At 63.5% G+C, this 57,279-nt stretch carries 47 protein-coding genes and 1 tRNA gene (2 of these 48 cut by a window edge); 15 read left to right on the top strand and 33 right to left on the bottom strand.

Annotated features, from left to right (window positions below):
- The 4 genes from BC443_RS16675 to BC443_RS16660 form a co-directional block, all read right to left on the bottom strand.
- Positions 1-1,547 carry the 5' portion of an altronate dehydratase family protein gene (locus tag BC443_RS16675; protein ID WP_071232955.1) on the bottom strand. Its footprint begins 106 nt before the window's first position, so 1,547 of the gene's 1,653 nt are visible here — the first part of the coding sequence; it begins with the start codon at positions 1,545-1,547; its stop codon lies off the left edge, out of view.
- On the bottom strand, positions 1,544-2,599 hold the full coding sequence (locus BC443_RS16670; RefSeq protein WP_071232954.1) for a zinc-binding alcohol dehydrogenase family protein: 1,056 nt from the start codon (positions 2,597-2,599) through the stop codon (positions 1,544-1,546). The genes BC443_RS16675 and BC443_RS16670 overlap by 4 nt, the downstream gene beginning before the upstream one ends.
- A 117-nt stretch (positions 2,600-2,716) precedes the next feature.
- Positions 2,717-3,559: a fumarylacetoacetate hydrolase family protein gene (locus tag BC443_RS16665; RefSeq protein ID WP_071232953.1), complete on the bottom strand. Its 843-nt coding sequence runs from the start codon at positions 3,557-3,559 to the stop codon at positions 2,717-2,719.
- A 160-nt stretch (positions 3,560-3,719) separates the two neighbouring features.
- Positions 3,720-4,460 carry an SDR family oxidoreductase gene (locus tag BC443_RS16660; protein WP_071232952.1) on the bottom strand — a complete coding sequence of 247 codons (741 nt, stop codon included), beginning with the start codon at positions 4,458-4,460 and terminating at the stop codon, positions 3,720-3,722.
- Positions 4,461-4,682: 222 nt separating this feature from the next.
- Between BC443_RS16660 and BC443_RS16655 the strand changes: the two genes are divergently transcribed.
- On the top strand, positions 4,683-5,438 hold the full coding sequence (locus BC443_RS16655) for a FadR/GntR family transcriptional regulator (RefSeq protein WP_071232951.1): 756 nt from the start codon (positions 4,683-4,685) through the stop codon (positions 5,436-5,438).
- Positions 5,439-5,450: 12 nt separating this feature from the next.
- Here the strand turns inward: BC443_RS16655 and BC443_RS16650 are convergent, their stop codons facing one another.
- Both BC443_RS16650 and argE read right to left on the bottom strand, forming a co-directional pair.
- Positions 5,451-5,843 (bottom strand): gamma-glutamylcyclotransferase family protein, encoded by a 393-nt coding sequence (locus BC443_RS16650; RefSeq protein WP_071232950.1) that lies wholly within the window; start codon positions 5,841-5,843, stop codon positions 5,451-5,453.
- 41 nt (positions 5,844-5,884) lie between these two features.
- Positions 5,885-7,045 carry an acetylornithine deacetylase gene (gene argE, locus BC443_RS16645; RefSeq protein ID WP_071232949.1) on the bottom strand — a complete coding sequence of 387 codons (1,161 nt, stop codon included), beginning with the start codon at positions 7,043-7,045 and terminating at the stop codon, positions 5,885-5,887.
- 399 nt (positions 7,046-7,444) lie between these two features.
- On the opposite strand from argE, the gene wrbA reads away from it, so the two are divergent.
- Entirely contained in the window at positions 7,445-8,050 is a 606-nt protein-coding gene (gene wrbA, locus BC443_RS16640; protein ID WP_071232948.1) for an NAD(P)H:quinone oxidoreductase, read from the top strand.
- 137 nt (positions 8,051-8,187) lie between these two features.
- Here wrbA and BC443_RS16635 read toward each other — a convergent pair whose 3' ends face one another.
- Positions 8,188-9,594: a sugar porter family MFS transporter gene (locus BC443_RS16635; RefSeq protein WP_071232947.1), complete on the bottom strand. Its 1,407-nt coding sequence runs from the start codon at positions 9,592-9,594 to the stop codon at positions 8,188-8,190.
- A 48-nt stretch (positions 9,595-9,642) separates the two neighbouring features.
- The gene (locus BC443_RS16630; RefSeq protein WP_071232946.1) at positions 9,643-10,377 is read right to left on the bottom strand and encodes an SDR family oxidoreductase; all 735 of its coding nucleotides are present in this window, start codon (positions 10,375-10,377) and stop codon (positions 9,643-9,645) included.
- Positions 10,378-10,567: 190 nt separating this feature from the next.
- Between BC443_RS16630 and BC443_RS16625 the strand changes: the two genes are divergently transcribed.
- Positions 10,568-11,758, top strand: coding sequence for an ROK family transcriptional regulator (locus BC443_RS16625; RefSeq protein WP_071232945.1), 1,191 nt, complete (start codon positions 10,568-10,570; stop codon positions 11,756-11,758).
- A gap of 28 nt (positions 11,759-11,786) precedes the next feature.
- Here BC443_RS16625 and BC443_RS16620 read toward each other — a convergent pair whose 3' ends face one another.
- Entirely contained in the window at positions 11,787-15,131 is a 3,345-nt protein-coding gene (locus tag BC443_RS16620) for an AAA family ATPase (protein ID WP_071232944.1), read from the bottom strand.
- Entirely contained in the window at positions 15,128-16,384 is a 1,257-nt protein-coding gene (locus tag BC443_RS16615; protein ID WP_071232943.1) for an exonuclease SbcCD subunit D C-terminal domain-containing protein, read from the bottom strand. Before BC443_RS16615 ends, BC443_RS16620 begins: the two co-directional genes overlap by 4 nt.
- A gap of 208 nt (positions 16,385-16,592) precedes the next feature.
- Between BC443_RS16615 and nfi the strand changes: the two genes are divergently transcribed.
- Positions 16,593-17,324, top strand: a complete 732-nt coding sequence (gene nfi / locus BC443_RS16610) for a deoxyribonuclease V (protein ID WP_071232942.1) — start codon at positions 16,593-16,595, stop codon at positions 17,322-17,324.
- Positions 17,325-17,366: 42 nt separating this feature from the next.
- Here the strand turns inward: nfi and BC443_RS16605 are convergent, their stop codons facing one another.
- Positions 17,367-18,284, bottom strand: a complete 918-nt coding sequence (locus tag BC443_RS16605; protein WP_083387479.1) for an aldo/keto reductase — start codon at positions 18,282-18,284, stop codon at positions 17,367-17,369.
- 220 nt (positions 18,285-18,504) lie between these two features.
- Between BC443_RS16605 and BC443_RS16600 the strand changes: the two genes are divergently transcribed.
- The 4 genes from BC443_RS16600 to BC443_RS16585 all read left to right on the top strand — a co-directional run bounded on the left by BC443_RS16600 (position 18,505) and on the right by BC443_RS16585 (position 20,625).
- Complete coding sequence (locus BC443_RS16600) at positions 18,505-19,065, top strand: DUF1415 domain-containing protein (protein WP_071232941.1); 561 nt, start codon at positions 18,505-18,507, stop codon at positions 19,063-19,065.
- Between the two features lie 150 nt (positions 19,066-19,215).
- Positions 19,216-19,719 (top strand): thiol peroxidase, encoded by a 504-nt coding sequence (gene tpx / locus BC443_RS16595; protein ID WP_071232940.1) that lies wholly within the window; start codon positions 19,216-19,218, stop codon positions 19,717-19,719.
- A gap of 138 nt (positions 19,720-19,857) precedes the next feature.
- Positions 19,858-20,289 (top strand): OsmC family protein, encoded by a 432-nt coding sequence (locus tag BC443_RS16590; RefSeq protein WP_071232939.1) that lies wholly within the window; start codon positions 19,858-19,860, stop codon positions 20,287-20,289.
- Positions 20,290-20,540: 251 nt separating this feature from the next.
- Positions 20,541-20,625: transfer RNA gene (locus BC443_RS16585), tRNA-Leu, on the top strand.
- A gap of 261 nt (positions 20,626-20,886) precedes the next feature.
- Here BC443_RS16585 and BC443_RS16580 read toward each other — a convergent pair.
- Positions 20,887-21,558, bottom strand: coding sequence for a hypothetical protein (locus BC443_RS16580; protein ID WP_071232938.1), 672 nt, complete (start codon positions 21,556-21,558; stop codon positions 20,887-20,889).
- A 218-nt stretch (positions 21,559-21,776) separates the two neighbouring features.
- Here BC443_RS16580 and BC443_RS16575 point away from each other — a divergent pair, with 218 nt between their 5' ends.
- The 5 genes from BC443_RS16575 to BC443_RS16555 all read left to right on the top strand — a co-directional run bounded on the left by BC443_RS16575 (position 21,777) and on the right by BC443_RS16555 (position 26,620).
- A complete protein-coding gene (locus tag BC443_RS16575) occupies positions 21,777-22,502 on the top strand; it encodes a ComF family protein (RefSeq protein WP_071232975.1) in 726 nt (241 codons plus the stop codon).
- 41 nt (positions 22,503-22,543) lie between these two features.
- Positions 22,544-23,530 carry a serine/threonine protein kinase gene (locus tag BC443_RS16570; protein ID WP_071232937.1) on the top strand — a complete coding sequence of 329 codons (987 nt, stop codon included), beginning with the start codon at positions 22,544-22,546 and terminating at the stop codon, positions 23,528-23,530.
- Between the two features lie 234 nt (positions 23,531-23,764).
- Positions 23,765-24,322 carry a GTP cyclohydrolase I FolE gene (folE, locus tag BC443_RS16565; RefSeq protein ID WP_071232936.1) on the top strand — a complete coding sequence of 186 codons (558 nt, stop codon included), beginning with the start codon at positions 23,765-23,767 and terminating at the stop codon, positions 24,320-24,322.
- 93 nt (positions 24,323-24,415) lie between these two features.
- Positions 24,416-24,865: a hypothetical protein gene (locus tag BC443_RS16560; protein WP_071232935.1), complete on the top strand. Its 450-nt coding sequence runs from the start codon at positions 24,416-24,418 to the stop codon at positions 24,863-24,865.
- Between the two features lie 255 nt (positions 24,866-25,120).
- Entirely contained in the window at positions 25,121-26,620 is a 1,500-nt protein-coding gene (locus tag BC443_RS16555; RefSeq protein WP_071232934.1) for an NAD-dependent succinate-semialdehyde dehydrogenase, read from the top strand.
- A gap of 163 nt (positions 26,621-26,783) precedes the next feature.
- Here the strand turns inward: BC443_RS16555 and purH are convergent, their stop codons facing one another.
- From purH to dsbD, 8 genes are all read right to left on the bottom strand, one after another.
- The gene (gene purH / locus BC443_RS16550) at positions 26,784-28,415 is read right to left on the bottom strand and encodes a bifunctional phosphoribosylaminoimidazolecarboxamide formyltransferase/IMP cyclohydrolase (RefSeq protein WP_071232933.1); all 1,632 of its coding nucleotides are present in this window, start codon (positions 28,413-28,415) and stop codon (positions 26,784-26,786) included.
- A gap of 184 nt (positions 28,416-28,599) precedes the next feature.
- A complete protein-coding gene (fis, locus tag BC443_RS16545; protein ID WP_071232932.1) occupies positions 28,600-28,845 on the bottom strand; it encodes a DNA-binding transcriptional regulator Fis in 246 nt (81 codons plus the stop codon).
- A gap of 59 nt (positions 28,846-28,904) precedes the next feature.
- On the bottom strand, positions 28,905-29,939 hold the full coding sequence (dusB, locus tag BC443_RS16540) for a tRNA dihydrouridine synthase DusB (protein WP_071232931.1): 1,035 nt from the start codon (positions 29,937-29,939) through the stop codon (positions 28,905-28,907).
- Between the two features lie 192 nt (positions 29,940-30,131).
- Positions 30,132-31,031 carry a 50S ribosomal protein L11 methyltransferase gene (gene prmA, locus BC443_RS16535; protein WP_071232930.1) on the bottom strand — a complete coding sequence of 300 codons (900 nt, stop codon included), beginning with the start codon at positions 31,029-31,031 and terminating at the stop codon, positions 30,132-30,134.
- 147 nt (positions 31,032-31,178) lie between these two features.
- On the bottom strand, positions 31,179-32,522 hold the full coding sequence (gene accC / locus BC443_RS16530) for an acetyl-CoA carboxylase biotin carboxylase subunit (RefSeq protein WP_071232929.1): 1,344 nt from the start codon (positions 32,520-32,522) through the stop codon (positions 31,179-31,181).
- A gap of 35 nt (positions 32,523-32,557) precedes the next feature.
- Complete coding sequence (gene accB / locus BC443_RS16525) at positions 32,558-33,025, bottom strand: acetyl-CoA carboxylase biotin carboxyl carrier protein (protein ID WP_071232928.1); 468 nt, start codon at positions 33,023-33,025, stop codon at positions 32,558-32,560.
- Between the two features lie 92 nt (positions 33,026-33,117).
- Positions 33,118-33,561 (bottom strand): type II 3-dehydroquinate dehydratase, encoded by a 444-nt coding sequence (aroQ, locus tag BC443_RS16520; protein ID WP_071232927.1) that lies wholly within the window; start codon positions 33,559-33,561, stop codon positions 33,118-33,120.
- Positions 33,562-33,813: 252 nt separating this feature from the next.
- Positions 33,814-35,865 carry a protein-disulfide reductase DsbD gene (dsbD, locus tag BC443_RS16515; protein ID WP_071232926.1) on the bottom strand — a complete coding sequence of 684 codons (2,052 nt, stop codon included), beginning with the start codon at positions 35,863-35,865 and terminating at the stop codon, positions 33,814-33,816.
- 339 nt (positions 35,866-36,204) lie between these two features.
- Here dsbD and BC443_RS16510 point away from each other — a divergent pair, with 339 nt between their 5' ends.
- Positions 36,205-37,245, top strand: coding sequence for a DUF2333 family protein (locus tag BC443_RS16510; RefSeq protein ID WP_071232925.1), 1,041 nt, complete (start codon positions 36,205-36,207; stop codon positions 37,243-37,245).
- A 127-nt stretch (positions 37,246-37,372) separates the two neighbouring features.
- Here the strand turns inward: BC443_RS16510 and ppa are convergent, their stop codons facing one another.
- Positions 37,373-37,903 (bottom strand): inorganic diphosphatase, encoded by a 531-nt coding sequence (gene ppa / locus BC443_RS16505; protein WP_071232924.1) that lies wholly within the window; start codon positions 37,901-37,903, stop codon positions 37,373-37,375.
- A gap of 201 nt (positions 37,904-38,104) precedes the next feature.
- Here ppa and BC443_RS16500 point away from each other — a divergent pair, with 201 nt between their 5' ends.
- Positions 38,105-39,823: a bifunctional protein-serine/threonine kinase/phosphatase gene (locus BC443_RS16500; protein ID WP_071232923.1), complete on the top strand. Its 1,719-nt coding sequence runs from the start codon at positions 38,105-38,107 to the stop codon at positions 39,821-39,823.
- Positions 39,824-39,942: 119 nt separating this feature from the next.
- Here the strand turns inward: BC443_RS16500 and BC443_RS16495 are convergent, their stop codons facing one another.
- The 12 genes from BC443_RS16495 to gatA form a co-directional block, all read right to left on the bottom strand.
- A complete protein-coding gene (locus tag BC443_RS16495; RefSeq protein ID WP_071232922.1) occupies positions 39,943-41,226 on the bottom strand; it encodes a TRAP transporter large permease in 1,284 nt (427 codons plus the stop codon).
- Positions 41,223-41,864, bottom strand: a complete 642-nt coding sequence (locus BC443_RS16490; RefSeq protein ID WP_071232921.1) for a TRAP transporter small permease — start codon at positions 41,862-41,864, stop codon at positions 41,223-41,225. Before BC443_RS16490 ends, BC443_RS16495 begins: the two co-directional genes overlap by 4 nt.
- A 12-nt stretch (positions 41,865-41,876) precedes the next feature.
- The gene (locus BC443_RS16485) at positions 41,877-42,854 is read right to left on the bottom strand and encodes a TRAP transporter substrate-binding protein (protein WP_087718118.1); all 978 of its coding nucleotides are present in this window, start codon (positions 42,852-42,854) and stop codon (positions 41,877-41,879) included.
- 533 nt (positions 42,855-43,387) lie between these two features.
- Positions 43,388-44,212 (bottom strand): CoA ester lyase, encoded by an 825-nt coding sequence (locus tag BC443_RS16480; RefSeq protein WP_071232919.1) that lies wholly within the window; start codon positions 44,210-44,212, stop codon positions 43,388-43,390.
- 70 nt (positions 44,213-44,282) lie between these two features.
- The gene (locus BC443_RS16475) at positions 44,283-45,482 is read right to left on the bottom strand and encodes a CaiB/BaiF CoA-transferase family protein (protein ID WP_071232918.1); all 1,200 of its coding nucleotides are present in this window, start codon (positions 45,480-45,482) and stop codon (positions 44,283-44,285) included.
- Positions 45,483-45,531: 49 nt separating this feature from the next.
- A complete protein-coding gene (locus tag BC443_RS16470) occupies positions 45,532-46,881 on the bottom strand; it encodes an MmgE/PrpD family protein (protein WP_210766298.1) in 1,350 nt (449 codons plus the stop codon).
- Between the two features lie 24 nt (positions 46,882-46,905).
- Positions 46,906-48,075, bottom strand: a complete 1,170-nt coding sequence (locus tag BC443_RS16465) for an acyl-CoA dehydrogenase family protein (RefSeq protein ID WP_071232916.1) — start codon at positions 48,073-48,075, stop codon at positions 46,906-46,908.
- Positions 48,072-48,938, bottom strand: a complete 867-nt coding sequence (locus tag BC443_RS16460; RefSeq protein WP_247643312.1) for a MaoC family dehydratase N-terminal domain-containing protein — start codon at positions 48,936-48,938, stop codon at positions 48,072-48,074. Before BC443_RS16460 ends, BC443_RS16465 begins: the two co-directional genes overlap by 4 nt.
- 174 nt (positions 48,939-49,112) lie before the next feature.
- On the bottom strand, positions 49,113-51,083 hold the full coding sequence (locus tag BC443_RS16455) for a diguanylate cyclase (RefSeq protein WP_071232915.1): 1,971 nt from the start codon (positions 51,081-51,083) through the stop codon (positions 49,113-49,115).
- Positions 51,084-51,214: 131 nt separating this feature from the next.
- The gene (locus BC443_RS16450) at positions 51,215-53,776 is read right to left on the bottom strand and encodes an EAL domain-containing protein (RefSeq protein WP_170835897.1); all 2,562 of its coding nucleotides are present in this window, start codon (positions 53,774-53,776) and stop codon (positions 51,215-51,217) included.
- A 744-nt stretch (positions 53,777-54,520) separates the two neighbouring features.
- The gene (gatB, locus tag BC443_RS16445) at positions 54,521-55,972 is read right to left on the bottom strand and encodes an Asp-tRNA(Asn)/Glu-tRNA(Gln) amidotransferase subunit GatB (RefSeq protein WP_071232914.1); all 1,452 of its coding nucleotides are present in this window, start codon (positions 55,970-55,972) and stop codon (positions 54,521-54,523) included.
- A protein-coding gene (gene gatA, locus BC443_RS16440) for an Asp-tRNA(Asn)/Glu-tRNA(Gln) amidotransferase subunit GatA (protein WP_071232913.1) crosses the window boundary here: on the bottom strand, positions 55,972-57,279 show its 3' portion. 150 nt of this gene lie beyond the right edge of the window; 1,308 of the gene's 1,458 nt are visible here — the last part of the coding sequence; its start codon lies off the right edge, out of view; its stop codon occupies positions 55,972-55,974. Before gatA ends, gatB begins: the two co-directional genes overlap by 1 nt.

Raw genomic sequence — 57,279 nt, 5'->3', positions numbered from 1 at the left:
TCCTCGGCCAGCTCGTCGATGCCGCGTTCGCCGCGCACGATGGGGCCGGCGTCGAAATCGATGATGTCGCGCATGCGGGTCGCCAGTTCGCTGTTGCTGGCGATCTTGAGCACTGGCGTCACCGGGTTGCCGGTGGGTGTGCCGAGACCGGTGGTGAACACGATCAGATTGGCGCCGGAGCCGGCCAGCGCGGTGGTCGATTCGACGTCGTTGCCCGGCGAGCAGAGCAGGCTGAGGCCGGGGCGACGGTGCGGCTCGGTGTAATCGAGCACGTCGACTACCGGCCCGTCGCCGCCTTTCTTGGCCGCACCGGCGGATTTCATCGCATCGGTGATCAAACCGTCGCGAATGTTGCCCGGAGACGGATTCATGGCGAAATCGGCCCCCACCGCGGCGGCATGGCGCTGGTAGGCCTGCATCAGATCGCGGAAACGTTCGGCGACCGCGGCGTCGGTACAGCGGGCGACCAGTTCGTGCTCGACCCCGCACAGCTCCGGGAACTCGCTGAGGATGCCGCTGCCGCCGAGGGCGACCAATCTGTCGACCACGGCGCCGACCAGCGGGTTGGCGGAAATGCCGGAAAAGCCGTCGGAGCCGCCACACTCGACGCCGAGCGTGAGCTTGGCCAGTGGCGCCGGTTGGCGCGGAATACGATCGGCGGCCGCCAGACCGTCGAAGATCGACTGCAGGGCGTTGCGAATCAGCGCTTCTTCGCTGGGGGAAGACTGCTGGTCGAAATAGTCCACCGTGCGCAACCGTTGCGGATCGCGTTTGGCCACCGCCGCCTTGAGCATCTGAATCTGCGCCTTCTGGCAGCCGAGACTCAGTACCGTCGCGCCGGCCACGTTGGGATGGCAGATATAGCCGGCCAGCAACTGGCACAGCGCTTCGGCATCGTCGTCGGTACCGCCGCAGCCCAAGGTATGGGTCAGAAAGCGCACGCCGTCGACGTTGGGGAAACGTCTGGGCGCGGTGGCGTCGAACGAATCGGCGCTCTCCGGCGTGTCGCTCTGGCCGCTCAGCATTTGGCGCGCCATGCGCTTGTAGTCGCGATAGGGATCGTCCCCCAGCGCATCGGCGACACACTGGCGCAGCACCTCGATGTTGCGGTTCTCGCAGAACACCAGCGGGATGACCAGCCACACGTTGGCCGTGCCGACGCCACCATCCGGGCGATGGAAACCGTCGAAGGTCGTGCCCTGGAAGCGCGTCACGTCCGGCGGCGTCCACGACTTGCTGCCGGGGCGGACCTCGTCGCTTTCCGTGGCATGGGCGACGTTGTCCACAGTGATCACGCCGCCCTCGGGAATGTCGCGCGTTGCCTTGCCCACGGTCACGCCGTACATGGTGACGATATCGCCCGGCGACAGCGCCGCGAGCGTGAACTTGTGCTTGTGGCGGATGTTGTCGGCGAGCGTGACGGCGTGGTCGTCGATGACGACCTGACGACCGGCGGGCAGGTCGGTCAGCGCCACCGCCACGTTGTCGTGTGGATGAATGCGCAGGGTGATACGAGCCGGGCTGTCGGTGCCGATGGTGTCATTCATGCTTGATGCTCCGCTGTGCTGTCGTGGCCCGCGCTTTCGAGCGTCACCATTGCCTTGATCACGCCACTGCCGGGCGCGCACCACTGGGGCATCAGGGTCGGCAGCTCCTCGAGTCGCCCCCGGTGGGTGATCAGCGGCTCGGTGAGAATATCGCCGCTGGCCATCAGGCGAGTGACGGTTTCAAAGTCTTCCCGTGTGGCATTGCGGCTGCCCAGCAGCGTCAGCTCCTTCTTGTGGAAGTCCGGGTCGTTGAAGGTGATGTCGGCCTTGACCACGCTGACCAGCACGTAGCGCCCGCCGTGCCCGGCGAAATCGAAGCCGCGATTCATCGCCTTCGGGTTGCCGGTGGCATCGAACACAACATCGGCCAGGGCGCCGTCGTTCATCGCTTCGATCTCCGCGATCACGTCGTCTTCGACGGCATGCCAGACGGCGTCCGCGCCGAGTTCATCACGGCACAGGGCCAGGCGGTCGCGATTGGTATCGATCATGGCCACCCGCGCGCCGCGACTCCTGGCGACCTGCAGCACGCCGATGCCGATCGGCCCGGCTCCTACCACCACGACCAGTTCGTCTTGCTCGACCTGGCCACGCCGGACGGCATGAGCGCCGATCGCCTGACACTCGACCAGGGCCAGCTGTTCCGGCGACAGCGACGGCACCGGGATCAAGTGCGAGGCGGGCACGTTCAGGTACTCCGCCATGCCGCCATCGCGGTGCACGCCGACGACTTCAAGATGCTGACAGCAGTTGGTGCGCCCCTGGCGGCAGGCCCGGCATTCGCCGCAGTGCAGATAGGGAATGACGTAGACCGCCTGGCCGACGAGGCCGGAATCGACACCGTCAGCAGCGGAAACAACCTCGCCACTGAGCTCGTGGCCCAGCACGCGGGGGTAGACGAAATAGGGCTGGTTGCCGCCGAAGGCGTGGATGTCGGTACCGCAGATGCCGACACGGCGGATCGCTACCAAGGCCTCGCCAGGCGCACAATCGGGCACCGGCCGGTCGATGAGGGTCATCTCGTTCGGCTTCGAGCAGACGACGACTTGCATGTATGCGCTCCAGAAAATGGCGATCTCAAGGTTGATCTATAGGCCCAATGGTCAGGCCAATGTTGGCCCACCGCCTCCTCCGGCATAGCCGGCGGAGGGGCGTCCAGTCCTAGTCCATCAGCTCTCGACGCAGCGCTGCTGCTGCTCGCCGAGCCCTTCGATCCCCAGACGCATGGTCTGGCCCGGCTTGAGGAAGACTTTCGGGTTCTGACCCATGCCAACGCCCGGCGGGGTGCCGGTGGAGATCACGTCGCCCGGCTGCAGGCTCATGAACCGGCTGAGGTAGGCGATCAGGTGCGGCACCTGGAACACCATGGTCTGGGTCGAGCCATCCTGGTAGCGCTTGCCGTCGACCTCGAGCCACATGGCGAGATCATGCGGATCGGCGATTTCGTCGCGGGTGACGAGCCACGGGCCGAGCGGGCCGAAGGTGTCGCAGCCCTTGCCCTTGTCCCAGGTGCCGCAGCGTTCGAGCTGGTATTCACGCTCGGAGACATCGTTGACCACGCAGAAGCCGGCGACATGGTCCATGGCGTCGGCTTCGTCGATATAGCGCCCGCCCTTGCCGATGATGACGCCGAGCTCGACTTCCCAGTCGGTCTTCTCCGAGCCGCGGGGGATCTCCACGTTGTCGTTGGGGCCGCAAATGGCGCTGGTCCACTTGTTGAAGATCACCGGTTCGGCGGGCACTTCGGCACCGGTTTCCGCGGCGTGATCGGAGTAGTTGAGCCCGATGCAGATGAACTTGCCGACCCGGCCGACGCAGGGGCCGAGACGCGTACCCGCGGCGACTTCCGGCAGGCTGGCGAGATCGATTTGCGCCAGTTGCGCTAGACCCGCATCGGCGAGTACGTCGCCGGCGATGTCATCGATCTTCCCGGACAGGTCGCGAACGGTGCCGTTGGCATCGACGATACCGGGCTTTTCCTGACCCTTCGGGCCGTGGCGTAGCAGTTTCATGCGGTTTCCTTTTCTGTGTCCGTTAGCGAAGGGAGTCTAATGTCGAGCTACGAGCTACGAGCTACGAGCTACGAGCTACGAGCTACGAGCTACGAGCTACGAGCTACGAGCTACGAGCTACGAGCTACGAGCTACGAGCTACGAGAACTCGTGATGGCGATCAATTCGACCAGCCGCCGTCAATCATCTGCACCGTACCGGTGATGAACGAGGATTCGTCGCTGGCCAGATGCGTCGCCAGTGCCGCGATTTCCTCCACCTTGCCCAGCCGCCCCATGGGCTGACGGGCGATGAATTCGGCGAAGACGTCGTCGGTGGTGCGGCCCTGCTGGCGCGCCTGCTCGGCGACCCGCTCGCGCAGGGAAGGGGAGTCGACCGTGCCCGGGCAGATCGCGTTGCAGCGGATGCCGCGGGTCATGTAGTCGGCGGCGACGGATTTGGTCAGCCCGACCACGGCAGCCTTGGTGGTGCCATAGGCGAAGCGGTTGACCACGCCTTTCACGCTGGAGGCCAGCGACGACATGTTGATGATGCTGCCGCCGCCATTGTCGAGCATCGCCGGCAGCGCGGCACGAATGGTGTAGAACATCGAGTCGACGTTGAGTCGCTGGGCGAAGGCCCACTGGGCATCTTCGCATTCGAGGATCGAGCCGCTCGGCACCGTGCCGGCGCAGTTGAACAGCACGTCCAGCGGTGGCAGCGACTCGATCAGGCTCCGCACGGCTTCCGCGTCGGTGACGTCGAGCACATGGCACTGAGCCCCTGCCAGCCCCTCCAGCTTGGCCGCATCGATGTCGGTGGCGATGACCTGGGCACCTTCGGCCAGGAACCGCTCGACGGTGGCTCGGCCGATACCCTGGCCGGCGGCGGTAATCAACGCGGTCTTGTTGGCGAGTCGCATGGCCGATGGCTCCTGAAGGCGGTTTTGATTCCGAGTTTTTTGCTTCCCAGGGCAGGGTTGGTTCTAATGTCTAAAGGCCTGACCTTTGGTCCGAGTATTATCCTTTGTGGAAACGGCCCGCAAATCGCCAAACGTCTAATAGCCTCGGCCAAGCCGGTAAAAGCGTTGGAAATTGCGACCAATGTCTAATTCGTCTTGCTCATGAAACCGGGAGATCGATAGATGCCGATCCAGACCATTCGTGCACAGCGGCTCTATCGCCAGATTGCCGACCAGTTGCTGGTGTTGATCCGCCAGGGGGAATTTCCCCCCGGTACGCTGTTACCGCCGGAGCGGGATCTGGCGCAGCAGCTGGGGGTCAGCCGGGCGTCGGTGCGCGAAGCGCTGATCGCGCTGGAGGTGGTGGGCCAGGTCGAGGTTCGTGTCGGCCATGGCGTACTGGTGCTTGAACGCGACGAGGAGGTGGGCAGCTCGGTGATGAGCGCGGCCCGGCGCCAGGAAGAGTGGGGGCTCGACCCGGAGTTCGCCAGCGAGATCGAGCTCGATCTGGATCAGGAAATCCCGCCGTTTTCGTTGCTGCAGGCACGCCGTTACCTGGAACCGGAAACGGCGGCGCTGGCGGCGATCAACGCCAGCGACGACGATCTCGCCGCGATGCGTGAGGCCTACGCGCGTAACGTCGAGGACAATCGCCACGGCGGGAGAAACCAGGCCGGCGACCGGCTTTTGCACATTCGTATTGCCGAGGCCTCGGGCAACGCCGCCTATGCCATGACCATCAAGCACCTGCTCGGCCACCAGTACGGCAAGATGTTCCGACGTCTTCAGGAGCTGTTCATGGAAACCGACATGCCGCGCCAGTCCCAGGACGATCACGAGCGCATCCTGACGGCGATCGAAAGCCATGATCCCGATGCGGCCCGGAGAGCGATGGAAGTGCACATGGATCACGTGCTGCGGGTGTTCTTCGACGCCTGAGCAAGCGTGGCCTCACGCCACGGCCGGCCAGCCTCCCTGGCGAATCACCGGGCAGCCGGTCACGTCCCGGTTGTAGAGATAGAGCCAGGCGGGGCCGAAGGCGGTGTGATGCACGGCGCGATCGTAGTCGCCGGACTTCGGCTGTCTTACCCGGTAATCCTCCAGGCGATCCAGCCTTTTCAGGCCAGCCGCATCGACGCGGAAGACTTCGACCTCCACGCCTCGCGAGGGCTCTGCCCTGGCGCCCGGATAGGGGCCGATGTCGTAGAGCGTGACGCTGGTGAGGATATCGGTGCCGACGAACTCGGCGCCGTCGAGCCAGTGATGGTTGCGCAATCCGCGCTTCAAGGTGCCGTAGACCGCGACCAGGGCAGTGCGGCGAACGGCGAGAACAGGGGTATGCATGATTCGTCCCGGTAGCAGAAGGAATGGGGCAGCGACGGTGCTCAACACGCCATTCGCTCGCCCAGTCGTTGCATGAAGCGGTCGCCGGCTTCGAGCTGGCTGATCTCGATGTACTCGTCCGGCTGATGAGCCTGCGCGATGCTGCCCGGGCCGCAGACGATGGTCGGCAGGCCGGCACGCTGGAACTGGCCGCCTTCGGTGGCGTAGGCGACGCCGCCGGTATCGACGCTGGGGTCGTCGAGCAGCTCGCGACAGAGCGCGATGGCGGGGGCGTTGTCGCGATCGGCCAGCGCCGGCACGGTATCGACCAGTTGCTCGGTGACGATGCGGATCTCCGGTGCGCGCTTTTGCAACTCGGCTTCCAGTGTCTTGGCGTAGCGGTCGAAGCGGGCGAAGACCGCCTCGAAGCCGTCGCTGGGCAGGTGACGAATCTCCCAGTCGAACTGGCAGTGGCGGGCCATGATATTGATCGCGGTGCCGCCCTCGATCAGGCCCACGTGCAGGCTCGAGTGCTGCACGTTGAAGACCTTTTCCAGCGCACCCTCGTCGACCAGCTCCTGCATGATCCCCTCGATCCGCGTCACCAGTTTGGCCGCGACGTGGATCGCCGATACGCCCTGGTTGATCTGGCTCGAGTGCGACTCCCGGCCAGTCACCGTGGTGCGCATCGTGGTGATCCCTTTCTGCGCGACCACCGGCTGCATCGAGGTGGGCTCGCCGATGATGACCGCGCCGGGCAGTGGCTCGTCCGCCATCAGGCGTTCGATCATCGCCGGCGCGCCGAGACAGCCGATCTCCTCATCATAGGAGAAAGCCAGATAGATCGGTCGCTTCAGGTCCAGCGCCTGCCACTCGGGCACCCGGGCCAGGGCGCAGGCGAGGAAGCCTTTCATGTCGCAGCTCCCGCGGCCGTAGAGTCGGCCATCCTGCCTGTCGGTCAGCGTGAACGGATCGCTGCGCCACGGCTGGCCGTCGACCGGCACTACGTCGGTATGACCGGAGAGCACCACGCCGCCTTCGACCGCGGGGCCAACGCGGGCGAGCAGGTTGGCCTTGCTGCCATCGGCGTTGGTGATGCGCTGGGCCGGCACCCGATGAGAGGCGAGATAGTGCTCGACGAAATCGATCAGCGCGAGATTCGAATGGCGGGAGACGGTATCGAAGCCGACCAGGTTGGCCAGGAGATCGCGGGAAGTCGTCATGGCTTGCTCCGATCCACCAGCGTGGACCACGGTTGGGTGAGTGAGCGCACAGAATAGCGGCTAGCCCGCTACCGCAACAAATGCCGGCCCGGGGTAGACCGGATGGCACGGCGATTGCGCATTCGCAAAGCGTTCGATCTTTTCGGCCTTTCGGCATCAAAAAACGCAGCGTCGCTCCGATGGCGTTGGCTGGTCGCCCGGGCTACGCTCTGTCTAAAAATGCCTGCGCTCACCCATACGGCGTTAAAAATCGACTCAAAATGCTCATTTACCCCCGTGTAAACTCCGCTTTTTCGCCGATTTTCGCCTTGTCTGGCCATCGCTCGCCGATTTTTCAGACAGAGGCTTAGCCTGGAGAGCGTTTCGTCGCGAAACCTCTGTTCCTCAAGGAGTGTTCCCATGAGCAAAGTGCTGGTGTTGTATTACTCGAGCTACGGCCACATCGAGACCATGGCCAAGGCGGTGGCGGAAGGCGCCCGGGGCGTCGACGGTACCCAGGTCGATCTTCGCCGAGTGCCCGAACTGGTGCCGGAGGAGGTGGCGATCAAGTCCGGCTACAAGACCGATCAGGAAGCGCCGCTGATCGAGGGTCCCGAGGTGCTGGCCGACTACGATGCGATCATCGTCGGCACGCCGACCCGTTTCGGCAACATGGCTTCCCAGATGCGCAACTTCTGGGACATGACCGGTGGCCCGTGGGCGCAGGGCAAGCTGATCGGCAAGATCGGCAGCGCGTTTGCCTCCACCGCGACACAGCACGGCGGCCAGGAAACCACGCTGACCTCGATCCACACCACGCTGCTTCACCACGGCATGGTCATCGTGGGCGTGCCCTACAGCTGCCCCGAGCTCTCCAACATGAACGAGATTACCGGTGGCACGCCCTACGGCGCGACGACGCTGGCCAACGCCGATGGCAGCCGTACCCCGAGCGAGAACGAACTGGCGATCGCCCGCTTCCAGGGCAAGCATGTGGCCGAGCTGGCGGCCAAGCTGACTGGCTGATCTTCTCGAACGGAGGTGCCCAATGCCTCGTTGGTCAAGTTCGATGAGGCAACGAACAAGGCCCGCGCCATCTGACGCGGGCCTTGTTCGTTGCGTACCACGTTATTGTGGCGTTCAGTTCCCCATTTGGCGAACGCTTACTCGTAAACCATCTCCTCGAGTTCCTGACCGTTGGTTTCTCGTACGAAGCGGGCAACGAAGATGACCGACAGCAGGGCGCAGATCGCGTAGAAACCGTAAGCCCCGGTAAGGCCGATCGATGCCAGCATGATCGGGAAGGTCATGGTGATGGCAAAGTTGGCGACCCACTGGAACAAGCCGGCGACGGCCAGGCCCGAGCCGCGTACCTGGTTGGGGAACATCTCGCCTAGCATGACCCACATCACCGGCCCCCAGGACACGTTGAAGCAGAAGACGTAGACGTTGGCCGCGAGCAGGGCGAGAACGCCGTTACCGGAGGAGAGCGCCAGGCTGCCATTGACGATGTCGGCGGTGGAGAACGCGTAGACCAGGATCGCCAGGGTGATCGTCATCCCGACGGAACCGGCCCACAGCAGCGGTTTGCGACCGATGCGGTCGATCAGGCCGATCGTGACCAGGCAGGCCGCGATGCTGACGGCACCGCTGATGACGTTGATCATCAACGCATCGCTTTCGGAGAAACCGACCGCCTGCCACAGCACGGCGCCGTAGTAGAACACCACGTTGATCCCGACCAACTGCTGGAACACGGCCAGGCCGATGCCGATCCAGACCAGTTTCAGCAACTTGCCGGTAGCGGGGTTGATCAGATCCGACAGACGCGGCTTGTGACGGTTGGACAGCGATGTGCGGATGTCTTCCAGGCGCTTGCGGGTGCCGGCTTCGTCGTAGACCAGGCGCAGAACCCGTTCCGCCTTGTCGTCATGACCGGCACTGACCAGGAAGCGCGGGCTTTCGGGGATGAACAGCAGCGCGATGAGGAATATCCCGGCGGGGATCAGCTCCATCCAGAACATGCAGCGCCAGGCTTCGAAGCCGAACCACAATGGCGCCGTGGAGCCACCCGCGACGTTGGCGAGGATGTAGTTGTTGAGAAACGAGAAGAACAGGCCGCCGATGATCGCCACCTGCTGAATCGTCGCCAGTCGGCCGCGCAGATGAGAAGGGGCAATCTCGCTGATATAGGCCGGTGACATGACACTGGCTGCACCCACCGCCAGGCCGCCCAGGATCCGATAGATCACGAATTCGAGCGATCCATCGGCAATGCCGGAGCCCCAGGCACTGACGATGAAGAAGACGGCGGCGACCAGCAGCAGTGTGCGGCGACCGAATTTGTCCGCCAGGCGCCCGGCGAAGAAGGCGCCGACGGCGCAGCCGAGCAACATCGAGGCGACGTTGAACCCGGTGCCGACGCTCTCCGACTGGAAAGCCTGCTGGAGGCCGTCGACGGTGCCGTTGATGACCCCGCTATCGAAGCCGAACAGAAAGCCGCCGATGGCGGCCACGCAGCAGATGAGCAGAACCACGATGGGGTGTTGTGAAGCACTTGATATTGGCATTGTTGAACTCCGGTGGCGTGTCGATGAAGGTCCTGGAGCGGCTCGCGATCAGAGCCAGCCGGCGTCGACCCAGTAGTTATGAGCGGTACAGGCTGCTGCCGCGTCCGAGGCGAGGAACAGCACCGTGGCAGCGACGTGGTGGGGGTGGATGCGTACCTTGAGCTTCTGCTCGGCGACGATCTGTGCCTCGTCTTCGGGGGTATACCAGCGCGATTGACGCGCGGTCTTGACGTTGCCGGGGATCACGCAGTTGACACGGATCCCGTCGCTGCCCAGTTCGCTGGCCAGCGCGCGCGTCAGGCCTTCGATGCCGGCCTTGGCGGTCTCGTAAAGCACCATGCCGGGTTGGCCGAGGTGCCAGCTGATCGAGCCGAGATTGACGATCACGCCCTGGCCACGACGGCGCATCGCCGGGGCGACTTCACGGGCGGCCAGCACCAGATGGCGCAAATTGACCGCCATGCGATTGTCCCAGTACTCGGGAGTGACGTCCTCGAGGCGGTGGCGATCGTCGTTGGCGGCATTGTTGACCAGTATGTCGACCTCGCCGATGGCGTTGAGCGTGCCGATCAGGGCCTCGGCGTCGGTAAGGTCGCAATGGTGGAAATGCACGTTGTCACCCAGCGCTTCGGCCAGGGCCTTGGCCTCTTCGAGAATGTCGAGGAAATGGACTTCGGCGCCCTGCTCGGCAAAGGCGCGTACCAGACCCTCTCCGATCCCGGAGCCGCCGCCGGTGATGACGACGCGCTTGGTCTCGAGACAGGGGTAGATGGCTGTTGGCATGATGGCTCCTGCTGATTAGTAAAAACTGTTAACTAAGTTGTGAAGGAGCATGCGCGTTTGCGAGAACGGCTGCCATTGACCATTAGTGTTAAGACTTAGGTCCCGCCATGGCAGACGCTTTTCGGCCGAACTCGTCGGGCTTTGGTATAGTCGTCTCAACCAGCCATTACTCGACGTTGCCGCCTCGCCCATGCCGAACTCCTTCACGCCGCAAGTCGCTGGCGATCTCAACTACCTGAAGAGTCTCAACCGCAGCACCATTCTCAGCACCGTGAGACGCAGTCCAGGGTTGTCGCGGGCGGATATCGCTCTCCAGACCGGTCTGACCAAGGCCACCGTCGGCAGCGTGGTACAGGCGTTGTCCGAAGGTGGCTGGCTGCGCGAGGGTGAGCTGCATGCGCGTGGTGGCGGGCGCCCGGGGCGAGCGCTCTATCTGGATGGTGATCGTCACTACATGCTGGGCGCCGAGGTCGGGGTCAAGGGCCTGCGGCTGGTTGCCTGCAATCTGGTGGGAGAGATCCTGGCGAGCCTTCACCAGGAAGTTTCTCCCACCACGCCCGAGGCCACGGCAACGCGCCTTGCACAGCTGCTGGTGCAGCTCCGTCAGAATCCCGCCCTGGCAGGGCGCTCCTGCCTCGGACTCGGGGTCTCCGTGCCCGGCCCCGTTTCTCCCAGCGCCCCCATTCTCAGGCTGGCGCCCAACCTGGGGTGGGAAGACGTCGATTTTCTGGCGTTACTGCGAGAACAGCCGGATCTGCCGGGTGGCGTATGGCTGCTGGACAACGAGGCCAATGCCGCTGCGTTCGGCGAGTTCTACTTCTTCGACGGTGTGCCGCCCGAGTCGATCGCCTACATCAGCGCCGACATCGGTATCGGCTGCGGCGTGGTCAGTGGTGAACATTTCCCCGTGGTGCCGAGGGGGTATCAAGGGTTGGTAGGCGAGATCGGACATACCGTGATCCAGCCTGGCGGCGCTTTTTGCCATTGCGGCAACCGCGGCTGTGCGGAAACGCTGGTAAGCGGGTGGGCGCTGCGCGAAGCGCTGAACGTCGAGCCGGAGGCCAGTCTCAGCGCGGCGGTACAGGCCCGGGCCGACGAGGAAGCCGTTCAAGCCCTGATCCAGCGTGCGGGAGAAGCGCTGGGGCTCTTGATGCTCAATCTGCACCATACGCTCAATCCCTCGATGCTGATTCTGGGGGGCTCTTTGATGCGGTTGGAAGCGCGTCTGATAGAGCCGGCCCTGGCCTACTTCCACGACCATCAGAACGATCTGCTCAGGAAGTCCCAATCGGTCCCGATCAAGATCATCGAAGACAGTACGTTCACTGCGGCCAGAGGCGCCGCCGCCCAGGTCATGGCCCGGGCGGCGATCGAGGTGTAGATACCGATGGTCCGGCAGGGCGGATTCCTCAGCGGTGCCGAATCGTCACTCGGCTGGCGCCGTTGCCGCTGGGTTCGACCCGTATCTGCAGCGGAATTCGCTCATGCATTTCCTGGACGTGAGAGATCACCCCGACCCGACGCCCTTGCGCCTGCAGGCCGTCGAGGGCATCCATTGCCAGCGCCAGCGACGCCGGATCGAGACTGCCGAAGCCTTCGTCGATGAACAGCGATTCGATCGCCAACTGGTGCGATGCCATCGAAGCCAGACCCAGGGCGAGGGCGAGAGAGACCAGGAACGTCTCGCCGCCGGAGAGCGAATGCACCGAGCGGCGTTCGTCGGCCATGTCGCCATCGATCACCAGAATGCCGAGCTCGCTGCCACCGCGCGTCAGCCGGTAGCGGGGCGTCAGCGCCCGCAAGTGCTGGTTGGCGTGGGTCAACAGGTGATCGAGATTGTAGGCCTGGGCGATGCGCCGGAACTGCTTGCCATCCGCGCTGCCGATCAGGTCGCCGATCAGCCGCCAGCGATTGAGCTCGTGCTGTGCCGCCTCGCGCGCCTGGGCGCCTTCGCGCTGGGCCTGGCGGCGGCGGTTGTCCTCGCGAAGCCGGTGCTGGGCCGCATCGCGACTCTCCTGACGCTCGTCGCGCTGTCGTTCCAGCGCCTGCAGCGTCTCGCGCTGGCGGGCCAATTGCCCCGCCAGCTCGCGGCTGTTGGCCTCGTCGAGCAGGTCCTTCTCGTCCGATGCCGGCAGTAACCGGCGACGCTGATCGTGCAGCGCCTGTCGGCGCTCCTCCTGCTTGACGGTCGCGGCGGCCAGGTCGCGCTCCAGTCTGGTCAGGGCCTCCCGCCGCCGGCGATGATCCGCTTCGCTGACGGCCAGCAGCGCCTCGACCGTCTCGTCGTCGAGGGCAGGGCGTTCGCGGCGCCAGGCCTGCCAGCCGCCGTCGAGTTCGTCGAACTCGGCCTGGGCGTCTTGCTGGCGCTGTTCGAGATCCACCAGCTTTTGGCTCAGCTGCGCGTGGGTCTGGGCCAGCGTCTGCCAGCGCGCCTGATGCTCCTCGAGGGTCGCTTCCGCCTGCCGGCACTGCCGTTCCAGCGCTGCCTGCCAGGCCGGAACGGATTCGTGACTGCCAAGCCGGGCCGCCAGCCGACTGCCAATATCTTCCACCTGCTGCTGACGTGAAGGTAACGACGCCTCGAGCGCCTGCAAGCGTTGGCGATTCAGGGTGCGGCGCTCTTCCAGCTTGCCCAGCTCGAGCGACAGCCGTTGCCAGTCGGCTTCCAGCGGCTGCAGCAGGCGCTCCGCGTCGTCGAGCGCGGCGAGACGGTCGCTGGCCTCCTGCCATTGCCGATTCAGCCGTTCCCGCCGGGTCTCGAACCAGCCGTCGGCCGACTCGCTCCGGCGAAGCGCCGGGGCGTCGTCGTGGGTATCGATCGCCGCGCGGGCCTGATCGAGCTGTCGGGACAGCGTCTCGAGCTGGCGCTCTCTTTCCTGCATGCCCTGGCGACAGGCACGATAGTCGGCGCTGTACTGATGGTAGGTTTGCTGGGCACGCTCGACCTGCTGGCGCTGGCCTTCGAGCCGTTGCCGCTCCTGGCGCTCGATCGCCTCGATCATGGCGACGCCGGGGTGCGCTGGCGGTGCGTGCCGGAAGGGATGATCCGTTCCGCCGCAGACCGGGCATGGCTCGTCTTCCCGCAGGTATTGGCGCAGCTGTTCGACGCTCTCGCTCCGGGCCGCTCTTGCCGCTTCGATCTGATCGCGTATCGTCGCGTCTTCGGACTCGGCGGCCTTGAGCCGCTCCGCGGCCTTTTTGCCTTCGGTTTCCAGCGTCTTCAGCCGGTGGCGTTCGGCATCGAACTGCTGGCGTGTCGCGGTCTGCTCGCGGTGCAGGCGTTCGCCCTCGCGCCAGTCATGCTGCAGGCTTTGCAGCGTTTGCAGCTCGCGTTGGGCCAGGTCGCGCTGATGATTCAGACTCGAGCGCAGCTCGTGGGCATTCCGGTCTGCGCTCCGGGCTGCGCCCGAGTGTTCGTCTGCGTGCTCGCCGCGCTCGTCGGTGGTTTCCAGCAAGCGCGCCAACACGGCCCGCTGTTCATCGAGACGCGCCTCGAGCGGCTGGCGTGCCTGCGTCAGATCTTCGTGGCGCTGGTCGTCGATCTGTGCGGTGTCGGCGAGCTGGCGGTGTTCCTGCTGCTGCTGGGTGAGCTGCTGTCGCTGGTATTCGAGATCGGCGGCCAGCCGGCGCGCCTCGTCCAGCAGCGGCTGGGCTTCCCTTTCGTCCTGCCGGGCCTGCTCGTGGGCCTGCCGCGCCGCGGCCAGCCGGGGCTCCAGGGCTTCGCGCTCGCGATCGCCATCCTCGGACAGGCGGCGCTGCTCCGCCAGGGTCTGGCGATTGGCGGTCAAGTTACGCTCTAGCGCCTGGCGTCGCCGGGCCCGTTCCCGCCACGGGGCCAGCTCGTCGAGCTGGGCGAGCTGGCGGCGCTCGGTCTGGTTCTGCTGCCACTCGTGTTCGGCCTGACGCCAGCCGGCTTCCGCCTGCTGCCACGCCTGAAGAAGTTGAGCATCGCGTTCGAGCTCGATGCCTTGGGCCTGATGGCGCGACAGCTCGGCCTGCAACTCGGCCAGCGCCTGCTCCTCGGCCTGGGCCTGCTGCTCGTAAGTGGTACGGGTGTCGGCGTCCACCGGCAGGGCATCGGCGAGCCGGGTTTCGATGGCCTCGAGGGTCGCTTTGGCCTCACGCACCCGTTGATAGGCGGCCTTCGAGATCTCGGAATAGTGCTGGGTATCGGTCAGGCGCTCGAGCAATTCGCTGCGTTCGTTGTCGTCGGCCTTGAGAAAGGCGGCGAATTCGCTCTGGGCCAGCAGCACGGCGCGGGTGAATTGATCGAACTTGAGCCCTAGCCGCTCGGGCAGCAGCTTTTCGAACTCCCGGGTCTGGGCGGTGAGCAACTGGTTGGCGTCCAGATCGGTGAGAGACTGCTCGGTCTTCTGCAGGCTGCCGTCGACCTTGTTGCGGGCACGGCGCGCCGACCAGCGCGCCCGGTAGCGACGGCCATCGCGGCCGACGAAGTCCACCTCGGCGAAGCCGCTGGCGCAGCCCCGCCGCAGCAGGGTGCGTGCATCGGCGGTGGTCAGCGTGTCGTCGTTGACATCGGCGATCTGGGAGTCCCGGCGGGGCGCCTGACGCAGGCGCGGCGTGCTGCCGTAGAGCGCCAGGCAGAGCGCGTCGAGCAGGGTGCTCTTGCCGGCGCCGGTGGGGCCGGTGATGGCGAACAAGCCCTGATCGGCCAGTGGCGAGGCGGTGAAATCGATCTCGTGGAGTCCGGCCAGCGAGGCGAGGTTTTCCAGGCGAATGGCGAGAATCTTCATGCCTTGTTTTCCACATCGTTCTCCTGTTGGCTTTCTGCGTCCTGAACCTGCTGCAGGAGGCTGGCAAAGTCCGTCATCACGTCTTCCGGCGGTGCATCGCCGTAGCGCGCCTGCCAGGTGCGGCCGAAGATCTCCTGTGGGGTCAGGCTGTCGAGATCGACGCTGGCGTCCGCATCATCCTGCGAGCTGGCATTGGGATAGCGGCTGTGAATGCGCAGCAGACGCAGCGGCTTGCCATCCAGGACGGCTTCGATTCGCGCACGCAGGTCGGGGCGGGGCGCGTCGAGATTGACCCGGATCTCCAGCCACGGCCAGCGTTCGCGGGGCATCGTGGCATCGGGGAACTCGGCGTTCGTCTCCAGCGCCTGTTCGATCTCCTCGAGACTGCCCGGCCCCACGCGTTGCAGCGCGACGTGTCGCGGGATCGGCAGCGTCTCGATCCCGCCCAGCGCTTCGCCGTCGAGACTGAACTCGATCACTTGATGCGGATAGTGACTCTCGCTGAAATCGAGCGGCAGGGGCGAGCCGCTGTAGCGGATGCGCGGTTCACCGACCTGCTGGGGGCGATGCAGGTGGCCCAGCGCGACGTAGGCGATCGATTCGGGGAACAGTGTCGCCGAAACCGACTCCTCGCCGCCGATGACGATGGGACGCTCGCTCGCCTCGGAGACGGCGGCGCCCTGAAGGTGGGCGTGGCTCATCGCCACCAGCGCCTGGCCCGGCTGGCGGCGTGCCTCGGCGGCCTCGATCAGTTCGCCATGCACCCGCGCGATGCCCTCGCGGTAATCGTCGATTTCGCCGCCGGTCACTTCCGCGGGGCGCAGAAAGGGCAGCGCCAGACACCACGCCTTGAGCGCGCCGCCGGCGTCGTGCAGCGGCACCAGCAGGTGGTCGCTATCGAGACGGCCGTCGTCGAGCCAGTGCACTCGCCCCAGGGCGTGCGTCCTGAGGCTCTTCATCAGCGGTGCGGGCAGCTCGATGCGCGAGCCGCTGTCGTGGTTGCCGGCGATCATCACGATCTCCAGCGCCGGCAGCGCAGCATGGGCGGCAACGACGAAGTCGTAGAGCAGTTCCTGGGCGCGTAGCGAGGGATTGACCACGTCGAAGATATCGCCGGCGATCAGCAGTGCGTCGGGCTGGCGCTCGACGAGTGTCCCCAGCAGCCAGTCGAGGAAGGCGCGATGTTCGACATGGCGTTCCTGGCCATGGAAGGACTGGCCCAGGTGCCAGTCGGCGGTGTGGAGTAGTTTCACGGCGCGGCGCCCTGTTGCGTCTGAGAGTGTGAAGCGGCAAAAGCGTCGCCAAGTGTAACGCGACGTCGCGTCCGTTGAAGGCCGAATCGGACTTGAAGGGCGAATCGGGATTGAAAGATGAATCTAGGTCGGAGAGCGGCGCGGCCGTGCATGAAACGGCAACAGGCCCTAGGCTGATGTCCTCAACCTGGATGGCGGGAGGCGCAGGATGGCGCTACATGAATGGAATCTCACGCCCGAGGCGGCGATCGCCTTGCAGAAGCAGCTGGCACCACGGATCGTCCGCGAGGAGGCGCTGGGAGAGGTCGGCCTGATCGCCGGCATGGATATCGGCTTCGAAGATGGCGGGGAGACCACACGGGCGGCGCTGGTGCTGCTCGAATGGCCGTCGCTCACCTTGATCGAGCAGGTAGTGCATCGCGAGCCGACGCGCATGCCCTACGTGCCGGGGCTGTTGTCGTTTCGCGAGATTCCGGCGGCGCTGGGGGCGTTCGAGCAGTTGTCGCAGCGCCCGGATCTGATCATGGTCGATGGCCAGGGCATCGCGCATCCGCGCCGTCTGGGCATCGCCTCGCATCTGGGGCTCTGGCTTGATCTGCCCACCATCGGCGTGGGCAAGAGCCGGCTATGCGGTCAGTTCGGCGACGTGCCCTTGGAGAAGGGCGCATGGACGCCGTTGACCGACCGTCGGCGCGAAGAGGACCCGAACGACGTTGCCCTCGACGAGCGTGGCCGCGTCACCATCGGCGCGGTGCTGCGTTCGCGGGAGGGGGTGAAACCGCTGTTCGTGTCGCCGGGGCATCGTATGTCCCTCGATGGCGCCGTCGACTGGGTGGTGCGCTGCCTGGGCAGGACCAAGCTGCCGGAGCCGACCCGGCTGGCGGATCGGCTGGCATCCCGGCGCGGTTCGGTAGCGACCACCGGCCAGTTGCCGCTGTAGGAAGCGGTGTAGCCATGGGAGTTGTTCTGACCTCGGGGCGGTTCAAACGATATCCAGCGATACCGGCTCCTTCGGGGCGGGAAAGGCATTGTCGAGCTGGGTGAGGTCGTCGCTGTCGAGTTCGATTTCCAGCGCCGCGGCATTGGCCTCGACATGAGCCAGGCTCGATGCCTTGGGAATCGCGATGACGCCTCGCGTTCCGTCCTGATTCACGCTGGTGGGGCGAATCACCCAGGCCAGCAGTATCTGGGCGGCGCTGGCACCATGCTTGTCGGCGATGTCGTTGACCACGGACGACGAGAGCAGCTTGGATCGCAGCCGCCCGCCCTGGGCCAACGGGCAGTACGCCATCACCGGAATGTGGTGATCCTGCATCCACGGAATGATGTCGACTTCGATGCCGCGAGAGCCGAGGTGATAGAGCACCTGATTGGTGGCGCAGTCGGCGGCGGCAGGCAGCGAGTCCATGGCTCTGAGGTTGCCGGCATCGAAGTTGGAAACCCCGAAGCGCCGGATCTTGCCCTGGTCACGCAGCCGTTCGAACGCCTCGAAGGTCTCCTCGAGGGGAATGTTACCGGGCCAGTGCAGCAGATAGAGATCAATCGTGTCGATGCCCAGCCGTTCGAGGCTGCGCTCGCAGGCCGCGATGGCGCTCTCCCGGCCGGCGTTCCAGGGGTAGACCTTGGAGACGATGAAGGCGTCGTCGCGCCGCCCGTGGATCGCTTCTCCGACGACCTCTTCGGCGCCGCCGTCGCCGTACATCTCGGCGGTATCGATGACCTTCAGTCCCAGGTCCAGCCCGTGGCGCAGCGCCGCGACTTCCTGCCGGCGCGGCACCTGGTTTTCTCCCATGTACCAGGTCCCCTGGCCGATGGCTGGAAGGAATATCGAGGGCGCTGCCTGGCTCTCTGGCAGCACGATGCACGGTGGCGTACTTGGGCGCGATGGCGTACTTGGCATGGAACCCCCTGTTCGTTAAGGCGTTACTGTTATGCTGGCTGCCACTCGCGGGTTTCGCAAATGGCTTTGCCGATGGCCCTGAATCTCGACCACCGAATCTCCCGGTAACCATGTAATATCGCTGAGTGCCCGCGAGACGTCGATCGACTTCCCGTGGATCCGTCTTCGACGGGCACGATCGCCTCATTCGGTTCACGTACCCCGACTCAGGAGTTCCGTCATCGACCCTTCCTTTATCGGCCTCACGCGGGCCTGGCTGGAATCCTTCGTCGTCGCCCACGACATCTGTCCCTTTGCCGGCCGCGAGTCGCGGCGGGACGCTATTCGCTACGCGGTGGCCGACGCTACCGACCTCGAGGGGCTGCTCCACGAACTGGTGGCGGAATGCCGTCGCCTGGATGCCGAGCCCGGGATCGCCACCACGCTGCTGATCGCGCCGGCCGGCATGGAGGATTTCGACGACTATCTTGATTGGCTCGAGCTGGCCGAGCGGCTGCTGGAGGATCTCGAATACACCGGCATCTACCAGTTGGCCAGCTTCCACCCGGATTACGTCTTCGACGGCGTCGAGGCGTCCGACCCGGCCAATGCGACCAATCGTTCGCCCTACCCGATGCTGCATCTTCTGCGGGAGGCCGAGCTCGAGCGGGCGCTGGCGAGCTATCCCGATCCCGAGTCGATCCCGGAGCGCAACATGGAAACGCTGCGAGCGCCGGGTTCCGAGGCGCTGGCGGCATCGCGACGCGTCCTGGCGCGGGCGGGTGGCGCAGCACAGGAATAGGCTATGCTGGTCGTGGTGCACGTGTCATCGGATACGTCGCGCTGCGATCCTTGCAATCGCTTCGCCCTTTGAGTCGTTTCTTTTGTTTGGATCGTTCTTTTTGTTTGATCATTCCTTTGGTTTGAATCGTTCTTTAGCGGAGAGACAACCATGCAGAGCGTGACGCGAGGCGGCGTACCCGTCGAGGTGGGAGGCGACTTTCCCGTCGTCGGCGAGACGGCGCCTGCCTTTACCCTGACCAATGGCGAGCTGGAAGACGTGTCGCTGTCGGATTTTGCCGGCCGCCGCAAAGTGCTCAACATCATTCCCAGCGTCGACACCAGAACCTGTGCGATGTCCACGCGCAAGTTCAACGAATATGCCAGCGGGCTCGACAACACGGCGGTGCTGATCGTGTCGGCGGATCTGCCGTTTGCCCAGAGCCGTTTCTGCGGCGCCGAAGGGCTGGATCGGGTGATCACGCTCTCCTGCTTCCGCCATCCGGAGTTCCGGGAGCGCTACGGTGTCGCCTTGCAGAGCGGCGTGATGGCGGGGCTCTGTGCCCGGGCCGTCATCGTGATCGACGAGCAGGACAAGGTCGTGCATGCCGAGCTGGTCAGCGAGATCAAGAACGAGCCGAATTACGACGCGGCGCTCGAGGCGCTCAAGGCGTAGCGAATTCCCCGCTTCAGGCGGGAGTCGGTGAGTCGGGGCGGATGACGTCTGGCGCAGGTGGTCTACACTGATCCCCATCCCATCCACCGCGATGGCCGATGACGTCGAAACGTCATAGCAAACCAGAAGGAGTTGACGATGACGATCAAGAAATCCGGATCTGCCGAATGGAAAGGCAGCCTGAAGAAAGGCAAGGGTGTCGTCTCCACCGAGAGCGGCGCACTCAAGGAGAGCCCATACGGCTTCAATACCCGTTTCGAGGGTCAGCCCGGCACCAACCCGGAGGAGCTGATCGCTTCCGCTCATGCCAGCTGCTTCTCGATGGCGCTGTCCATGATGCTGGGCGAAGAGGGCATCGAGCCGGATAGCATCAAGACCGATGCCACCGTGATCATGGAGCAGGACGACAGCGGCTTCACCATTACCGAAGTCCAGCTCAAGACCGTCGCCAAGATTCCGGGTGCCGACCAGGCGACGTTTGATAGCGCCGCCCAGAAGGCCAAGGAAGGCTGCCCGATTTCCAAGCTTCTAAAGGCCAAGATTTCGCTGGATGCCAAACTGGAAAGTTGAGCATCGGGCGATAGCGAAAAGCCGGCTCGCGAGGCCGGCATCATGATGAATCGCGTATCGTCAGGATGACGCAACGCAGGCAGTAACACGCAGGCAGTAGCAACAGGACAGGAAGTCCAGGTTCAAGCGGTGATTCGAAGGCGGGCCGAGAGGCCCGCCTTTCGTATTTCCGGGGCTTGGCCGCCACGGTTCGATCGAGCAACGATTGACATCGATGAAGCCGCCAGTACAATGAGCGCGCCTATCGAATTGCGGATGTGGTGGAATTGGTAGACACGCTAGATTTAGGTTCTAGTGCCGAAAGGTGTGGGAGTTCGAGTCTCCCCATCCGCACCAAGCAAGTTTTCTGATGCTCCCCTGAAGTCACACCGTTCCCGAAAAGCCAGTACCCATGCGGCTTTCTCTCCTTGATTTAACCCGATCAACCTACTTCATACGCTCTCGCGCTGTACATCGATATGTATATCGAAAGTTCGGTATGTAATCCTGCGTCGCAGGACGCCATGAGCGCTCGTGAATCCAGCGGCGGTCTGCCTCGCCATACTTTCTTGCTCACTGTACCTTCTTGCCCAATATACTTTCTTGCTCAACGAGCGATTATTCGTCGAGATGGCGTATCCATTGGCGGACGCGCCATCGCTGCAGCCGATTGGCGTAGCGTTTGGTAGCCAGCGATACCGGAACCAGAGTGCAGGCATCGCCCTCTTTCATGTGCAGGCGGAAGCGGCGCTCCGCACCGATCGGATGATCTTCACTGCCGTAGATGGCGACGACGCGGATATCGAGAAAATGAAAGACGGTATCATCCGTCGGGCGGTTGCGCTCGAGCGCCACACCGTGGACGCTGCACAACCGCTTCAGAATGGCCTCGAAAGTCCCGACGTGACTGTAGCTCCCGGAGAGCATGGGACCCTGGCTGGACTGCATGCCCTGCCTACGCTCTTCGTGTTCCGCTTCCGACGAGCCCTCGGTATCGGGCCCGTCCTGCTGATGGTCGGCCTCGCAGTCGATCATGTCATTGGTCAACGATCCCTTGCTGGTGTGCAAGGTCACGATGATATGTTCCAGAAAGATCGGCTCGGAGCTCATGTTGCTGATCAGGCAAAGCGAGGTCAGGTCGTTGCCGTGACCCCGGTTGATGATGATGCGGGGGCGCCGTGTTCGGGCGAAATTCCGGTAGAGAATCTGGGCGTAGAAAAACCATACGAAGAGCGTCAGTATGCTCGTGATGGCGCTAATCGCTTTACTGTGTTCTGACAACCACTCCATGGTCGTGATCGGCTCCTGCCTGTTCGACTCGAAAAGACGACAATGTAGGCGAGAACGATGGCGGGCGATATAACTCAGTTTGTGTAACAGGACACGGACGAGGCCAAGCGCCGGCGCTTCAGTTTTCGCCGCCGCGGTCGACATCATCATTGAAAGGATCAACAGCGAAGCGGTCGAGAGAGCAATCGATGATGCGGCGTCTGGAAGTGGTGCGGCCAATGGCTCGCAGGTTGGTGGACTGGATCAACGCCCAGTTGAAGCGGGCGCTGCCGGGCTACTGTGCCTTTTGCCATACGGCCGTCGCTGACGGTTCGCCCTGGTGTGCCGAGTGCTTCGCGGATATGCCCTGGAATCGGAGCGCTTGCGCTCTCTGTGCCGAACCGCTGCCGATGCTCTCCTCTCCGTCTTCAGTGTTGCGCCGGTGTGGGCGATGCTTGAAGCATCCGCCCGCGCAGCAGGCCGCGTGGGTGCCGCTGCGCTACGAGTCGCGGGTGGCCCGTCTGATACAGCGCTACAAGTTCTCGGCGGATGCGAGGGCGGGCGAGGTGCTGGTCCAGCTCATGCTTGCCACCCTGAGCCGGTCGCCTGATGTCGGCGAGGCGGTGATCGGCGTGCCCGGGCAGCACGAGCGGACTCGGGAGCGGGGATTCGACCACACGGCGTGGCTGGCGAAGCGTCTGGCCGCGCGGTTGAAAATGCCGGTGATCGAGGCCGAACGACGGCGCGAGACGCCATCCCAGCGCGGCCTGGACCGCCTCTCTCGGCAGCGCAATGTGAAGCGTGCGTTCACCGTGGCCCAGCCGTTACCGCCGGCGGTCGTGGTCGTCGATGACGTGATGACTACCGGCGCGACGCTGGAGTCGCTGGCAATCGCCTGCCGGGAAGCCGGGGCGCGGCGGGTCACGGTGCTGGCCTTCGCGCGTACGCCCTCGGCACGAATCTGATAGCATGCGCGCATGCAACTCCGCCGTCAGTCGAGGTCCGTATGAGCGCCGTTTCCCTGCATCCGTTCGAGACATTGACGCCGCAGCGGGTCGTCGAGGCCGTCGAGTCTCTCGGCTTCTGGTTGCCCGGCGAGCCGTTCGCGCTCAACAGCTACGAGAATCGAGTCTATTCGTTGACCGACGACGACCGCCGTCGCTGGGTCGTGAAGTTCTATCGCCCGGAGCGCTGGAGCGACGAGCAGATTCTCGAAGAGCACGAATTTCTACAGGCGCTCGCGGCGGAGTCGATTTCGGTGGGGGCGCCCTGGGCAGACGATACGGGCCGGACGCTGCATCACTTCGAGGGTTTCCGCTTTGCCCTGTTCGCGCATGTCGTCGGCCAGGCCCCGGAGCTCGAAGACCCGGCGCATCTCTTTGCTCTCGGCGAACTGATCGGCCGGGTCCATGAGGTTGGGGCTCGCCAGCCTTTCCGTTATCGGCTGCGGCTCGATCCGAATACCATGATCGAGGAGAGTCGCAGTCGAGTCCTCGCGGCGAGCTGGCTCGATGCTCGCCAGCGCAAGACCTACGACCGCGTGATCGATTCGCTCTTGCCGCTGCTGGCGGAGCACGCCTGGCCGGACAGCGCGATGCAGCGCGTTCACGGCGATTGTCATCTCGGCAACATGCTGGGGCGCGACGAGCAGTTCTCTCTGGTCGACTTCGATGACTGCCTGATGGCGCCTGCGGTACAGGATCTGTGGATGCTGCTGACCGCGCAATCTCCCGAAGAGTGGCAGATGCAGCTGTCCGAAATCATCGAAGGCTACGAGATGGCCCGCGAATTCGACCGTCGCCAGCTCGAATGGATCGAGGCCCTGCGAACCTTGCGGCTGATTCGTCACAGTGCCTGGGTGACGGCGCGCTGGGAAGATCCGGCGTTTCCCCGAGCCTTCCCCTACGTCGCCGAGAGCGGCTACTGGGACCAGCATATCCGCCATCTCGAGCAGCAGCGCGTGGCCCTCGACTCGCCGCGCTGGCTGGCCTGATCGGCTAGCGTCCTGTCGAAGCGTGCGACTCGACCCCGTGACGAGTCGCAACGCGAATTGTCCATATCGACGAGATTGCCTGTGCCGGCGAGATTGTCTGTACCGGCGAAATTGCCTGGATCGACGAGATAGTGGTGCCGCCGGAGTTTCGCTAGAATCGGCTGATACGATTGGGGCCGAATGTGATCGCGGCCGCGAGCATTCGATGACGATACCGATAGACAAGGCAGCAACATGACAGAGCAACTGGCAGGCCACTTCCACGGGATTCTCGAGAAGCTGGGGGAAGATCCCCAGCGCGAGGGCCTGCGCGATACCCCGATGCGTGCCGCCAAGGCCATGCAGTTCCTGACCCAAGGCTACAGCCAGTCGCTGGAGACGCTGGTCAACGGCGCGGTCTTCGCTTCCGATACCGATGAAATGGTGCTGATCAAGGACATCGAGATGTACTCGATGTGCGAGCACCACGTGCTGCCGTTCATCGGCAAGTGCCACATTGCCTATCTTCCCCAGGGCAAGGTGCTGGGGCTATCAAAGTTCGCACGGATCGTCGATATGTATGCCCGCCGGCTGCAGATCCAGGAAAACCTGACCCGTGAAATCGCCGAGGCGATCATGCAGGTCACGGGAGCCCTCGGCGTTGGCGTGGTGATCGAGGCGCAGCATATGTGCATGATGATGCGCGGCGTCGAAAAGCAGAATTCCAGCATGACCACGTCGGTGATGCTGGGAAGTTTCCGCAAGAACCAGACGACGCGTCAGGAGTTCCTGATGCTGGTCAACGGTCGCTGATAGAAGCGCCGTCAATCGTCGCATTCGTCAAAAGCCAGTCGGTAAAGTCAGCCGTTAAAGTCAGCCGTTAAAGAGAGCCACAAGGATAGCTGCATGGATGGTCGCCTTTTTCATTTCGACGACGAAGCCCAGACCGGCGAGGTGGAGGGGAGCGACGGCAAGCGCTATCCGTTCGATTTCGCACAGTGGCGTGGCCGCGGCCTGCCCAGCGCCGGCACCCCGGTTCGCTTCGAACTTCGTGACGGACAGGCGATCCAGGTCTTCAATCGCCCCGAGGCGCAGCGCCGCGCCAGCAGCACTCGCGGCATCGACGGCAAGACGCGGCGCAAACGACTTTCCCACTGGGCGCTGGCGGCGTTCGTGGTGTCGGTCGTCGGGCTGAGCGCCGGGCGTTACGCGCCGGTGGTGGAAGTCGTGGCGATCGTGCTGGCCTGGCTGGGATTGCGTCACGTGCATCGCCAGCCCCAGCAATTCAAAGGCTACTGGCTGAGCGGTGCCGCGATCGCGATTGCCGTCGGCGTGACGCTCTGGTCGCAGCTGTAATCGCCCTGGCCCCGAATGGCATCGCGGTGGTGCTGCCATGGAATCGGTCCGGTTATGAATGACTCGCGGCGTGACCGATCGTGACTGGCACAGGTGACGCTAACGCGCCATCCTTGACGCAGGAGTCGTGACACTGGCATCACTGTCACACGCCGTCGTCATGAACGATTTCATTGCTCGTCGCACCACGGCAACGGCCGGCCTGCGTGGGCCGAATGCCCGCGATCGGCAAGCACATCAAGGAAGGAGTGAGTCATGCAATCCGACAAAGCACAGTCCGTCAAAGCCGAGTCTGTCAAAGAGAGCGCGCTGTTCAGACCTTTTGCCTATATCGACGGTAACTGGGTTGCCGCCGACAGCGGCGAGCAGATCGATGTCGATAACCCCGCCACGGGCGAGATCCTGGGGCATATGCCGCGACTGGGTCGCGCCGAGACCGAGCGTGCCATCGACGCTGCCGAGGCCGCATTGCCGGCGTGGCGCAACCACACCGCGCTGGAGCGGGCCGACATCCTGATGAAGTGGTACGAGCTGATGCTCGAGAACAAGGATGAGCTGGCGGCGATCATGACCGCCGAGCAGGGCAAGCCGGTCAAGGAAGCGGCGGGCGAGATCGTCTATGCCGCCAGTTTCATGCGCTGGTTTGCCGAGGAAGCGCGGCGCATCTATGGCGACACCATCCCTGCAGCCAGCAACCAGCAGCGCATCGTGGTCACCAAGCAGCCGGTGGGCGTCGTCGGCGCTATCACGCCGTGGAACTTCCCCTCGTCGATGATCACGCGCAAGGCCGCGGCTGCGCTGGCGGCGGGCTGCACCATCGTGATCAAGCCGGCCAGCCAGACACCGTTCTCCGCGACCGCGCTGGCCGCACTGGCAGAGCAGGCCGGTGTCCCGCGTGGCGTGTTCAACGTGGTGCCGGGCAAGGCCAGCGAGATCGCCAAGGCGATGACGGACTCCCCGGTGGTACGCAAGGTCACCTTCACTGGCTCGACCGAAGTCGGCAGCTCGTTGATGGCCGGCGCTGCGCAGCATATCCAGAAGATTTCGCTGGAACTGGGCGGCAACGCGCCGTTCCTGGTGTTCGAGGATGCCGACCTGGACGCCGCGGTCGAAGGGGCGATCGCCTCCAAGTTCCGCAATGCCGGACAGACCTGCGTCTGCACCAACCGCTTCCTGGTCCAGTCGAGCGTGATCAACGCGTTCAGCGAGAAGCTGGCGGCGGCTATGAACAGCGAGCTCAAGGTCGGGGAAGGATTCGAGGAGGGCGTCAACATCGGCCCGCTGATCGATGACGACGCCGTGGCCAAGGTGACAGATCATATCAAGGACGCCACCGACAAGGGCGCGCAGCTGCTGCTCGGCGGCCACGAGCATTCTCTGGGCGGGCGTTTCTTCTCTCCGACGCTGGTCAGCCACGCCACGCCGGAGATGAAGGTTGCCAGCGAAGAGACCTTCGGTCCCCTGGCCGCGGTATTCCCCTTCGAGACGGAAGAGGAAGCCGTGCGCATGGCCAACGACACCCAGTTCGGGCTGGCCTCCTACTTCTACTCGAAGGATCTGGGGCGTGTCTGGCGCGTCGCCGAAGCGCTCGAGTACGGCATGGTCGGCATCAACACCGGCCTGATCTCCAACGCCAGCGCCCCGTTCGGCGGCGTCAAGGCCTCCGGCCTCGGCCGCGAAGGCTCCAAGTACGGCCTCGATGAGTATCTCGAGACCAAATACCTCTGCATCGATCTGGGGAAAGAGCCAGACTGAGCTTCGAGCTTCGAGCTTCGAGCTTCGAGCTTCGAGCTTCGAGCTTCGAGCTTCGAATGAAGAACGCCAGCGACAATGTCGCTGGCGTTCTTCGTTCAACAGTCACACTGTTCTTCGCGGCTCGCGGCTCGCGGCTCGCGGCTCGCGGCTCGCGGCTCGCGGCTCAGTGTCGGAAGTGGCGCATGCCGGTAAATACCATCGCGATGCCCGCTTCGTTGGCGGCGGCGATCACTTCCTCGTCGCGCATCGAGCCGCCCGGCTGGATCACGGCGGTGATGCCGGCGGCGGCGGCGTTGTCCAGGCCATCGCGGAAGGGGAAGAAGGCGTCCGATGCCATGACGGAGCCTTCGACCTGCAGGCCGGCATGTTCGGCCTTGATACCGGCGATGCGGGCGGAGTTGACGCGGCTCATCTGGCCGGCGCCGACGCCGACGGTCTGGCGGTTCCTGGCGTAGACGATAGCGTTGGACTTCACGAACTTGGCGACCTTCCAGGCGAAGACGAGGTCGTGCAGCTCCTGCTCGGTCGGCGCCCGCTGGGTGACCACCTTGAGATCCTCGGCGGCGATCATGCCGGTATCGCGGCTCTGTACCAGCAGGCCGCCGTTGACGCGCTTGTAGTCCCAGCCTTCGGCGCTCTTCGCGGGCAGCTCACCGCACTCCAGCAGGCGCACGTTGGTCTTGCTGGCGACGGCTTCGCGGGCTTCCGCCGAGATGCGCGGTGCGATGATGACCTCGACGAACTGGCGCGCGACGATCGCGCTGGCGGTATCGCCGTCCAGCTCACGGTTGAAGGCGATGATGCCGCCGAAGGCGGATTCGCTGTCGGTCGCGAAGGCGAGATCGTAGGCCTTGCGGATGCCGCCGTCGGCTTCCGGCACCACGGCGACGCCGCAGGGGTTGGCATGCTTGACGATCACGCAGGCCGGCTTGGTGAAGGACTTGACGCACTCCAGCGCTGCATCGGTATCGGCGACATTATTGAAGGAGAGCGCCTTGCCCTGGAGCTGTTCGGCGGTGGCAATGCTGGCTTCCTGCTGGCCGGGTTCGCCCGTGCCTGACTCGACCGTGCCCGATTCAATGTAAAACGCGGCTTTCTGGTGCGGGTTCTCGCCGTAGCGCATGCCTTGCTTCTTGGTGAACTGCAGCGACAGGGTGCGCGGGAAATCGGGCTCGCCGTTACCCACGCGCTGGCCGAAGTAGTTGGCGATGGCGGCATCGTAGGCGGCGGTATGCTCGAACGCCTTGATTGCCAGGTCGAAGCGGGTCTTGTGGCTGACGCCGCCCTCATGGCTGGCCATGTCCTTCAGAACGCGGGAATAGTCGTCGGCGCTGACCACGATCGTGGTGTGCTCGTGGTTCTTGGCGCAGGCGCGAACCATCGTCGGGCCGCCGATATCGATGTTCTCGACCGCGTCCTCCAGCGTGCAGTCCGGCTTGGCGACGGTCTGCTCGAACGGGTAGAGATTGACCACGACCATGTCGATGGGGTCGATGCCGTGTTCCGCCATGACGGCGTCGTCCTGCCCGCGCCGGCCGAGGATCCCGCCGTGAATCTTCGGGTGCAGCGTCTTGACCCGGCCATCCATGATCTCCGGGAAACCGGTGTGGGCCGAGACCTCGGTCACGGCGATGTCGTTTTCCTGGAGCAGGCGGTAGGTGCCGCCGGTCGAGAGCAGCTCGACGCCGCGAGCCGCCAGCTCACGGGCGAAGTCGACGACGCCGGTCTTGTCGGACACGCTGAGCAGTGCGCGACGGATGGCCCGGGGGGCAGTAGAAGCAGAATTTTGAGACATGCCAGTCCACTCTTTTTTACGGCGAGACGGTTGACGATGAGACGGCTGGCGCCCAGGGCATCGCCCGTCCGGATAGGCTCCGCTGGAGCGAAGCGAAGGAGATTCGGGTCAGGTCGTACGGTCGTGTCGTTGTTTCGGATCGTGCCGGCTGGGTCGAATCACAATGGTGGATCGAACCGCACCGTTAGATCAAATCGTACTGCTTGAGCTTCTTGCGCAGCGTGCCACGGTTGAGACCGAGCAGTTCGGCAGCGCGGGTCTGGTTGCCTTCCACGTTGCGCATCACGACCTCGAGCAGGGGCGCTTCGACTTCCGCCAGTACCATGGTGTAGAGATTCGAGACGGACTCTCCCTCGAGGTGCGAAAAGTAGCGCTCCATGACGCGCTCGACGCACTCTCTCAACGTCGTGTGAGACAGCGCATCGGGCATCTGAAGAGGGTCGACCTCGGATGGGGATTCACCATCGAGGGCTAAAGGCTGCCGGCTATTCATGCTGCGTGGGTTCCGTTACCGATCGCGGCGGCGTCACCGCGAAAGAGTTCATGGAGAAACTCGAATTGTTGCGTTGCCTGCTCGAGACGATTGAAACGGGCACGGTGTTCGCGGCCGGGGTCACGCGCGGCGAGATACCAGCCGACATGCTTGCGGGCGACTCTGACGCCGAGATAGTCGCCGTAATGCTCGTGCAGCGCGCGCAGGTGACGTTGCATGGTAGTAGCGACCTCTTCCGCGCTGGGCGGCGCATGTTCGCGGCCGGTACGCAGGTAATGCTCGATCTCTCTGAACAGCCACGGGTTGCCCTGGGCACCGCGACCGATCATCACCGCATCGGCGCCGGTGTAGGCCAGTACTTCGGCGGCGCGTTGCGGCGTAGTAATGTCCCCGTTGGCAAAGACCGGTATCGACACCTGCTGCTTGATCGCCGCGATGGTGTCGTATTCGGCCGTCCCGGTGTAACGCTGCTCGCGGGTCCGGCCATGCACGGCCAGCGCGGCGATGCCGGCGTCCTCGGCAAGCCTGGCGACACGTTCCCCGTTGCGGCTCTCGGCGCACCAGCCGGTGCGAATCTTCAGCGTGACCGGAATGTCGACTGCCGCTACCACGGCCTCGAGAATGTCCGCGACCAGCTTCTCGTCCCGCAGCAGGGCAGAGCCCGCCGCCTTGTTGCAGACCTTCTTGGCCGGGCAGCCCATGTTGATGTCGACGATCTCGGCGCCGGCTTCGGCGTTGAGCCGTGCGGCTTCGGCGAGCATCTGCGGATCGCCGCCGGCAATCTGTACCGAACGCGGCCCCGGCTCGCCGCGATGGATCATGCGCTGGCGCGACTTGCGGGTATGCCACAGCCGACTATCGGATGTCACCATCTCCGACACCACCAGGCCAGCGCCCAGCTCGCGGCAAAGCTGTCGGAAAGGACGATCGGTTACCCCGGCCATGGGGGCCAGAATCACGCGGTTGGGTAGCGTGTGATGGCCGATGCGGGGTAACGGGCGATCGGTCTGCGGTGACACCAAATCACGCATCGTTACAGAGGCTCAGGCAAAACGGGGAGGCTATGATACCGATCACCCTGACGTTGTTGAAGCGCTGTTTGTCGACTCGAGACCTAAGCCGTAGCGCGCAGGCGTGGCGCATGAAGCACTTTCAGGCATGGGCAGCGCAGCATGAATGCCTTCGCAGCGAAAGGCCGGGACGAGGAGCGCCGTTACAAAACCTCAGCCCGGCCGACGCCCGGTCAGCAGAATCCAGCCCTCTTTTTCCTGCGGCTCGTCCATGAGGATGCCTTGGGCGCGATAGGCGTCCAGCACCGATTCTGCCTGGGCGGCGAGGATGCCCGACAGCGCCAGCTGGCCGGCGGGGCGGACCCGGGCGGCGATCGTCGGAGCCATCTCGATCAGCGGCCCGGCCAGGATGTTGGCGACGACGACCTCGAACTCGCCCCGGCCGATCTTTTCCGGGTAGTCGAGGATCAGGCTCGCCTCGTCGATCTGGTTGCGCTCGGCGTTGTCGCGGCTCGCCTGCAATGCCTGCGGGTCGATATCGACCCCGACGGCGGTATCGGCTCCCAGCTTGAGCGCGGCGATGGCGAGAATGCCGGAGCCGCAGCCGTAGTCGAGCACCTGCCGTCCGGCGAGATCCTGTGCATCCAGCCAGCCGAGGCAGAGTGCGGTTGTGGGGTGGGTGCCAGTGCCGAAGGCGAGGCCGGGATCGAGCAGCAGGTTGACCGCGTCGGGATCGGGCGCCTCGTGCCAGCTCGGCACGATCCACAGACGCTGACCCATGCGCAGCGGTTCGAAGCCGTCCATCCATTCGCGCTCCCAGTCGCGATCGGCCAGCAGCTCGTACTCGATCTGCGGCGCCGGGTCGTCGGGCAACTGCTCGGCCCAGGCGCGCCGAACGCGTTCGATCATCGCCTCGACCTCGTTGAGGTCGTCGTAAAGCCCCGTGAGGACGGTTTCCGACCACAGCGGGGTCGTGCCACGGTCGGGTTCGAATACCGGCTCGTCGTGGGCATCCTGCAGGGTGATCGCGCTGGCGCCCTCGGCAAGCAGCAGCTCTTCCAGCCATTCGGCCTGCTCGGGGGCGATGGATGCCTTGAGTTGTAGCCACGCCATGGACAGCTCTCCCGGAATGAAGTTTGTGCTCTGTCTGCATGAGCCGGGCTCGCCGGTTTCAGGCAGAGCCTGAGACTCGAGTGAAGATCAGGACGAAAACGGGGCGGCCTTCGAAGGATAGGCCGCCCCGTCGTCAATGCCCGGAAATCAACTCAGCCCGAGCTTCTTTTCAAGATAGTGGATATTGACGCCGCCACGCTGGAAGGCGCTGTCACGTACCAGATCCTTCTGCAGATCGATATTGGTCTTGATGCCCTCGACCAGCAGCTCGTCCAGCGCATTGCGCATCCGCACCAGGGCTATTTCGCGATCCGCCCCCCAGGTGATCAGCTTGCCGATCAGGGAGTCGTAATGCGGCGGCACGCTGTAGCCAGTGTAGATATGGGAATCCATGCGCACCCCGAGACCGCCCGGCGGGTGGTAGAGGTTGATCTTGCCGGGAGAGGGCATGAAGGTGCGGGAATCTTCGGCGTTGATGCGACATTCGAAGGCGTGGCCGCGCAGCTCGACATCTTCCTGGCGGATCGACAACGGCTGACCGCAGGCGATACGCAGCTGTTCCTTGACGATATCGACGCCGGTGACCATTTCGGTCACGGGGTGTTCGACCTGGACGCGCGTGTTCATCTCGATGAAGAAGAACTCGCCGTCTTCGTACAGGAATTCGAAGGTCCCGGCGCCACGGTAGTTGATCTCGATGCAGGCGTCGGTACAGGCCTTCAGCACCTTGGCGCGCGCTTCCGGGTCGAGATGTGGCGCCGGGGCTTCCTCGAGCACCTTCTGATGGCGGCGCTGCAGCGAGCAGTCGCGATCGTAGAGATGGATCGCGTTGCCCTGACCGTCGGCCAGCACCTGGACTTCCACGTGGCGCGGGTTCTCGAGGAACTTCTCCATGTAGACGGTGCCGTCGCCGAAAGCCGCTGCGGCTTCAGAGCGCGTCACGCTGGCCGCCTTGGCGACTTCATCGTCGTTGCGCACCACGCGCATGCCGCGGCCGCCGCCACCGGCTGCCGCCTTGATGATCACCGGATAGCCGATACGGCCGGCGATACGACGGATCTCGGCGTCGTCGTCCGGCAGCGGACCGTCGGAACCCGGCACCGTCGGCACGCCCGCCGCCTTCATGGCGTTGATCGCACTGACCTTGTCGCCCATCAGCCGGATGGTCTCGGCGCGTGGTCCGACGAAGGTGAATCCGGAGCGCTCCACCTGTTCGGCGAAGTTGGCATTCTCGGCGAGAAAGCCGTAGCCGGGGTGGATGGCGCTGGAGTCCGTCACCTCGGCCGCGCTGATCAGGGCCGGGATGTTCAAGTAGGATTGCGCCGAGGAAGCGGGGCCGATGCAGACGGCTTCGTCTGCCAGGCGCACGTGCATCAGCTCCCGATCGGCCTTGGAATGAACCGCCACGGTCTTGATCCCCAGCTCCTTGCAGGCGCGCAGGATGCGAAGGGCGATCTCGCCGCGGTTGGCGATGAGTACCTTGTCCAACATGATGGTTTCGCTCGTGTGGCCCTAGTTGAAGATGATCAGTTGATGATGATCATCGGCTGGTCGAATTCGACCGGCTCGCCATCCTCGACCAGGATTGCTTCGATCACGCCATCCTTGTCGGCTTCGATCTGGTTCATCATCTTCATCGCTTCGACGATACACACGGTATCGCCTTTCTTGACGCTCTGGCCGACTTCGACGAATGCCTTGGCGCCGGGCGCCGGGGAGCGGTAGAAGGTGCCGACCATGGGCGAGGTCACTGCGTGACCGGCAGGCTGGGCCGGTGCCGCGTCGCCGGCTTCGGCAACCGGCGCGCTCGGTGCCGCTGGTGCGGAAGGTGCCATCGGCTGCTGCTGTTGCATGACCATTGGCTGCTGCATGGCGCCGAAACCGTTAGGGTGGCGGCTGATGCGCACGGACTCTTCGCCTTCCTGGATCTCGATTTCGCTGATGTTGGACTCTTCCAGGAGTTCGATGAGCTTCTTGACCTTGCGTATATCCATGGCGATGTCTCGGTTTGGTTGAATGCGATAGTTGGATATGACAGTAGCGTGCGACGCGAAGTGTCGCTAAACGTCTGCTGGCGAAAAAGGGATCAGTCTCGATCCAGCTGTGCAAGCGCGGCGTCCAGCGCCAGCACATAGCTGTCGGCGCCGAAGCCCGCGATGACGCCACGGGCGACGTCGGAGAAATAGGAGTGTGAACGAAACGGTTCGCGCGCGTGCACGTTGGAAAGGTGCAGTTCGATGAACGGAATGGCGACGCCGGTCAGCGCGTCGCGCAGGGCCACGCTGGTGTGGGTGAAAGCGGCCGGGTTGAGCAGGATGAAATCGATGTTCTCCTGCTTCGCGCGGTGCACCCGCTCGACCAGTTCGTGCTCGGCGTTGGACTGTAGCCAATCCAGTTGATGACCGGCGCTCAGTGCGCGCTCGGTCAAGCGAATCCGGATGTCCTCCAGGGTGGTCGTGCCGTAGACCGCCGGCTCGCGTGTGCCGAGCAGATTCAGGTTGGGACCGTTGAGAACCAGGAGTCTAGCCATGACTGTCCTTGCGCTGTTAACCCTTTCATGGATTGTCGAGATCGCGTCACTTTGTTGCAAGATGGCGTCTCGGCGCACCGTTTTCGTTGGTGTCGAAGTTTGCCGAAAAATGCTGAGAGTGTCCACCCTCACCATCGAACGATGTTCGTTAATACCTGGTTTCCATTGCCGAGGGTTAACGGCGCAGAACCATGAACCAGGAGCTGCGAACTAAGAACTGAGAACTAAGAACTAAGAACTGAAAGCCAAGAACTAGGAACCGGACGCCACTGAAGAGCGGTCATGTGCCAGCCGCTTCACCGCATCCAGATGGCGAGTCAGCGCTTCGGCGTCGACTTCTCCCTGGATGCGGGCCCGTCGAAGCTCCGTGCCGTCGGCGAAAAACAGCAGCGCCGGTGGCCCGAACAGCTGGTAGTGATCGAGCAGCTCACGGCTTGCGGTGGTGTCCTGGGTCACGTCGGCGCGGATCAATGTGAAATCCGCCAGGCGTTCGGCCACGGCCGGCGCGGGGAAGACCGTCTGCTCCATCACTTTGCACGAGATGCACCATTCGGCGCTGACATCGACCATGATCGGCCGCCCGCTGGCACGCGCCGAGGCCAGTGCCGACTCGAGCTGGTCGAGGTGATTGACGGTCCGGGAGGCCAGGTTCGACGTTTCCGAAGACGCCTCGGCGTTCGATCCCGGCAAGGGGCGCAGTGGATCGCCACTACCCTGGGCCGCGCCCCAGACCATCGCCACGCCCCACACCAGCAGTACCCAGCCGGCCGCCTGGCGCACCCGCGGCCAGCCACCGCCGATCTGTCTATCCAGCGCGCCGAGGGCCAGCGCGCAACCCAGCGTCAGCGCTCCCCACAGCAGCAAGACCGCCGGTGCCGGCAGCAGGCGCTCGACCAGCCAGATCGCGACGCCCAGCAGCATCACGCCGAACAACGCCTTGATGCCTTTCATCCAGGCGCCGGCGCGGGGCAGCCACTGCCCGCCGAAAGTCCCGACGAGAATCAGCGGCACCCCCATGCCGGCACCCAGCGCGAGCAGCGCCAGTGCGCCGCCCAGGGCGTCGCCGGTGGAGGAGATGAAGACCAGCGCGCCGGCCAGCGGTGCGGAAACGCAGGGTGACACCACCAGCACCGACAGGGCGCCGGCCGCGGCCAGGCCGAGCGGGCCGCTGCGCTGCATTCGGCCTTGCCAGGTATCGACCCGCTGGCTGATCCCGTTGGGAAGCCGCAGGTCGAACGCGCCGAACATCGCCATCGCGAAGAGCACGAAAAGCAGCGCGAAGGGGACCAGTATCCAGCCGGATTGCAGCCGCGCCTGGAGATTGAGCGAGGCGCCGAAGACGCCCATCAGCGTGCCGAGCAGCGTGAACGTCGAGACCATGCCGATCACATAGCTCGCCGATAGCAGCAGCGCCCGCCCGCGACGCGCGTTCTGGCCCACGATGATGGAGGTCAGGATCGGCAGCATGGGCAGCACGCAGGGGGTGAAGGTCAGCCCTAGCCCCGCGAGGAAGAAAAGCCCCAGCGTGCTCGCCCCGAGGCCTTCACGGAGCAGGGATTGAAACTGGCCATCGGCGGTGGCGACCGGCAGCGCGGTGCTCTCGCTGGCTGAAGCGGGCGACAGAGCCGCCGTTGGTCTAGACGTGCCGGGGATAGACCTGTCGGGGACAGACACTTCGGGAACGGCGGCCGAATTCGAGAGCGGTTCGTCCCCGGGCGATGCGGAGAAAGGATCGCGGGTGGCCTCGGGACCGGATGCCGGCGATAGGATCGGCGAGGCCTTGGCGTCACGGCTGGCATCGCGATAGGCGGCGGGCGGCGGCCCGGCCTTGGCGGTCAGCGACCAGTGCTCGGGGGGATAACAGAGCCCCGCATCGGCACACCCCTGGAAGGAGAGCGTGATCGGTATCGGAGCCTGGGAGGCGAGGTCGTCACCGCCGGCCAGCGGCGCGCTGATCTCGACCTGATCGTAGAAGACATGGACATCGCCCAGATATTGATCGTGCTTGAACTGGCCGGGCGGGATCCTGAACGATCCCAGCGCGATTCCGGGTTGGCGACTTTCCAGGCCGAAGCGATGACGATAGAGATAGTAGCCGGGCTGGTTGCGGATGCCGACGTAGACCCGTTCGTCGTCATGCCAGGCGTAGGCATGAAAGGCCTGATCGACCGGCAGGAACTCGTTGCCGCCGCGAGCGGAAAAGGCGGCCTGATTCGAGGAAGCGGGAGAGTCCTGTGCCTGGGCAAGGGCTGCCAACAGGCAGTAGCCGAGCACCAGGAGGCATCCGTAAAAGCGTGACGTCAAAACATGAATTCCTGACAGCGATGAAAGCGCAGACCTGGCGTGCCTGCTCATGGTGAATCCGAGCATGCCGCCCGCCTTGTTGCTCGTTCGTGCGTACCTGTCACGTTCGTAGTCGCGAAAGGCGAATGACGCTTTGATCGCATGGGGCGAGAAAAGTGCCGCGGCGACAGCGCAGTAGGCCGATATGCAGCGAAAGACGGGCTGCGTGTGACGGGGAGCATGATAGGATAGAGTCAATCCTATCCCAACCCTGTTTCCGTTGACGCTGGCTCTCTGCGCCGGTTTTTACAACTGATCGTCACAACCGGTTTTCACTCTCAGCAATCACAAGGATCGTCCATGGCCCTGTTTCGCAAGAAGGCGCCGCTATCGCGCACCGAGGTTCTCGAAACGCCCCAGTACGGCTGGATCTGGAAGCCGCTGGTGGCACTGGTCGTCATCTATCTGCTGGTCTGCATCGTCCTCGGCATCTGGTGGAGCTGGACCCCGTCACCGACAGATCCCAGGCAGGCGGTCCAGATGCAGCGCGGCTTCCCGCAGAGCGTGGATACCGGCGGCAATGACGCCCAATCGCCGCCGGCCACCGCGCCAGGCGAGGCGCTTCTTGCCAGTAACATCTCGATTCTCGATACGCTGCTCGACAAGCCCGGCGGCTACCTGCGCAACGATGTGATGCCGCCCGGGCTGTGGCTCGACAACATGCCCAACTGGGAAGCCGGTGTGACCCGGCAGGTTCGCGATGCGGTGGCCCTGCTGGGTGAGTCGCTGAGCGTGGGCGATGCGCCGCTGGCGCAGGCCAACGAATCGCTTGCCGGCGATCTGGAAAGCTGGCGCTGGCCGGCCTCCGAAACCGTATTGCGCGCGGCGCGCAACAATCTCGGCGAAGCCTTCACCGCCGTGGAGAACGCTGCCGGCCCTGGGGCGCCCAATCAGGACGCTGCCGCTTCGACTGACGCACCCGCTTCGCTCGATGCTTCGGCGCTCTCCGACTGGCTGGCACAGGTTCAGCAGCGCCTGGAAACCCAGACCCGGCAACTGGCTGCCAACGTCGGCCAGTCGCCGAATGGCGATGAGCAGGACGACAGCACGCCGTGGCTGCGAATCGACAACGTGTTCTTCGAGGCTCGCGGCACCACCTGGGCGCTGGCGCAGCTGATGCAGGCCGCCAGGATCGATTACGCCGATGTCATCGAGAGCAGCGGCGTCGGCGCCGATTTCGATCAACTGGTGGCGGAGCTGGAAAGCTCCCAGGCGCGGGTCTGGAGCCCGGTCATTCTCAACGGCTCCGGATTCGGGCTGTTCGCCAACCACTCGCTGATGATGGCCAACTACACGGTGCGGGCGTCTCAGTTGGCCGAGAAGATCCGCAATCAACTTTGAGCCTGACCTGAACGGCCTATGAGCCGTAACGCAAAACGCCGCCCCGGTTTCGATGCCGGGGCGGCGTTTTTCATCGTTTCATCAGAGCCTCGAGCAAAAGCCGAGGCTCGACGAACGGTCGCGGCGCTTACTCGTTCTCGTAGGCGGCGACGGCCTTTTCGATGGCCTTGCGGGCGGCGTCGGCGCCGTCCCAGGAGTCGATCTTGACCCACTTGCCTTTCTCGAGATCCTTGTAGTTCTCGAAGAAGTGAGCGATCTGCTGGCGCAGTAGCTCGGGCAAATCGGTGACTTCGTGGACATCGTTGTAGAGCGCGCTCAGCTTCTCGTGGGGCACGCAGACCAGCTTGGCATCTTCGCCGGCCTCGTCGGACATGTTCAGCACGCCGACCGGACGGGCGCGGATCACGCTGCCGGGCTGGACCGGATAGGGGGTGACGACAAGCGCGTCGAGCGGGTCGCCATCATCGGCCAGGGTGTTCGGAATGAAGCCGTAGTTGGCCGGGTAGAACATCGGCGTGGCCATGAAGCGGTCGACCACCAGCGCGTCCATGTCCTTGTCGATTTCATATTTGATCGGCGCGTGGTTGGCGGGAATCTCGATCGCCACGTACACGTCGTTGGGGAGATCCTTTCCGGCGGGAATCTTGTCGAAACTCATCGTTGAGTCCTTGCGGTTTGCAGGTTGAACACCAGCGGGCGAAAATCGGGGGAATTATACGAACTGGCTAGGCCGATTACCAACCTGGGCATTGACCTCCGTCCATGCGGGTTAGCCGATGCCGAGGTGTCGTGCCGCTTCGGTCGTCGATTCGAGGTTGCCCGATCACTCGCCGTTCGTCGATCCATTGGGAGAAAGCCGTTGTCCAAGAGTTCGCTGTCACTGACCTACGGCCAGGCCTTCGTCGCGCCGGACCTGCACCGTCATCGCAGCTCGATGTCGGTGCAGATCCCTCAGGGCGAGCAGTTGTTCTCCAAGGGAGGCTGCGCGCTGATCAGTGATTCCACCTGGCGCAACTCGATCGCCAAGCAGGCCGGCGATCTCAGCGTGAGGGGCTTTCTGGCCGACTACTACTCGACGCCGGATCACTGGGACATCAAGACCTCGGCCACTCGCGTGCTGCGGGCACTGAACAGCTGGTGCCACAGCCAGAGCGGCTATATCGAAGGCGGCAGCTACATCTGCTCGTTGTCGGCGATGATCTTTCATCAGCACGATGCGCATCTCTTCCACATGGGCGATACCCTGGTCTATCGAATCCGCGGGGCGGAGTTCGAACAACTGACCCGCGACCACGTCACCGATCTGGGCGGCTATCGCTACCCCTCGCGGGCGCTGGGGATGGATGGTCATGTCGATATCGACTATTCCACCTTTCCCCTCAAGCAGGGGGATCTGTTCCTGTTCATGACCCAGGCCGTCCGCGGCACGCTGGTGCCCTCGGAGTACGTGCAGCTGATCCGCGCCGATGTCAGCGATCTCGACGCCGCCTGCGAGCGGCTGGCCAAAGCCGCCAACCAGCGCGCCATCGAGCGGGGCTACAACGCCAACCAGTTCTGCTTCCAGTTGGTGAGGGTCGATCGCCTCTCCGACGACGAGCCGAACGAGCAGCCCCGCGTCTTTCATCACCTGCCGGTGCCGCCGGAACTGGCCAAGGGGGAGCGTCTCGATGGCCTGGAAGTCGTCGAGGTCCTGTCGCGCACCGCCAAGGCGCGTCTCTATCATGTGCGGGATGTGCGCAGCGGACGCGACATGGTGATGAAGGCGCCGAGTCCGGAGCTTTCGACCCGTAACGTCTATCTCGAACACTTCGGTCTGCAGCAGTGGGTCGTCGAGCGCGTCAACACGCCGTTCGTGGTCAAGGTGATGGAGCCGGCGAGAACGCGCCGCTATCTCTACTATCTGATGAGCTACGTCGACGGCGAAACGCTGACGGAATGGCTGAGAAGGCACCCGCAGGCCAGTCTCGACCAGCGGCTCGACATCGCGCGGCAGCTGGTCAAGGCGGTACAGGCGCTGCATCGTCACGATGTGCTGCATCAGCATATCCACCCGAACAACATTCTCATCGACCGACACGGCAATCTGGTGCTGACCGATTTCGGCGCCTGCCACAAGCGCGAGGGCGACGCCCAGGGCGAGGCACGCCAGCTTGCACGTCAGGTCGGCCTGACCGAGCACAGTGCGCCGGAGTACGCGCTGGATACCGAGGTCGGTCGTCGTAGCGACCAGTATTCGCTGGCATCCACCGTCTACTGGATGCTCACCGGGCATCTGCCGTACACCCTGCTGCCTAACCATCTGCGCAGTCATACCGATCTGGAGCAGATGACCTACCGTCGCGCCCAATTGAGCAATCCGGCGATCAGCACCAATCTCGACGACGCGCTGCGGCGCTCGCTCGATCCGCTGCGCGCGCTGCGATTCCGGCGGCTCACGGAGCTCGCCTATCATCTGCGGGCGACCCCCAAGGGCGACGACGAAAGCCGGCGCCCGCCATGGCGGGAACCAGCGAACGTGTGGCAGGCGATCGCCACCGTACTGCTGCTGTTGCTGATTCTTTCCTGGTGGTTCAAGTAGCGATGTAACCCGTGCGCTCGGCTGACCGGGCCGGGTGATGGCATCACCAACGAAGAGGGCGCCGTGATGGCGCCCTCCGCGTTTTTGCCGGGTTGCGTGTGGCTTCAGACCGGTTCGCCCTACGGCATGCCCAGCCAGTTGGGCAGGCCCAGCGACAGGAATGGCACGTAGGTGACCAGCAGCAGGAAGCCGAGCAGCAGGAACAGCCAGGGAGAAGCCGCCCGGATCGTGCGCGTCAGCGGCATGCCGGTAACGGCGGAAGCCACGAACAGGTTCAGACCCACCGGCGGCGTCACCAGGCCGATCTCCATGTTGACCACCATGATGATGCCGAAATGGATCGGATCGATGCCCAGTTGTGCCGCCACCGGGAACAGGATCGGCGCCAGGATCAGAATGATCGCCGACGGCTCCATGAACGATCCTGCTACCAGCAGCACGATATTGACTACCAGCAGGAAGGTGATCGGCGAGAAGCCCTGATCCACGACCCATGCCGTGATCGTCTGCGGGATCTGCTCCGTGGTCAGCACATGGGCGAACAGCATCGCGTTGGCGATGATGAACATCAGCACCACCGACAACTTGGCGGCGTCGAGCAGCACGCCCGGGCACTGCTTGAAGGTGATGTCCCGATAGACGAACAGGGCCACGAAGCCGGCGTAGACGGCGGCTACCGCCGCAGCCTCGGTGGGCGTGAAGAACCCGCCGTAGATACCGCCGAGCACGATCACGATGGTCAACAGCCCCCAACTGGCCTTGCGGGCCGTGGAGAGAAATTCACCGATCGAGGGGCGGGGCAGGGCCGGCATCTTCTTGACGCGGGCGACGATATAGATCGCCACCATCAGGATCAGGCCCAGCAGCAGCCCGGGCACGATACCCGCGACGAAGATCTTGCCGACAGAGCTTTCGGTGACCGTGGCATAGACCACCATCACGATCGACGGCGGGATCAGGATGCCTAGCGTCCCCGCGTTGCAGACGATGCCGGTGGCGAAATCCTTGGTGTAGCCGGACCGCGCCATCCCGGCGATGACCACCGAGCCCACTGCCGCGACCGTCGCCGGGGAGGAGCCGGAGAGCGCCGCGAACATGACGCAGGAGAGTACCGAAGCGATCGCCAGGCCGCCGCGAATATGCCCGACGCAGGCGTTGGCGAAATTGATGAGCCTTCTTGCCACGCCACCGCTGGTCATGAAGGCGCCGGCGAGAATGAAGAACGGAATCGCCAGCAGCGTATAGTGCTCGGAGGTCTCGAACAGCTTGATCGCCAGCGAGCTCAGGGAATCCTGGCTGAACAGCAGGATCGTCAACGAACTGGCAATGCCCAGCGAGAATGCGATCGGCACGTTGAGGAAGAGTAGGCCGAAAAGCACCACGAACAGAAAGGCGATGGTCATGCCGACTTCTCCTCAGTGCTGGCTTCTTCCTTGAGCTTCAGGGCGTCCGTGGACTCGTTGCTCAATTCCATGGTGATCTGCTTGCCGCGCAGCATGCGCACCAGCACCTCGATCAGGCGGATAAGGACCAGCGTGAAGCCGATCGGCACGATGATCGTGATATGCCATTGCAGCACGCCGTACTGGTCGAGATCCTCGGCGCCGATCCGCGCGCGCATCAGTGCCTGTACCCAGGTGTAGCTGGAGACGGCGAACAGGGCGGTGTAGGCGATGCAGATCAGGCACGTCAGGATGCCCACGGCGCGTCGCAGACGCTCCGGCAGCAGCCGGACGAGCAGGTCGACCCCGATGTTGGCACCGATGCGCACGATATAGGCAATGCCCAGGAAGATCAGCCAGGCGAAGCACGCCTTGGTCAGGGCGATGCTCCAGGTCATCTCCTGGGCCAGATCGATGATGAAATCACCGATCGCGAAGAGCGGCGTTTCCGCGAACGGGAACAGGTCCGCCGCATCGTAGAAGACGGTATAGAGGTTGTTGACCATCACGTAGCTGAAGGTCACCAGGGTCATGAGGGCGAGGAGGAAGGCCACCAGGCCCTCCTCCAGATGCGCCCAGGCACGCAGGAAACGTGTCATGGTTCGGCTCGATTACTGGCTGTTTTCAGACGAGGTGGCGTCGGACTGGTTGGCGCTATCGGCAGCCTTGATCAGGTCTTCGCCGATATCATCCTGAAACTTCTCCCACACCGGACGAACCGCGTCGCGCCACTCTTTACGCTGTTCGGGGGTCAGCTGGATGATCTCGCTGGTGCCGGCATCGACGATGGACTGCTTGGCGTCCTGGTTGAGATCGTAAGCCTGCTGGTTCACCTTCTGCGAGACATCGGCCAGGATCTCTTCCAACTGGGTGCGAACGTCGTCCGGCAGCCCGTTCCAGAAGTCGGCGTTGGTGATCACCATGTAGTCGATGATCCCGTGGTTCGACTCGGTGATGTAAGGCTGCACTTCGTGCATCTTCTGGCTGTAGATGTTCGACCAGGTATTCTCCTGACCATTGACCACGCCGGTCTGCAACGCCTGATAGACCTCGCCGAAGCTCATCTTGCGGGGGACGGCACGGAGTTCCTTGAACTGTTCGTCGAGCACGTCGGAGGCCTGCACGCGGAACTTGAGACCGCGGGCGTCACCGGGTTCACGCAGCGGCTTGTTGGCGGAAAGCTGCTTCATGCCGTTGTGCCAATAGGCCAGGCCCTGAATGTTGCGATCCTGCATCGAATCGAGCAGGCCCTGGCCCTCGTCGGACTGCTGGAAACGGTCGACGGCATTGATGTCGTCGAACAAAAACGGCAGATCATAGAGCTGCAGGCTGGGGCTGTACTGCTCGAACTTGGCGAGTGAAGGCGCCAGCATCTGCACGTCGCCGAGCAGCAGGGCTTCCATCTCCTTGCCATCGCCGTAGAGCGACGAGTTGGGATAGACCTCGACCTTCACGCGGTCGCCGAGCTTCTCTTTCACTTCCTCGGCGAACATCTTCGCGCCCTGGCCCTTGGGCGTGTTCTCGGCCACGACGTGGGAGAACTTGATGACGATGGGATCCTGCGCCTGAGCGCTAGCAACGCCACCCATCAGGATGGCAACCCCGATCGCGCCAGCCACGGTTTTTGGATTGATGAGAGACATGGCATTTCACTCCTGAGTTTGTTCTGTCGTCTTGGCGTCTTTGAAGACACCTTATTGGCGATGCCATGCGGAGTATGCGGAGAATTACATGGATTCGTATATTCAACCTTTGGCGGGAGTCGAGGCGCTGAAAATCAGGGGAAGATAACATCGTTTTCTGGTTTAAAAAGTTTAAAAAGTCGATATAAGATAGGGCGATGTGATCATTTTTGCGTCGCGTTGAGAATTAAAAATCCATTAAATTCAATGACTAAGATTGATTATGGAATATCGAAAAGGCGGCGTCGCCGGTATTGTCGTCGATCTAAATGCGGGGTTGATGAGCCGAGGGGAATCGAAAATATTCCGGCAGGTTGCGCTGGTGGAAAAACGTCTCGTGACGGAAATTGACCGTCGTCCCCGTCGCGTGGAGAGCCGGACGTTCGAAGAGCCGGAAGTCGAACGGAAATACTCCTCCCGACTTCCGGCAAAATCCGGGTTCAGCCCCGTTTCGCGGTGGCGATGAGCCGGCGGGCACGGGCCATGACCGGCGCATCGATCATCTGGCCGTCGATCTGGCCGGCGCCAGCATCGCGTTCGGCGGCTTCGAGTACGCGTGTCGCCCAGGCCAGCTGGTCGACGGTGGGCTGGAAAGCATCGTTGACCACCGCGACCTGACGCGGATGAATGCAGAGCATGCCGCTGAAACCCATCTCGACGGCCAGCCCGGCAGCGCGTTCGACGACGGCCATGTCGCGAAATTCGGGGTGTACGGTTTCGATCGGTGCCGCGAGCCCGGCCAGGCGCGATTGCAACAACAGTTGATAGCGGGCCTGATTCAAGATCCAGTCGCCGCCTTCGCTACCCGGCTCGATCCCCAGATCCAGGCCGAGGTCCAGCGCGCCGAAGCTCAACTGCACGACGCCGGGAGAGCGGGCGAGCTCGGGCAGTGCCTGCAAGCCCCTGGCGCTTTCGATCAGTGGCATCAGCGCCAATCCTAGGGTGCCAGCCTGGGCGAGTGCCTCGGTCGTCTCCGCCTTGGGCACGACGAGGCCGGCGATGCCGGGCCGATCCCGGCACAGCGCCAGATCCGCGTCGAAATCGGCGGTATCGGCGGCATTGATGCGCACCCAGACGGCCTTTTCCGGCGCCTGTTCGAGGAAGGCTTCCAGCGCGCGGCGCGCTTCCGGCTTGGCTTCGGGGGCGACGGCATCTTCCAGGTCGACGATGACGATGTCGGCACCGCTGCCGAGCGCCTTGGGGATGCGTTCGGGACGATTGGCCGGCACGAACAGTGCCGAGCGGGGCAGGGTGGTCGAGGTCATGGGCGCATTTCCTTGTGTGAGCGGATGAGGGCGCGGGCGAAGGCGATAGAGGGATAACCCGTCGGTCCGCTCAGATCGTACCGGCCTGGCGCAGCTTGTCCACGTCCTCGTCGGCATAGCCCAGCTGCTTGAGAATGGCCTCGCTATGCTGGCCGAGCGCGGGGACGGCATCCATGCGCGGCTCGTATGCCGCGTTGCGTCCGGGCGGCAGCGCTGCCGGCACCTCTCCGCCGGGCGTCATCACGCTACGCCAGCGATCCCGCGCCGCCAGCTGCGGATGCTGCCACACGCCCGCCATGTCGTTGACGTGGGCGTTGGCGATCTGAGCGCTTTCGAGACGCTCGATCACCTGCTCTGCGCTGAGTTCGGCAAAGACTTCGTCGATCAGCGTGCGCAGCGCGGCACGATTCTCGGAGCGCTTGAAGTTGGCATCGAAGCGCTCGTCCCGGGCCAGCGCCGGTTGCTCCATTACCTTCTCGCAGAACAGCTGCCATTCGCGCTCGTTCTGCAGACCGAGCATGACCGTGCCGCCGTCGCCGGTGGGGAAGGGGCCATAGGGATAGATCGTCGAGTGGGACGCGCCGGCACGAGGCGGCGGGGTTGCGCCGTCGAAGGCGTAGTACATCGGGTAGCCCATCCATTCGACCAGGCTCTCCAGCATCGAGACGTCGATGTGCGAGCCTTCTCCGGTACGCCCGCGCAGCAGCAATGCCGAGAGGATGTTGCTGTAGGCGTACATGCCGGCGGCGATGTCGGCGACCGAACAGCCCGCCTTGGCCATTTCGTCCGGCCCCGGGCCGCCAGTGACGGAGAGAAAGCCCGCTTCGCTCTGGATCAGCAGGTCGTAGGCTTTCTTCGTCTCGTAGGGGCCGCCCTCGCCGTAACCGGAGATATCGCACACGATCAGGCGCGGAAACTGCGCATGCAGCGTGTCGAAGTCGAGCCCCATGCGGGCGGCGGCGCCCGGCGCCAGGTTCTGCACCAGCACGTCGGCTTCCGCGAGCAAATCGGAGAGAATCGGTTCGGCAGCGTCGTGCTTGAGGTTGAGCGTCAGGCTCTCCTTCGACCGGTTGGTCCAGACGAAGTGCGAGGAGAGACCGTGGACGCGCTCGTCGTAGCCGCGGGCGAAGTCGCCGACGCCGGGGCGCTCGATCTTGATGACTCTAGCGCCCTGATCGGCGAGTTGCCGTGTGCAGAAAGGCGCGGCTATGGCGTGCTCGAGGCTGACCACGGTGATGCCGTCCAATGGACGAGGGGGATGAGCAGTCATGGCAGATCCTGTCCGGAAAGCGGAAATTCGATAGGGGTAAGGAGCCGGGTCACAGCAGCGGCTCGAGACGGTCGAGCGCCGGCAGGTTCCAGGCATGGGCGATCAGTTTGGCGGTTTCATCGTCACTGGCCGCGCCCGAGAACGTCACGAGACGGCGGAACTTGGCCTCCAGTTCGTCCCGGCTCAGGGTGTTGCCCGGGTCGCCCTTGGGTTCGTCGATCGCTGCGCTCAACTGGCGGCCGTCGCGGGTCGTGACGTCGATCCGGCCCAGCCAGCGGCGCGGGTAGGCCGCATCCACCTCAGGGTCCAGCACCATCGACACCCGCCGGCGGAAGTCGGCTACGGCCTCGTCCTGCAGCGCATGGTCGCGGAAGCTGGCCAGGCTGGCATCGCCGTGGACGGCGATCAGCCCCAGCACGCTACCCATCGAGAACTTGGCCTGGTGAATGGTGCGAGGGTCGGTCACGGGGCCGAGTACGTCGATCGCGGCCTGATGCACTCTGGCCGTGACGGTTTCGATATCGTCATGAGCCAGGGCTTCTCGCTGCATCAGGGCCAGCAAGGCGTCCGCTGCCGGGTGGGTGTGTCGGCAGGAGGCATGAAACTTGAACGAGGTCTCGACCAGCGCCCAGCGTTCGCCGAGCCGATCCGTCAGCCGGTCGAGATCGGCATCGGTGGACATGCCGGCAGCCATGCCTTGGGGGCCTTCGAGAACATGCCGGGCGCCCGTCAGGCCGCTGTGGGTCATGTAGGCGGCGAGCAGGCCGTCGGACGCGGCCTTGGCAGTGTGGAGCTGCTTGGAGTCGGCGGCGTCGCGCAGGAATTCCCACAGCCCGGCGGCCTGGGTGCCGGCGCTGCCAAGCAGGTTCACGAAGCCGTCGGTGTCGAGCTCCATCAGCTTGCCCGCGGCCACGGCGGCAGCCAGGGTGCCGGCGGTGCCGGTGGTATGGAAGATGCGGTAGTGGGAGCGGCCGAGAAACTCGCCGACCCGAATCCCCGCTTCGTAACCGGCGACGGCGGCAGTGATCAGGTCCTGGCCACTACAGCCCAGATCCTGGGCGGTCGCCAGCGCGGCGGAGAACACCACGGTGGCGGGGTGGAGTACGGAGCTGTTGTGCAGGTCGTCCTGCTCGACCACATGCGAGGCGGCGGCATTGACGAAGGCAGCAAAGTGGGGCGACGTCATGCGGCGGTCGGTCAGCTGCTGGCTGCCGCCGTCGCTCGGGCCCATGATCTGGCTGTAGCGCTCGAACAGCGGGATCGGCGCGTGATCCTTGCCCGCCAGGGCCGAGCCCAGCCAGTCGAGGTAGAGCGCCTGGCAGCGTTCGACGACATGGCCGGGCAGTTGCTCGTAGCGGAGTTCGGCCAGAAACGCGGCCAGGGTTCGGGTAGCATCCATGGTCATTCCCTCGCGGTTACGGCGTCAGAACGAACGTGGCAGATCGAGCAGATGCTCGGCCACGTAGGAGAGAATCAGGTTGGTGGAGATCGGCGCGACCTGATAGAGCCGGGTCTCGCGGAACTTGCGCTCGACGTCGTACTCGGTGGCGAAGCCGAACCCGCCGTGGGTCTGCAGGCAGACGTTGGCGGCTTCCCAGGACGCCTTGGCTGCCAGGTACTTGGCCATGTTGGCGCTGGCCCCGGCCGGCAGACCGGCATCGAACTCCTGGCAGGCGCGCCAGCGCATCAGGTCGGCGGCTTCCACCTCGATATGCGCCTCGGCGATGGGGAACTGCACGCCCTGGTTCTTGCCGATCGGCCGGTCGAAGACGATGCGCTCGTTGGCGTAGCGGCTGGCCTTGTCGATGAACCAGCGGCCATCGCCGATGCACTCGGCGGCGATCAAGGTTCGCTCGGCGTTGAGACCATCGAGGATGTAGCGGAAGCCCTTGCCTTCCTCGCCGATCAGGCTATCTGCCGGCAGCTCGAGATTGTCGAAGAACAGCTCGTTGGTCTCGTGGCCGACCATGTTGGCGATCGGCTGGACCGTCATGCCGTTGCCGATCGCCTGGTGCAGGTCGACCAGGAAGATCGACATCCCTTCCGACTTGCGCTTGACCTCGGCCAGCGGCGTGGTGCGGGCGAGCAGAATCATCAGGTCCGAATGTTGGATGCGCGAGATCCACACCTTCTGGCCGTTGATCACGTACTTGTCGCCGCGCTTCACCGCCGTGGTCTTGATCTTGGTGGTGTCGGTGCCGGTGGTGGGCTCGGTAACGCCCATCGACTGCAGGCGGAGCTCGCCGCTGGCGAGTTTGGGCAGTATCGCACTCTTCTGGGCCTCGCTGCCGTGCTTGAGCAGCGTCGCCATGTTGTACATCTGGCCGTGCACGAAGCCGGCGTTGCCGCCGCAGCGGTTGACCTCTTCGAGGATCACGCTGGCCTCGGTCAGCCCCAGGCCGGAGCCGCCGAACGCCTCGGGGATCATCGCACCGAGCCAGCCGGCTTCGGTCAGTTCGGTCACGAACTTCTCGGGGAAGCCCTGGACTTCGTCGATCTGACGCCAGTATTCGCCATCGTACTGCTGGCACAGGCTGCGCACGCCGTCGCGGATCGCTTCCAGCGTCTCGTGGTCGATAAGGTCGAGACTCATGATCGAGACTCCTGATCTTCAGTGTTATTGAATTCAACCGTGGCGCGATGGGCCGGTCCGTCTTCGTTGCCGGCCGTCAACTCGGCACGGCCGACACCGGTTATCCGTCCGGTGGTCTGAAACGGCTTGTTGGCGATCAGCGGGCGCAGTCCGCGATACTGCATGCGCTTAGGGCGAGCTTGGGGGTTGGCCTCGCAGAAGGCTTGCAACTGGAGCGTGGCGATCAGCGGCCCATGCACCACGAGGCCCGGATACCCCTCGGTTTCGGTGACGTAGGGCCAGTCGTAATGAATCCGGTGGCCGTTGAAGGTGACCGCCGAGTAGCGGAACAGCAGAACCGGATCGGGCTCGATGGTCTGAGACCAGTCCGCGTCCGGCATCGGCTCGTCGAGCGACAGCTTGGGAGGGGCCGGCTGACGGTAGACGATGTCCTGTTCTTCGCGGATGGCGAGCTCGCCGGCCTGACGATAATCGTGCTGCACGGTCACGAACAGCAGCGAGCCGGTGCGGCCATGTTTTTCCTGGATATCGGTCACCGTGGAGACACGCTCGGCTTCGATGCCCGCTTTCAGCGGCGTCAGGAACTCGAGGCGTCCGCCGGCCCACATGCGGTTGCGGTCGTCTGCCGGGGGCAGAAAGCCGCCGCGGGTCGGATGGCCGTCGCCGCCCAACTGATCGCCAGGGAGCGGGTTCTGGAAGAAGGCCCAGTGCCACAGCGGCGGCAAGGGTTCGCCCGGAGCCGGGCAGGGCTTGCCGAAGGTGGCGGCGACGCGGGCGACCAGCGCACTGTCGAGATGATCCGTGCTCTGTTCCCGGTTGCCGATCCAGCGTTCGAGCGTGTTGTCGGTCATGCTGTCGGGCATAAGGCGATCCACCAGTCTCGTAAGGTGTCGCTAGCATGGCCGGACTCGATTCCTCGGGATATCTGTCTTTCGTGGCAGGGGGCTTTGGTTTTGCTGAATACGACTTTCGATGTATTCCATACCCGTGCGCCGCCGAGAGGCATCGTCGAGTCCGTGATCCGGCTTCTGCCGGAGTTACTGAGCCGGTTGCCAGTGGACGCGGTTGCGTCCCTGCTCTTTAGCCGCATAAAGCCCCAGGTCGGCACGCTTGATGGCTGGCTTCAGAGAGGTTTCGCCGACCAGGATGGCAGTCACTCCCAGCGACGCCGTATAGTGCAGCCAACCATTTCCAGTTACCTCTGGATCGACTTCCACTGGTGAGTTTTCCAGGGTCAGACGTAACCTTTCGGCAATCTGTATCGCTTGTGACTGGGAGGTATCGACCAGCAGTACGGCAAACTCTTCTCCGCCCATCCGGCAGAGTACGTCGCCATCGCGCAGCAGTTGACGGCCCGTCTCGGCAAAGGCTTGCAGCACCCGGTCACCCACATCGTGGCCGTAGGTGTCGTTGATATGCTTGAAATGATCCAGATCTATCGCGATCAGCGCGAGCGGTTCACCGCTTCGCTCTGCCCGGGCAATCTCCTGGACGGCTTGATCCTGCAGATAGCGACGGTTGCCGAGACCGGTGAGGGGATCGGTCATGGCCTGGCGGGCCAGTGTCTCCTCCAGTTGCTTGCGTTCGGTGAGATCGAATACCGTGGCGCGTGAATGCACAAAGCCGCGTGAGGTTCTGTAGGCCGTGGCCTGAATGATCACTGGAATGGTGGTACCTGCTCGGGTCCGCAGCGCACATTCCGCCGAGCCTTCCTGATCGGGGCCCAGAACGCCTTGAAAGGCTTCCTCGAAGGCCTCTCGTGTTTCAGGCGTAATGAAATGGCTATAGTCGAGCCGATCGATCACTTCCTCGGCCCGGTATCCCAGCCATTCGAGTTCCGTACGGTTCATCTGGACGACACGCCCCTCCGCATTCAACGAATGATACCCGCAAGGCGCATAGTCATAGAGATTGCGAACTTCCTTGGCGTACTGCTGGGCTTCTCGCTTCAGTAATTGCTGCCGATGGCTGCTGATGGCCCAGACGATGCCTGGCAGAATGGCCAGGGCGTAGAGCATGAAAATGAGCAGAACGGGTACGTCCTGATCGAACAGGGTGGTCAGGCGAGGCTTGGAAACCAGGATACCTAGCTGCCAGGGATAGTAGGATGGGGTGCTGTAAATCCCGCTGGCCAGACTGCGGTATTGTCGAGTCCGAATATCGATGGTCTGGAAAAGCAGGAGACGGTCGTCCATCTCTACCTGGCCGTGATCTTGTTGCGAAAGCGACTCCCATTGTTCAGGAAACTTTACTTTGAAGTTCCTGCCGAATGTCGTCGTTCCAAAAGCTTTGGCAAGAAGCCAGTTGCCTTGACCATCGATGAGAATGGGCTGCGCCGTGCTGTCGATGGACATCGCGTGTCGCATGTCGGTGGTCAAGGATTGCCAGTCGACGCTAGACAGCAAAACCCCTTTGCGTCGGCCCTCGTTATCGAAGACGGGCGTGGCGATACTGATGATCGGAACCACACTGTCATTCGCGTTTTCATAGCTGGGCTGGCGGGTGGGAGGGGAGATGTAGAGCTCGCCAGGCGCCAGTTGCATGGCTTCTTGGAAATAGACCGAATCGGCGTAAGAACGGCCGGTCGAAAGCTTGTCCTGACGCTTCCCATACTTGACATGAAGAAGTTCCTGGCCGCGCGTATTCAGCAGCATCAGCGTGGTGTATCGCCCCGAATGCGTAAGCAGGGTGTCGAACAGCAATGCGAGCCGCTCGGCAGTCAGTTGCTGGGCCGTGGAGGGGAAAGGCGACTGCCTGGTCTGGACGCTATCGAGATAATATTTGAGCAATGGCATCCTGGAAGTTGCCACAATGTCGTCGAAACATTCGTTCAGCCGCCTTTGCAGAGCCTCTCGCCCGCTCTCCAGCATGGCCTGGGCACCGACTCGACTTCCGTCGATACGTGCCTCCAGATAGGCGTAGGATAGCGGATAAAGAAACGCCGTGATCAACATCACGGGGACGACGATAGCTAGCATGAGTCGTGAGCAAAGCGCATTCACTTTCACGGATGGATCTCTCGAAATGCCACGAGGGCTATTGGCCTCGGCAGTCGATGACGCCACTGCACCCGGCGCGAGTCAGATCGAGGGCCGTCCGGCCGCCCGATCGACAATCGTTGTCTTGTCGTTTCTTCCGTTCAGGGGAGCGTATCGGGCAGTCTCTGTAACTCCTTCCAGGGCATGGGCCTGGCGAAAAAGAAGCCCTGAAGATAATCGCAGCGACGCTGGCAAAGGTCTTTCTGCTGCGTGGATTGCTCGATGCCTTCAGCTACTACCGTCAATGCCATGTGGTGCGCCATGGTGATGGTGCCCTCGACGATGGCGGCATTATGGGAGGATGTCAGGATGTCTTCGATGAAGGCGCGATCCAGTTTGATCTTGTGGATCGGTAGATCACGGAGGTAGCTCAGGCTGGAAAAGCCAGTACCGAAATCGTCGATGGCAATGGAGATGCCCATCGCGCGCAACGCTGTGACCAGGTCAATGACCTTCTCGGCATTCTGCAGCAGAATACTTTCGGTCATTTCCAGCTCGAGCAGATTCGGTGGCAATCCGGTTTCGTCGAGCACGCGTTTGACCTCGTCGAGAAAGCCGTCGCGGTGAAACTGCAGTGATGATATGTTGACCGCAACCGGAACGACTCGGTCTCCTCGCGCTTGACTGTCGGCTAGCGTCTGGCAGGCCTCACGCAATACCCAGCGGCCGATATCGATGATCTGTCCGGTCTGTTCGGCCACCGGAATGAAGACGCCGGGAGATATCATCCCATGCAGCGGGTGGTGCCAGCGGATCAAGGCTTCGACGCTGCGAATTCTGCCAGTAGTCGCCTCGACGACCGGCTGATAGAAAAGCTCGAACTGACCTTCACGCAGCGCCATCTGGATATCGTGGCGCATCAATACATACTCGCCCGTGCTCTCGTTGCCACCACCTTGATACCACTGCCAGGTATTGCGCCCCTGGCGTTTCGCGCCCTCCATGGCCAGGTCGGCATATTGCAACAGTTCCTGCGCGCGCCGAGTGTCTGCGCCACGACAGGCGAGCCCGATGCTGGTACTGATATGTAGCATCTTTCCATCGATATCGAAGGGAGACTCGAAGGCTTCGAGAATGTTCTTCGCAGCCTCGGCCGCAGCGTCATGGTGAGGCAGGTGCGGCAGCAGAAAAATGAACTCGTCACCACCGACACGGGCCAGCATGTCGCCGGCGGCCACATACTGGCGGAGCCGTTTCGCGACGGCGACGAGCATGCGATTGCCGACGGGATGCCCCAGGCCGTCGTTGACGGTCTTGAAACCATCCAGATCGAGATACATCACGGTCAACGGGCTCTGGCGCTTGAGGCTTTTGCGGTATTCCCGTTCCAGGCGCGCGTCCAATGAGGCTCTGTTGGGCAAGCCGGTGAGCAAATCGTGGGTCGCCTGATAGGCAATTTGCGCTTCCTGATCCCGATGCTGGGTAATGTCTTCCTGAGTGCCGATGAAATGGGTGCACTGCCCCCGTTCGTCGGTGACGGGGCTAACGGTGAGGCGGTTCCAGAACGTCGAACCGTCCTGTCGATAGTTGAGCAGGGTGACCTGTACTTCGGTGTTTGCCTGCAAAGCCTTGCGGATGGTCTCGACAGCCGCCGGATCGGTTCGCTCCCCTTGCAGGAAGCGGCAGTTCCTGCCGAGAACCTGATCGTGCGAGTAACCCGTCAGATGACAGAAGGCGTCATTGGCATAAACGATGGGTCTTTCCGTCTGGATCGCATCGACCATCACCATGCCGACGGGGCTGGCCTCGATGCCGCGTTGCAGGAGCCTGAGGTCGGCTTCCCGGCGTTTGCGACGGGTGATGTCGTGGCAAATCCCGTAGACGCCCACGATCTCCCCATCGACGGTGACCGGAAAGTTGATGACCTCCAAAGGATAGGCGCGCCCACTGGCGTGGATGCCGATCGTCTCATACTGGCGGGATTCGCCACTCCGGGCGGCATCGAAGGCCGCTTGGGTCAGCTCTCGGTAATCCGTGGCGATGAAGTCATCGAAGTGGCGGCCGATCATCTCGTCCACCGGGTAGCCGGTGATCTGCTCCAGCGCGGCGTTCCCCTGCTGGAAGCGCCCCTTCAGATCGAATTCGTAGACACCATCTGGATGGTTGTCGAACAAGGAGCGATGCCACTCGGCCAGGGTGCGATGCTGATGAGTATCACGGTCGCGGAGGAACGCCAGCGTGACCAGTGCTGCCGCTTGCCGCAAGCGTTTCTGCGAGGTCTCGTTGGCGGGCATGTAGCCACGATAGTACGTCTCGAAAGTCCCCAGTAACTCGCCTTGTGACGTGATCAGCGGACTCGACCAGCAGGTCTCGAATCCCTCGAGGATGGCTGCATGACGTAGTGCCTTCCAGCAGGGAGCCGTCCGGATTTCGGTGAGCATGACCTTACGCCGGTAAGCCGCGGTTCCGAAGGCACCCTGCTCAGGGCCGAGCGGAACGTTCTGCAATTGTTCGGCATAGCGGCGAGAGAGGCGGGGGTTCGGCAGCAAGCTGAGCGTATGCCGATCGGGATCAAAGCGCATGAAAGCGGCCACCGAGCCAGGAAACAGTGCTTCCACCCAGTCGGCCATGGCATTCAAGAGACTTTTCAGATCTGCTTGGCCAGCGATCATGTCTAGGACGTTCTGCTGCGCATCCATCAGTTCGAGATCGGCGTTCATCATTTTCTTCACACTATCCGATATCCCTTCTTCTGTCGGCTTTCAAGGGGCCGTATCGTGCAGAGTTTCAGTGAAGGGGGGCCAGAAAACAAGCGCCGTTTTAAACGCTATTTATGCTGATTTTCAGTGTCTTGATTCTCGTTATTTTCGGGTATTATGGCTGCTTTATCGTGTCACCTCGGCGGAGAAGGTGCTTGTGTTTCGGCCATGATCGTCTCGCTTTCGATGGCGAAGACTTGCACGACTCCTTGCTTTTCATCGGTATCGTTTTGCCGGTTGGCCCGCAGGCTTGCGGGCGAAGGCATCTATTGTCGCGACGCGTGGCGTGGGAGACAGTAACCGCTGTCATAAAATTTCGAATAATGATTTTATCGAACTTACATAAATAAACATTTTATTTTGAGAATCAAAATAATGCAGATTTATAGGAGATGGTACGACAGGGAGTGGGTCGATGGAGAGTAATGATATGATGAAAAATAGTGTTCTGGTAGAAAGTAGCAGTCTAAGGAGCATCCCAGCCGCCCTTGGACAGCTGCGCCTGGATAGCGCGACAAAGTTGCTGCTTGTCTAGCGGCGACCGTCGATACATTTTCGCAGAACATGTCAGCCCTGGATCGATGCCCTTGGTCGACGTTGGTCGATTGGTCGATATAAGGAACACCAGACCATGACGACACAAAGCCCACGGCTTCTGCCGTGGGCTTTGTGTCTGTCTTTACTGCTTTACTGTGCAAGCGAAGCCGTTCAGGCGTCGTCCAGCTTCTGCTTGAGCAGGCCATTGACCTGTTGCGGATTGGCGGTGCCGCGAGAGGCTTTCATCACCTGGCCGACGAAGTAGCCGATCATCTTGCCGCGCTTCTCCGGGTCGGCTTCGCGGTACTGCGCGACCTGAACCGGGCTGTCGGCGATCACCTGATCGATCATCGCTTCGATGGCCCCGGTATCCGTGACCTGCTTGAGGCCGCGGGCGTCGATGATCTCGTCGGCGCTCGCGCCTTCGTTGTTCCACAGTGCCGCGAAGACTTGCTTGGCAGCCTTGCCGTTGATGGTGTCGTCGAGCACGCGGCTGATCAGGCCGCCGAGCTGTTCCGGCGTCACCGGGCTGTTGCTGATGTCGATATTTTCGCGGTTGAGATGCCCGGAAAGTTCGCCCTGGACCCAGTTGGCGGCCTGCTTGGCATCGCCGCAGACGGCCAGTACGGCTTCGAAGTATTCGGCCATCGGGCGCGTCGATGACAGTACGCCGGCATCGTAGGTGGAAAGCCCCAGGCTGGTTTCGAAACGGTTGCGTTTCTCGGTGGGCAGCTCCGGCAGCGTCGAGCGCTGGTGCTCGATGTAGGCTTCGTCGAGCATCACCGGCAGCAGGTCGGGGCAGGGGAAGTAACGGTAGTCATTGGCTTCCTCCTTGGTCCGCATGCTGCGGGTTTCGTCCTGGTCAGGGTCGTAGAGCCGGGTTTCCTGAACGACCTTGCCGCCGTCCTCGATCAGCTCGATCTGGCGCTCGACCTCGAATTCGATCGCGCGCTCGACGAAGCGGAAGGAGTTGACGTTCTTGATTTCGGCGCGGGTGCCGAGGGTCTCCTGACCCTTGGGTCGGACCGAGACGTTGACGTCGCAGCGCATCGAGCCTTCGGCCATGTTGCCGTCGGAAATGCCGAGATAGGTGACGATGGCATGAATCGCACGGATGTAGGCCACCGCTTCCTTGGCGGAGCGCATGTCCGGCTCGGAGACGATCTCAAGAAGCGGCGTGCCGGCGCGGTTCAAGTCGATGCCACTCATGCCATGAAAGTCTTCATGCAGAGATTTGCCGGCGTCCTCCTCCAGGTGGGCGTGATGGATGCGAATGCGCTTGCGTACATCGTCATCCAGCACGATTTCCACTTCGCCCTTGCCGACGATGGGCTGGGCCATCTGGCTGGTCTGGTAGCCCTTGGGCAGGTCGGGGTAGAAGTAGTTCTTGCGCTCGAACAGCGAGGTCTCGGGGATCTCGGCATTGATCGCCAGGCCGAACTGGACGGCCATCGCCACGGCGCCTTCATTCAATACCGGCAGCACGCCCGGCAGGCCCAGATCGATGGCGCAGGCCTGGGTGTTGGGCTCGGCGCCAAAGGCGGTCGAGGCGCCGGAGAAGATCTTGGATTGGGTGGCGAGCTGGACGTGGACTTCCAACCCGATGACGGTTTCCCACTGCATTAGGTTATCTCCTGATCGGTCGGGTGCCGACGGTGCCAGTCCGTCGCCTGCTGGAACTGGTGCGCCACGTTGAGCAGTTGGCCTTCGGCGAAGTGCTGGCCGAGGATCTGCAGGCCGATGGGGCGCTTGCCAGCGAACCCGGCCGGCACGCTGATGCCCGGAATGCCGGCCAGGTTGATGGCGATGGTGTAGATGTCCTGCAGGTACATCGAGACCGGGTCTTTCTTGGCACCCAGGTCGAACGCCGTCGTCGGTGCGGCCGGCCCCATCAGGACGTCGACCTCGTCGAAAGCATCGAGGAAGTCCTGCCGGATCAGGCGGCGAACCTGCTGCGCCTTGCGGTAGTAGGCGTCGAAGAAGCCCTCGGACAGGGTGTGGGTGCCGATCAGGATGCGGCGCTTGACCTCGTCACCGAAGCCTTCGGCGCGGGTACGCTTGTAGAGATCCTCGAGGTCGGCCGGGTTCTCGCAGCGATGGCCGAAGCGCACGCCGTCGTAGCGCGAGAGGTTGGAGGAGGCTTCCGCCGGGGCGATGACGTAGTAGGCCGGAACGGCCAGATGCGTGTGCGGCAGGCTCACCTCGCACACCTTGGCGCCCAGGGATTCGTAGACGCGAATCGCCTCGCGGATGGCGCTTTCGACCTCGGTATCGAGCCCGTTGCCGAAATACTCCTTGGGCAGGCCGATCTTGAGGCCGTCCAGCGGGGCGTCCAGTTCGGCGAGATAGTCCGGCACCACGCGGGCGACGCTGGTGGAGTCGCGCAGGTCATGCCCGGCGATGGCACCCAGCAGGAGGGCACAGTCCTCCGCGCTCCGGGCCATCGGGCCGCCCTGGTCGAGGCTCGAGGCGAACGCGATCATGCCGTAGCGGGAGACACGGCCGTAGGTCGGCTTGAGGCCGGTAATGCCGCAGAAAGCGGCGGGCTGGCGAATCGAACCGCCGGTGTCGGTGCCCAGCGCGGCAGGGGCGAATCCGGCGGCGATGGCGGCGGCGCTGCCACCGGACGAGCCGCCCGGCACGGCGGTACGGTCCCACGGATTCTTCACCGGGCCGTAGAAGCTCGATTCGTTCGACGAGCCCATGGCGAACTCGTCCATGTTGGTCTTGCCAAGGCTGATCATGCCGGCGGCCTCGAGCTTCTCGACGACGGTGGCGTTGTAGGGCGCCTGGAAGTTGTCGAGCATCTTCGAACCACAGCTGGTGCGGATACCCTGGGTGCAGAAGATGTCCTTGATCGCCAGGGGCAGACCGGCGAGCGGCCGTGAATCGCCCTTGGCGCGGGCCTGGTCGGCGGCATCGGCGGCGCT

This window comes from Salinicola sp. MIT1003 (genome assembly GCF_001858555.1).
Taxonomy (GTDB): domain Bacteria; phylum Pseudomonadota; class Gammaproteobacteria; order Pseudomonadales; family Halomonadaceae; genus Salinicola; species Salinicola salarius.
Note: the sequence above shows the minus strand (reverse complement) of the source record. Positions and strands in the feature narration are given on the sequence as shown.

Bases quoted from the DNA above. Each gene is read 5' to 3' on its own strand.
- BC443_RS16630 (WP_071232946.1), bottom strand. From the start codon at position 10,377: ATGCCAACAGCCATCTACCCCTGTCTCGAGACCAAGCGCGTCGTCATC.
- argE (WP_071232949.1), bottom strand. From the start codon at position 7,045: ATGACGACTTCCCGCGATCTCCTGGCCAACCTGGTCGGCTTCGATACC.
- BC443_RS16490 (WP_071232921.1), bottom strand. From the start codon at position 41,864: ATGACACGTTTCCTGCGTGCCTGGGCGCATCTGGAGGAGGGCCTGGTG.
- BC443_RS16580 (WP_071232938.1), bottom strand. From the start codon at position 21,558: ATGGAGTGGTTGTCAGAACACAGTAAAGCGATTAGCGCCATCACGAGC.
- accB (WP_071232928.1), bottom strand. From the start codon at position 33,025: ATGGATATACGCAAGGTCAAGAAGCTCATCGAACTCCTGGAAGAGTCC.
- purH (WP_071232933.1), bottom strand. From the start codon at position 28,415: ATGTCTCAAAATTCTGCTTCTACTGCCCCCCGGGCCATCCGTCGCGCA.
- BC443_RS16560 (WP_071232935.1), top strand. From the start codon at position 24,416: ATGGATGGTCGCCTTTTTCATTTCGACGACGAAGCCCAGACCGGCGAG.
- BC443_RS16570 (WP_071232937.1), top strand. From the start codon at position 22,544: ATGAGCGCCGTTTCCCTGCATCCGTTCGAGACATTGACGCCGCAGCGG.
- BC443_RS16475 (WP_071232918.1), bottom strand. From the start codon at position 45,482: ATGACTGCTCATCCCCCTCGTCCATTGGACGGCATCACCGTGGTCAGC.
- BC443_RS16650 (WP_071232950.1), bottom strand. From the start codon at position 5,843: ATGCATACCCCTGTTCTCGCCGTTCGCCGCACTGCCCTGGTCGCGGTC.
- aroQ (WP_071232927.1), bottom strand. From the start codon at position 33,561: ATGGCTAGACTCCTGGTTCTCAACGGTCCCAACCTGAATCTGCTCGGC.
- gatB (WP_071232914.1), bottom strand. From the start codon at position 55,972: ATGCAGTGGGAAACCGTCATCGGGTTGGAAGTCCACGTCCAGCTCGCC.
- BC443_RS16460 (WP_247643312.1), bottom strand. From the start codon at position 48,938: ATGCCCGACAGCATGACCGACAACACGCTCGAACGCTGGATCGGCAAC.
- BC443_RS16575 (WP_071232975.1), top strand. From the start codon at position 21,777: ATGGCTCGCAGGTTGGTGGACTGGATCAACGCCCAGTTGAAGCGGGCG.
- BC443_RS16670 (WP_071232954.1), bottom strand. From the start codon at position 2,599: ATGCAAGTCGTCGTCTGCTCGAAGCCGAACGAGATGACCCTCATCGAC.
- BC443_RS16485 (WP_087718118.1), bottom strand. From the start codon at position 42,854: ATGGGTGGCGTTGCTAGCGCTCAGGCGCAGGATCCCATCGTCATCAAG.
- BC443_RS16495 (WP_071232922.1), bottom strand. From the start codon at position 41,226: ATGACCATCGCCTTTCTGTTCGTGGTGCTTTTCGGCCTACTCTTCCTC.
- BC443_RS16470 (WP_210766298.1), bottom strand. From the start codon at position 46,881: ATGGATGCTACCCGAACCCTGGCCGCGTTTCTGGCCGAACTCCGCTAC.
- folE (WP_071232936.1), top strand. From the start codon at position 23,765: ATGACAGAGCAACTGGCAGGCCACTTCCACGGGATTCTCGAGAAGCTG.
- BC443_RS16660 (WP_071232952.1), bottom strand. From the start codon at position 4,460: ATGCGACTCGCCAACAAGACCGCGTTGATTACCGCCGCCGGCCAGGGT.
- wrbA (WP_071232948.1), top strand. From the start codon at position 7,445: ATGAGCAAAGTGCTGGTGTTGTATTACTCGAGCTACGGCCACATCGAG.
- BC443_RS16590 (WP_071232939.1), top strand. From the start codon at position 19,858: ATGACGATCAAGAAATCCGGATCTGCCGAATGGAAAGGCAGCCTGAAG.
- tpx (WP_071232940.1), top strand. From the start codon at position 19,216: ATGCAGAGCGTGACGCGAGGCGGCGTACCCGTCGAGGTGGGAGGCGAC.
- accC (WP_071232929.1), bottom strand. From the start codon at position 32,522: ATGTTGGACAAGGTACTCATCGCCAACCGCGGCGAGATCGCCCTTCGC.
- BC443_RS16620 (WP_071232944.1), bottom strand. From the start codon at position 15,131: ATGAAGATTCTCGCCATTCGCCTGGAAAACCTCGCCTCGCTGGCCGGA.
- BC443_RS16665 (WP_071232953.1), bottom strand. From the start codon at position 3,559: ATGAAACTGCTACGCCACGGCCCGAAGGGTCAGGAAAAGCCCGGTATC.
- BC443_RS16480 (WP_071232919.1), bottom strand. From the start codon at position 44,212: ATGACCTCGACCACCCTGCCCCGCTCGGCACTGTTCGTGCCGGCCAAT.
- BC443_RS16605 (WP_083387479.1), bottom strand. From the start codon at position 18,284: ATGCCAAGTACGCCATCGCGCCCAAGTACGCCACCGTGCATCGTGCTG.
- nfi (WP_071232942.1), top strand. From the start codon at position 16,593: ATGGCGCTACATGAATGGAATCTCACGCCCGAGGCGGCGATCGCCTTG.
- dusB (WP_071232931.1), bottom strand. From the start codon at position 29,939: ATGCGTGATTTGGTGTCACCGCAGACCGATCGCCCGTTACCCCGCATC.
- BC443_RS16625 (WP_071232945.1), top strand. From the start codon at position 10,568: ATGCCGAACTCCTTCACGCCGCAAGTCGCTGGCGATCTCAACTACCTG.
- BC443_RS16510 (WP_071232925.1), top strand. From the start codon at position 36,205: ATGGCCCTGTTTCGCAAGAAGGCGCCGCTATCGCGCACCGAGGTTCTC.
- BC443_RS16555 (WP_071232934.1), top strand. From the start codon at position 25,121: ATGCAATCCGACAAAGCACAGTCCGTCAAAGCCGAGTCTGTCAAAGAG.
- BC443_RS16635 (WP_071232947.1), bottom strand. From the start codon at position 9,594: ATGCCAATATCAAGTGCTTCACAACACCCCATCGTGGTTCTGCTCATC.
- fis (WP_071232932.1), bottom strand. From the start codon at position 28,845: ATGCCCGATGCGCTGTCTCACACGACGTTGAGAGAGTGCGTCGAGCGC.
- BC443_RS16655 (WP_071232951.1), top strand. From the start codon at position 4,683: ATGCCGATCCAGACCATTCGTGCACAGCGGCTCTATCGCCAGATTGCC.
- ppa (WP_071232924.1), bottom strand. From the start codon at position 37,903: ATGAGTTTCGACAAGATTCCCGCCGGAAAGGATCTCCCCAACGACGTG.
- BC443_RS16465 (WP_071232916.1), bottom strand. From the start codon at position 48,075: ATGAGTCTCGACCTTATCGACCACGAGACGCTGGAAGCGATCCGCGAC.
- prmA (WP_071232930.1), bottom strand. From the start codon at position 31,031: ATGGCGTGGCTACAACTCAAGGCATCCATCGCCCCCGAGCAGGCCGAA.
- BC443_RS16450 (WP_170835897.1), bottom strand. From the start codon at position 53,776: ATGATGAACGCCGATCTCGAACTGATGGATGCGCAGCAGAACGTCCTA.